The organism is Rugamonas apoptosis (assembly GCF_014042355.1).
Lineage (GTDB): Bacteria > Pseudomonadota > Gammaproteobacteria > Burkholderiales > Burkholderiaceae_D > Rugamonas > Rugamonas apoptosis.
Genome location: NZ_JACEZU010000015.1, coordinates 1 through 57,671 on the forward strand (window position 1 = coordinate 1; position 57,671 = coordinate 57,671).

The 57,671-nt window shown below is 65.4% G+C and carries 48 protein-coding genes and 1 rRNA gene; 36 read left to right on the forward strand and 13 right to left on the reverse strand.

Annotated elements, in window-relative coordinates:
- The 3 genes from rrf to H3H39_RS24270 all read left to right on the forward strand — a co-directional run bounded on the left by rrf (position 1) and on the right by H3H39_RS24270 (position 2,940).
- Positions 1-112 (forward strand): 5S ribosomal RNA (gene rrf, locus H3H39_RS24260).
- 177 nt (positions 113-289) lie between these two features.
- Positions 290-1,702 carry a L,D-transpeptidase Cds6 family protein gene (locus H3H39_RS24265; protein ID WP_182156973.1) on the forward strand — a complete coding sequence of 471 codons (1,413 nt, stop codon included), beginning with the start codon at positions 290-292 and terminating at the stop codon, positions 1,700-1,702.
- A 155-nt stretch (positions 1,703-1,857) separates the two neighbouring features.
- On the forward strand, positions 1,858-2,940 hold the full coding sequence (locus tag H3H39_RS24270; protein ID WP_229218253.1) for a L,D-transpeptidase family protein: 1,083 nt from the start codon (positions 1,858-1,860) through the stop codon (positions 2,938-2,940).
- A gap of 78 nt (positions 2,941-3,018) precedes the next feature.
- Here the strand turns inward: H3H39_RS24270 and H3H39_RS24275 are convergent, their stop codons facing one another.
- A complete protein-coding gene (locus H3H39_RS24275) occupies positions 3,019-3,444 on the reverse strand; it encodes an acyloxyacyl hydrolase (RefSeq protein WP_229218254.1) in 426 nt (141 codons plus the stop codon).
- A 262-nt stretch (positions 3,445-3,706) separates the two neighbouring features.
- Here H3H39_RS24275 and H3H39_RS24280 point away from each other — a divergent pair, with 262 nt between their 5' ends.
- Positions 3,707-4,597: an NAD(P)-dependent oxidoreductase gene (locus H3H39_RS24280; protein ID WP_182156976.1), complete on the forward strand. Its 891-nt coding sequence runs from the start codon at positions 3,707-3,709 to the stop codon at positions 4,595-4,597.
- Positions 4,598-4,627: 30 nt separating this feature from the next.
- On the opposite strand, the gene H3H39_RS24285 is transcribed toward H3H39_RS24280, so the two are convergent.
- Entirely contained in the window at positions 4,628-5,824 is a 1,197-nt protein-coding gene (locus H3H39_RS24285; protein WP_182156977.1) for a M20 aminoacylase family protein, read from the reverse strand.
- Between the two features lie 260 nt (positions 5,825-6,084).
- On the opposite strand from H3H39_RS24285, the gene H3H39_RS24290 reads away from it, so the two are divergent.
- From H3H39_RS24290 to H3H39_RS24305, 4 genes are all read left to right on the forward strand, one after another.
- On the forward strand, positions 6,085-8,163 hold the full coding sequence (locus H3H39_RS24290; RefSeq protein ID WP_182156978.1) for a molybdopterin-containing oxidoreductase family protein: 2,079 nt from the start codon (positions 6,085-6,087) through the stop codon (positions 8,161-8,163).
- A gap of 9 nt (positions 8,164-8,172) precedes the next feature.
- Complete coding sequence (locus H3H39_RS24295; RefSeq protein WP_375540457.1) at positions 8,173-9,300, forward strand: aminopeptidase; 1,128 nt, start codon at positions 8,173-8,175, stop codon at positions 9,298-9,300.
- A gap of 218 nt (positions 9,301-9,518) precedes the next feature.
- Positions 9,519-11,210: a long-chain-fatty-acid--CoA ligase gene (locus H3H39_RS24300; protein WP_182156979.1), complete on the forward strand. Its 1,692-nt coding sequence runs from the start codon at positions 9,519-9,521 to the stop codon at positions 11,208-11,210.
- Between the two features lie 117 nt (positions 11,211-11,327).
- Positions 11,328-12,998 carry a long-chain fatty acid--CoA ligase gene (locus tag H3H39_RS24305; RefSeq protein WP_182156980.1) on the forward strand — a complete coding sequence of 557 codons (1,671 nt, stop codon included), beginning with the start codon at positions 11,328-11,330 and terminating at the stop codon, positions 12,996-12,998.
- Positions 12,999-13,111: 113 nt separating this feature from the next.
- On the opposite strand, the gene H3H39_RS24310 is transcribed toward H3H39_RS24305, so the two are convergent.
- The 3 genes from H3H39_RS24310 to H3H39_RS24320 are packed head-to-tail and all read right to left on the reverse strand — an operon-like array spanning position 13,112 to position 15,491.
- A complete protein-coding gene (locus H3H39_RS24310) occupies positions 13,112-13,399 on the reverse strand; it encodes a hypothetical protein (protein WP_182156981.1) in 288 nt (95 codons plus the stop codon).
- Between the two features lie 45 nt (positions 13,400-13,444).
- Positions 13,445-15,040: an alkaline phosphatase D family protein gene (locus tag H3H39_RS24315; protein WP_182156982.1), complete on the reverse strand. Its 1,596-nt coding sequence runs from the start codon at positions 15,038-15,040 to the stop codon at positions 13,445-13,447.
- A 13-nt stretch (positions 15,041-15,053) separates the two neighbouring features.
- On the reverse strand, positions 15,054-15,491 hold the full coding sequence (locus H3H39_RS24320) for an acyl-CoA thioesterase (RefSeq protein ID WP_182156983.1): 438 nt from the start codon (positions 15,489-15,491) through the stop codon (positions 15,054-15,056).
- Between the two features lie 61 nt (positions 15,492-15,552).
- Between H3H39_RS24320 and H3H39_RS24325 the strand changes: the two genes are divergently transcribed.
- Positions 15,553-17,421, forward strand: coding sequence for an ABCB family ABC transporter ATP-binding protein/permease (locus H3H39_RS24325; RefSeq protein WP_182156984.1), 1,869 nt, complete (start codon positions 15,553-15,555; stop codon positions 17,419-17,421).
- Positions 17,422-17,565: 144 nt separating this feature from the next.
- Here H3H39_RS24325 and H3H39_RS24330 read toward each other — a convergent pair whose 3' ends face one another.
- Entirely contained in the window at positions 17,566-18,825 is a 1,260-nt protein-coding gene (locus tag H3H39_RS24330) for a dicarboxylate/amino acid:cation symporter (RefSeq protein ID WP_182156985.1), read from the reverse strand.
- A 263-nt stretch (positions 18,826-19,088) separates the two neighbouring features.
- Between H3H39_RS24330 and H3H39_RS24335 the strand changes: the two genes are divergently transcribed.
- The 8 genes from H3H39_RS24335 (at position 19,089) to H3H39_RS24370 (ending at position 26,515) form a co-directional block, all read left to right on the forward strand.
- Complete coding sequence (locus tag H3H39_RS24335) at positions 19,089-19,814, forward strand: amino acid ABC transporter ATP-binding protein (RefSeq protein ID WP_182156986.1); 726 nt, start codon at positions 19,089-19,091, stop codon at positions 19,812-19,814.
- 68 nt (positions 19,815-19,882) lie between these two features.
- Positions 19,883-20,851: an amino acid ABC transporter substrate-binding protein gene (locus tag H3H39_RS24340; RefSeq protein WP_182156987.1), complete on the forward strand. Its 969-nt coding sequence runs from the start codon at positions 19,883-19,885 to the stop codon at positions 20,849-20,851.
- A 1-nt stretch (position 20,852) separates the two neighbouring features.
- Positions 20,853-21,587 (forward strand): amino acid ABC transporter permease, encoded by a 735-nt coding sequence (locus H3H39_RS24345; protein WP_182156988.1) that lies wholly within the window; start codon positions 20,853-20,855, stop codon positions 21,585-21,587.
- An 11-nt stretch (positions 21,588-21,598) separates the two neighbouring features.
- Positions 21,599-22,291 (forward strand): amino acid ABC transporter permease, encoded by a 693-nt coding sequence (locus H3H39_RS24350; RefSeq protein ID WP_182157081.1) that lies wholly within the window; start codon positions 21,599-21,601, stop codon positions 22,289-22,291.
- Positions 22,292-22,380: 89 nt separating this feature from the next.
- On the forward strand, positions 22,381-23,433 hold the full coding sequence (gene pyrC / locus H3H39_RS24355; protein ID WP_182156989.1) for a dihydroorotase: 1,053 nt from the start codon (positions 22,381-22,383) through the stop codon (positions 23,431-23,433).
- Between the two features lie 3 nt (positions 23,434-23,436).
- The gene (locus H3H39_RS24360; protein WP_182156990.1) at positions 23,437-24,237 is read left to right on the forward strand and encodes a DUF3025 domain-containing protein; all 801 of its coding nucleotides are present in this window, start codon (positions 23,437-23,439) and stop codon (positions 24,235-24,237) included.
- A 34-nt stretch (positions 24,238-24,271) separates the two neighbouring features.
- Positions 24,272-25,267, forward strand: a complete 996-nt coding sequence (locus H3H39_RS24365) for a Gfo/Idh/MocA family protein (RefSeq protein WP_182156991.1) — start codon at positions 24,272-24,274, stop codon at positions 25,265-25,267.
- Positions 25,268-25,297: 30 nt separating this feature from the next.
- Entirely contained in the window at positions 25,298-26,515 is a 1,218-nt protein-coding gene (locus tag H3H39_RS24370; protein ID WP_182156992.1) for an MFS transporter, read from the forward strand.
- A 228-nt stretch (positions 26,516-26,743) separates the two neighbouring features.
- Here the strand turns inward: H3H39_RS24370 and recG are convergent, their stop codons facing one another.
- On the reverse strand, positions 26,744-28,804 hold the full coding sequence (gene recG / locus H3H39_RS24375; protein WP_182156993.1) for an ATP-dependent DNA helicase RecG: 2,061 nt from the start codon (positions 28,802-28,804) through the stop codon (positions 26,744-26,746).
- A gap of 182 nt (positions 28,805-28,986) precedes the next feature.
- Here recG and queA point away from each other — a divergent pair, with 182 nt between their 5' ends.
- The 5 genes from queA to secF all read left to right on the forward strand — a co-directional run bounded on the left by queA (position 28,987) and on the right by secF (position 34,673).
- A complete protein-coding gene (queA, locus tag H3H39_RS24380) occupies positions 28,987-30,021 on the forward strand; it encodes a tRNA preQ1(34) S-adenosylmethionine ribosyltransferase-isomerase QueA (RefSeq protein ID WP_182156994.1) in 1,035 nt (344 codons plus the stop codon).
- Between the two features lie 16 nt (positions 30,022-30,037).
- Positions 30,038-31,177 (forward strand): tRNA guanosine(34) transglycosylase Tgt, encoded by a 1,140-nt coding sequence (gene tgt, locus H3H39_RS24385; protein WP_182156995.1) that lies wholly within the window; start codon positions 30,038-30,040, stop codon positions 31,175-31,177.
- Positions 31,178-31,302: 125 nt separating this feature from the next.
- Entirely contained in the window at positions 31,303-31,632 is a 330-nt protein-coding gene (gene yajC / locus H3H39_RS24390; RefSeq protein ID WP_182156996.1) for a preprotein translocase subunit YajC, read from the forward strand.
- Positions 31,633-31,736: 104 nt separating this feature from the next.
- Positions 31,737-33,602: a protein translocase subunit SecD gene (gene secD, locus H3H39_RS24395; RefSeq protein WP_182156997.1), complete on the forward strand. Its 1,866-nt coding sequence runs from the start codon at positions 31,737-31,739 to the stop codon at positions 33,600-33,602.
- 48 nt (positions 33,603-33,650) lie between these two features.
- On the forward strand, positions 33,651-34,673 hold the full coding sequence (gene secF, locus H3H39_RS24400) for a protein translocase subunit SecF (protein WP_182156998.1): 1,023 nt from the start codon (positions 33,651-33,653) through the stop codon (positions 34,671-34,673).
- A gap of 102 nt (positions 34,674-34,775) precedes the next feature.
- Here secF and H3H39_RS24405 read toward each other — a convergent pair whose 3' ends face one another.
- Positions 34,776-35,756 carry a helix-turn-helix domain-containing protein gene (locus H3H39_RS24405; RefSeq protein ID WP_182156999.1) on the reverse strand — a complete coding sequence of 327 codons (981 nt, stop codon included), beginning with the start codon at positions 35,754-35,756 and terminating at the stop codon, positions 34,776-34,778.
- A 170-nt stretch (positions 35,757-35,926) separates the two neighbouring features.
- Between H3H39_RS24405 and eat the strand changes: the two genes are divergently transcribed.
- The 4 genes from eat (at position 35,927) to eutC (ending at position 40,497) form a co-directional block, all read left to right on the forward strand.
- The gene (gene eat, locus H3H39_RS24410; RefSeq protein ID WP_182157000.1) at positions 35,927-37,312 is read left to right on the forward strand and encodes an ethanolamine permease; all 1,386 of its coding nucleotides are present in this window, start codon (positions 35,927-35,929) and stop codon (positions 37,310-37,312) included.
- 35 nt (positions 37,313-37,347) lie between these two features.
- The gene (locus H3H39_RS24415) at positions 37,348-38,190 is read left to right on the forward strand and encodes a TorF family putative porin (RefSeq protein WP_182157001.1); all 843 of its coding nucleotides are present in this window, start codon (positions 37,348-37,350) and stop codon (positions 38,188-38,190) included.
- A gap of 88 nt (positions 38,191-38,278) precedes the next feature.
- Positions 38,279-39,670 carry an ethanolamine ammonia-lyase subunit EutB gene (locus H3H39_RS24420; RefSeq protein ID WP_182157002.1) on the forward strand — a complete coding sequence of 464 codons (1,392 nt, stop codon included), beginning with the start codon at positions 38,279-38,281 and terminating at the stop codon, positions 39,668-39,670.
- A 17-nt stretch (positions 39,671-39,687) separates the two neighbouring features.
- Positions 39,688-40,497 (forward strand): ethanolamine ammonia-lyase subunit EutC, encoded by an 810-nt coding sequence (eutC, locus tag H3H39_RS24425; protein ID WP_311196983.1) that lies wholly within the window; start codon positions 39,688-39,690, stop codon positions 40,495-40,497.
- Positions 40,498-40,617: 120 nt separating this feature from the next.
- Here eutC and H3H39_RS24430 read toward each other — a convergent pair whose 3' ends face one another.
- Positions 40,618-41,058 (reverse strand): lipocalin-like domain-containing protein, encoded by a 441-nt coding sequence (locus H3H39_RS24430; RefSeq protein ID WP_182157004.1) that lies wholly within the window; start codon positions 41,056-41,058, stop codon positions 40,618-40,620.
- 170 nt (positions 41,059-41,228) lie between these two features.
- Here H3H39_RS24430 and H3H39_RS24435 point away from each other — a divergent pair, with 170 nt between their 5' ends.
- Both H3H39_RS24435 and H3H39_RS24440 read left to right on the forward strand, forming a co-directional pair.
- On the forward strand, positions 41,229-41,924 hold the full coding sequence (locus H3H39_RS24435) for a helix-turn-helix transcriptional regulator (protein ID WP_182157005.1): 696 nt from the start codon (positions 41,229-41,231) through the stop codon (positions 41,922-41,924).
- 230 nt (positions 41,925-42,154) lie between these two features.
- A complete protein-coding gene (locus H3H39_RS24440) occupies positions 42,155-43,588 on the forward strand; it encodes a GAF domain-containing sensor histidine kinase (RefSeq protein WP_311196984.1) in 1,434 nt (477 codons plus the stop codon).
- A gap of 19 nt (positions 43,589-43,607) precedes the next feature.
- Here the strand turns inward: H3H39_RS24440 and H3H39_RS24445 are convergent, their stop codons facing one another.
- The 3 genes from H3H39_RS24445 to H3H39_RS24455 all read right to left on the reverse strand — a co-directional run bounded on the left by H3H39_RS24445 (position 43,608) and on the right by H3H39_RS24455 (position 45,287).
- Positions 43,608-44,444, reverse strand: a complete 837-nt coding sequence (locus H3H39_RS24445; protein WP_182157006.1) for an HDOD domain-containing protein — start codon at positions 44,442-44,444, stop codon at positions 43,608-43,610.
- Positions 44,445-44,544: 100 nt separating this feature from the next.
- On the reverse strand, positions 44,545-44,826 hold the full coding sequence (locus H3H39_RS24450) for a hypothetical protein (protein ID WP_182157007.1): 282 nt from the start codon (positions 44,824-44,826) through the stop codon (positions 44,545-44,547).
- Positions 44,823-45,287 carry a MarR family winged helix-turn-helix transcriptional regulator gene (locus H3H39_RS24455; RefSeq protein WP_182157008.1) on the reverse strand — a complete coding sequence of 155 codons (465 nt, stop codon included), beginning with the start codon at positions 45,285-45,287 and terminating at the stop codon, positions 44,823-44,825. The genes H3H39_RS24450 and H3H39_RS24455 overlap by 4 nt, the downstream gene beginning before the upstream one ends.
- Before the next feature lie 137 nt (positions 45,288-45,424).
- Between H3H39_RS24455 and H3H39_RS24460 the strand changes: the two genes are divergently transcribed.
- Positions 45,425-46,336 carry a DMT family transporter gene (locus tag H3H39_RS24460; RefSeq protein WP_229218256.1) on the forward strand — a complete coding sequence of 304 codons (912 nt, stop codon included), beginning with the start codon at positions 45,425-45,427 and terminating at the stop codon, positions 46,334-46,336.
- Positions 46,337-46,381: 45 nt separating this feature from the next.
- Positions 46,382-47,335 (forward strand): GlxA family transcriptional regulator, encoded by a 954-nt coding sequence (locus H3H39_RS24465; RefSeq protein WP_182157010.1) that lies wholly within the window; start codon positions 46,382-46,384, stop codon positions 47,333-47,335.
- A 20-nt stretch (positions 47,336-47,355) separates the two neighbouring features.
- Here the strand turns inward: H3H39_RS24465 and H3H39_RS24470 are convergent, their stop codons facing one another.
- Positions 47,356-49,959: a transporter substrate-binding domain-containing protein gene (locus H3H39_RS24470; RefSeq protein WP_182157011.1), complete on the reverse strand. Its 2,604-nt coding sequence runs from the start codon at positions 49,957-49,959 to the stop codon at positions 47,356-47,358.
- Positions 49,960-50,032: 73 nt separating this feature from the next.
- Here H3H39_RS24470 and H3H39_RS24475 point away from each other — a divergent pair, with 73 nt between their 5' ends.
- From H3H39_RS24475 to astB, 6 genes are all read left to right on the forward strand, one after another.
- The gene (locus H3H39_RS24475) at positions 50,033-51,127 is read left to right on the forward strand and encodes a porin (RefSeq protein ID WP_182157012.1); all 1,095 of its coding nucleotides are present in this window, start codon (positions 50,033-50,035) and stop codon (positions 51,125-51,127) included.
- Positions 51,128-51,303: 176 nt separating this feature from the next.
- A complete protein-coding gene (gene astC, locus H3H39_RS24480) occupies positions 51,304-52,524 on the forward strand; it encodes an acetylornithine/succinylornithine family transaminase (protein ID WP_311196986.1) in 1,221 nt (406 codons plus the stop codon).
- A 97-nt stretch (positions 52,525-52,621) separates the two neighbouring features.
- Entirely contained in the window at positions 52,622-53,659 is a 1,038-nt protein-coding gene (gene astA / locus H3H39_RS24485; protein WP_182157014.1) for an arginine N-succinyltransferase, read from the forward strand.
- A 26-nt stretch (positions 53,660-53,685) separates the two neighbouring features.
- Positions 53,686-54,744 carry an arginine N-succinyltransferase gene (gene astA / locus H3H39_RS24490; protein ID WP_182157015.1) on the forward strand — a complete coding sequence of 353 codons (1,059 nt, stop codon included), beginning with the start codon at positions 53,686-53,688 and terminating at the stop codon, positions 54,742-54,744.
- Positions 54,737-56,230, forward strand: coding sequence for a succinylglutamate-semialdehyde dehydrogenase (gene astD, locus H3H39_RS24495; RefSeq protein ID WP_182157016.1), 1,494 nt, complete (start codon positions 54,737-54,739; stop codon positions 56,228-56,230). Before astA (H3H39_RS24490) ends, astD begins: the two co-directional genes overlap by 8 nt.
- A gap of 8 nt (positions 56,231-56,238) precedes the next feature.
- On the forward strand, positions 56,239-57,582 hold the full coding sequence (gene astB, locus H3H39_RS24500; protein ID WP_182157017.1) for an N-succinylarginine dihydrolase: 1,344 nt from the start codon (positions 56,239-56,241) through the stop codon (positions 57,580-57,582).
- Positions 57,583-57,671: the final 89 nt, after the last annotated feature.

Genomic DNA, 57,671 nt, shown 5'->3' on the forward strand with positions numbered 1-57,671 from the left:
TTGATGACCATAGCAAGTTGGTCCCACCCCTTCCCATCCCGAACAGGACCGTGAAACAACTCTGCGCCGATGATAGTGCTGCAACCAGTGTGAAAGTAGGTTATCGTCAAGCTAGTTATCCGAAAAACCCCGCCGACTCTTGTGTTGGCGGGGTTTTTTTTCGTCTGTACGGTTGATCTGTTATCTTTGTTGGGCATCCGTTACTAAAATCATGGGTATCCATCCTTACTTTTGATATGCGGAAACAGAAGGTGTACCATGTCCCCTTTCGCGCTAGCTCTAGACCTCAATGAAAATTAAGACCGCTCCAACTAGTAGCAACAACAAGGTTTCCACCCCGAGCGTGCGTCGCACCATTGCCCGGTTGCTGGGGTATTCCGGTGTGATTGCACTGTTGTGGGCATCGCCGTCGCGGGCCGATGAGGTGGCTGACGTCAGCAAATTGCTGCGTGCCGGCAAAGTGACCGAAGCACTCGTCAAGACCAACGAATTCCTGGCCAAGCACCCTGCCGATCCGCAAATGCGCTTCATGAAAGGCGTATTGCTGACTGAGCAGAACAAATCGGAAGAGGCCATTGTCGTCTTTACCAAGCTGACGGAAGACTACCGCGATCTGCCCGAACCCTATAACAACCTGGCGGTCCTGTATGCAGCCAACGGCCAGTATGACAAGGCGCGCATCGCGCTGGAAAAGGCCATCCGCACCAATCCCAGCTACATGACGGCCTATGAGAACCTGGGCGACGTCTACGGCAAGATGGCCAGCCAGGCCTACGACAAGGCGCTGGCCCTCGGCGCGAACAATGCGCCGGCCAAGTCCAAGCTGACTTTGCTGCGCACGTTCTCCAGCAGCACCGGCGCCAAGGTGACCGTGCCGGAGACGCAAGTAGCCCAAGCCGGCGCAGCGCCAGCGCCTGCGTCTGTGCCGGCGCGTCCGGCAGCCAATGCGCCAGTTCAATTGATTACGCCGTTGTCGCCGAATACGGCCAAGGCCATGCCGCCACAGCGGATCCCCGCCCTGTCGGTGACGCCGCCGGCCGTGGCAGCCAAACCAGCGCCGGCGCCGGCGCCAACGCCAATGCCCGCACCAGTCCTGGCCAAGGTCGAACCGCCCAAGCCAGCGCCGATGCCGGTTCCGGCACCCGTGCCAGCCAAACCCGCGGCGCCCGTGGTGTTGGCTAAAGTTGAACCCGCCAAGCCGATGCCCGCTCCCGCTCCTGCACCCGCCAAGGTGGAACCAGTTAAGCCCGCACCCGCTCCTGTGAAGGTCGAGCCGGCCAAGCCAGCTCCCGCGCCCGTGTTGGCGAAGGTGGAAACGCCGAAGGCGGCCGCCAAGGCTGAACCGGCCAAACCGGACAACAGCGAGAACGATGCCGTGTTGAAGCAGGTGCATGGCTGGGCCAAGGCATGGTCGTCGCAGAACGTGGACGGCTACCTGGGTTACTATGCCAACGAGTTTGAGCCGCCCAAGGGCTTGTCGCGCAAGGCCTGGGCTGACGAGCGCCGTGCGCGCATCGCCGGCAAGGGCCGCATTCATGTCGAGATTGCTACGCCTGAAGTCGATGTCCATGGCAATACGGCGAAAGTGACGTTCCGGCAGACGTATGAATCCGACCGATTGACGGCTCGTAGCCGGAAAACGCTCGTGCTGATCAAAAATGGTGGAAAATGGCAGATCAAGCAGGAGTCCTCGGGTAGCTGATGTCACACTTTAGATTTATGCAAGATTGGCGGACAAGTCGTGTGCTGTGTGTCCTCCTCCTCAGTATGTTAGGGGGAGGGGGCAGCTTTGCCGCAAAAAAGCCGCCAAAGGCGCACCATGCGCCGGCAGCCCAGAAGGCTGACCCTGAAGAGCTGTTGTCTGACATTTACCGTGAGCTGGCGGAAAACAATCTGCGGGCTGCGCAACAAAAGGCGGACGCGCTGGTCGAGGCTTATCCGAATTTCCGGCTTGGCCACCTGCTGCGTGGCGATTTGCTGTTGATGCACACTCGTCCCGTGGCCATGCTGGGCGCGGCCGTGCCAGTCGGCGCCGAAGCCAGGCTGGCCGACCTGCGGCGCGAGGCCGCCGTGCGCTTCCAGGCCCTGCCTGGTCGCCCGTCCGCTGCCCTGGTACCGCGCGCGCTGCTGCAGATGCGCAAGGATCAGCGCCATGCCCTGATCGTGGACGCCAAGCATTCCCGTCTCTACCTGTACGAAAACCGCAATGACCAGCTGCGTCTGCTGTCGGACTTCTATGTCAGCCAGGGCAAGCTGGGCATCAACAAATCGCGCGAAGGCGACATGCGCACACCGATCGGTGTGTATTACATCGTGGGCCGCCTGCCCGGGGTGAAGCTGCCCGACATGTATGGCAAGGGCGCCTTGCCGCTCGATTATCCGAACGACTGGGACAAGGTCCACGGCCGCGGCGGTTCCGGCATCTGGGTGCACGGCACGCCGCCGGAAACGTTCAGCCGGCCGCCGCTGTCCACGGACGGCTGCGTGGTGGTCAGCAACGACGACCTGTTCAAGCTGACCCGTACGGTGGAAATCGGCAAGACGCCGGTGCTGATCGGCGACCAGGTGGAGTTCGTCAGCAAGGCCGTCATGGAAAATGATCTCAAGCTGGCCAGCGGCCTGGTGGAAAGCTGGCGCCGCGACGTGGAGCGGCGCGACGATGCGGGCCTGCGCTCACATTACTCGATCCACTTCAAGTCCGCCACCGACGACGATACCGACGCCTGGCTGGCCAAGCAGCAATTCCTGCCGGGCGCCAAGAAGGTCAGCGTCACCGTCAGCGACCCCAGCTTCTTCCGCCAGCCCAGCAAGGAAGAAATCATCGTCAGCAACTTCACGCAGGAAACGGTGGTGGGCCGCTACCGCCATGCCGTGCGCAAGAAACAGTACTGGGCCAAGGAAGGCCAGGCGTGGAAGATCGTGGCCGAGTCCAACGCATAAAAAAAAAACGCCATGTGTGCCGGCGACGCTCAATATCGTCGCACGGCCACATGGCGGTTTTTGTGTCAGGCGTAGCGCTTAGAAGTGGTACGCCGCCTTCAATTCCAGGAAGTTCACGCCCGTGTTGGGCTTGCGGTAACCGCCGTTGGAAAAGTGCTGGATCTTGGCGCCCACTTCCCAGTTGTTGTCGAACACATAGCCGATGCCGATGTGGTCGCCAAACTGGAACAGCGTGGACAAGCGGTAGGTATCATTGTTGTACAGCTCGGACAGCCGGTGCACACCGATGCCGCCCTCGTAGTAGATGCCTTTCTTGTTGTCGTGCTCCCAGCGGAACACCGGGGTGAAGCCGATGTCGGTCAGGCTTTCATGGGCGCCCGGCACGTTCTGGTACTGGGTTTCGCGCCAGAAACCGAAGCTGGCGTCCCAATAGCCGCTCAGGTGGCTGCCATTGGATTGGAACCAGCGCGCGCTCCAGTCCTTCTGTACTCCCAGGCGGAGCATATGAACCTTGGCGCTACTGCCATAGTCAACGGAAACGGAATCGATCACACTACCATCTGCTGCCTGTGCCGCCTGCACGGCTAACAACGCGGCGGCTGCCGCAATCAACTTTTTAGCGAACATAGTATCCTAACAATTAAAAAGCTGTATCTCTCAGTGGATACGGCTGACCTGATTGTACCGGGGTTCCAGCAAAATGTTTTAGTGTGAAAATTTTCTTAAATTGATAGCAATATCGACCTTTTCAGGAGTAAGTATTCCCATGCGCATCACCTTTCTTGGCATCGGCTTGATGGGAGACCCGATGGTACGCCGGCTGTTGAATTCTGGCTATACCGTCAAAGTCTGGAACCGCACCCACAGCAAGGCGCAAGCCCTGGCGGCGGCGGGCGCCATGGCCGTGGCACAGCTCGATGAGGCCGTGCGCGATGCCGACCTCGTCATCTCCATGCTGGAGGCGGGCCCCACCGTGGCCCTGGTACTGGAGACGGCGCTGCCTGCTTTGGCGCCCAACGCGCTGTGGATAGACATGAGTTCGACCCGCCAGTCGGAGGCGCAGCAATTCCATGCCTTGCTGACAGCCCAGGGCCGGCGCTTCATCGATGCGCCCGTGTCCGGCGGCGTGGGCGGTGCCCAGGCTGGCACGCTGGCCATCATGGCAGGCGGCAGCGCTCAGGATTTCGCCCAGGCCGAAGCGGTGCTGGCGGCCATGGGCCGGCCCACACTGGTGGGGCCGGCCGGCAGCGGCCAGGTGTCCAAGCTGTGCAATCAACTGATCGTGGGGGCCACGCTCAACATCGTGGCCGAAGCCATGCTGCTGGCCCAGGCGGCCGGCGCCGATCCGGCCGCCGTGCGTACGGCCATCCGTGGCGGTTTCGCGGAGAGCAAGATTTTGGAGGTGCATGGCCAGCGCATGCTGGAGCGTAATTTCGTCGCCGGTGGCCAGGTCAAGACGCAGATCAAGGACCAGCGCAACATCCTGGCGGCCGCAGCGGCGGCGGGCGTCACCTTGCCCGTCACGGCACTGGTGACGCAACGCTATGAGACGATCGAGGCGCTCTACCCGCAGGCCGACCATTCGGCCGCCCTGCTGGCACTGGAACGGCTGAATCCGGGCCAGCGCGTGGGCACGGCGCCGGACAAGCTGGCCTAGGTTTGACCAGCTTCGGTTTTGCCCGCTTCCTTACTTCGCCAGCGGCAAGCTCATTTCCGCCAGGCGGACCCAGTAGCTGGCGCCGATCGGCAGCAGGTCGTCGTTGAAGTCGTAGCTGGCGTTGTGCAGCACGCAGGGGCCCAGGCCGTGGCCGCCATCGCGGTGGCCGCCTTCGCCATTGCCGATGAAGATGTAGCAACCCGGCTTGGCCTGCAGGAAGAACGCGAAGTCCTCCGCACCCATGGTCGGTTCCACGTTGGGATTGACGTTGTCGGCCCCGGCCACGTCCTTCATCACTTGCAGCGCGAACTGGGTTTCGCGCGCGTGGTTGACCAGCGGCGGATAGTTGCGCTTGAACTCGAAATCCACCTCGGCGCCGAACGCGGCGGCCGTGTGGCGGGCGATCTCGCCCATACGCTTTTCCAGTAAGTCCAGCACCGGCGTGGTGAAGGTCCGCACCGTGCCCACCATCTTCGCTTCGTCCGGAATCACGTTGGTGGCGCTGCCGGCGTGGATCTGGGTGATCGACAGCACGGCCGTATCGAGCGGGCTCTTCTCGCGCGTGATGATGGTCTGCCAGCTTTGCGCGATCTGCACCGCCACCATCACGGGGTCGATGCCGTTGTGGGGCTGGGCCGCGTGTGCACCCTTGCCCTTGATGGTGACGTGGAATTCATTACTCGATGCCATCATCGGCCCTGCCGTCACGCTCAGCGTGCCGGTGGCCGCGCCGGGCCAGTTGTGCATGCCGTAGATGGCGTCCATCGGGCATTGCTCGAACAGGCCGTCGGCGATCATGCTGCGCGCGCCGGCGCCGCCTTCCTCGGCCGGCTGGAAGATCAGGTAGACGGTGCCGTCGAAGTCGCGGTGGCGGGCCAGGTGGTGGGCCGCGCCCAGCAGCATGGCCACGTGGCCGTCGTGGCCGCAGGCGTGCATCTTGCCGGGGTGGCGCGAGGCGTGGGCGAAGGTGTTGATCTCCTGCATGGGCAGCGCGTCCATGTCGGCCCGCAAGCCCACCGCGCGCGGGGAGGTACCGTGCTTGATGATGCCCACCACGCCGGTCTGGCCCATGCCGCGCAGGATGGGGATGCCCCATTCCGTCAGCTTGGCCGCCACCACGTCGGAGGTGCGCCGTTCTTCATAGCACAGCTCGGGATGGGCGTGCAGGTCGCGCCGGATCTGCTGCAATTCGGATTGAAACGCCATGATGGGTTCAACTAGTTTCATCTGTGTCTCCGTGTTGGGTTCCGCAGACTGCCGAGGCCGCCTACGAGATCAGGCATTGTAGCCCTTGTAAGAAGTTGTTTCAAAATGACCATGGCGAGGCGTGGCGACGCAGGCAGTGCGCGTGCACGGCAAGGCGCGGCAACGCTGCCATGGGCTGTTTGAAACGACTTCCAGGAAATCCAGCGCGAAGCCAGCGGCAGATGCCTGAGCCCGGAATCGTTTACGATAGCGGTTTCAGTGTACGCTTTTTGGAACCCGACATGACCACCACCTACGTCCGCGCCGCCTGCCCGCATGACTGCCCCGACACTTGTGCCCTGCTGGTCACGGTGGAAGACGGGGTGGCCACCGAGGTCAAGGGCGATCCCGACCATCCCCCCACGGCCGGCGTGCTGTGCACCAAGGTGTCGCGCTACCCGGAACGCACCTACCACCCCGAACGCCTGCTGCATCCGCTGCGCCGGGTGGGCAAGAAGGGCGAGGGCAAGTTCGAGCGCATCAGCTGGGACGAGGCACTGGACACCATCGCCGCCCGCCTCAAGGAGATCGCCGCGCGCGCGCCGCAAGCCATCCTGCCGTACAGCTATTGCGGCACCATGGGCCTGGTGCAGGGCGATTCCATGTCGGCCCGTTTCTTCCACCAGTTGGGCGCGTCGCTGCTGGACCGCACCATCTGCGCTTCGGCCGGCGCCACCGGTTACAAGTACACGATGGGCGCCACCATCGGCACCGACCTGGAACAATTCCAGAACGCCAAGCTGATCCTGATCTGGGGCGGCAACCCCATCGCGTCCAACCTGCACTTCTGGACCCGGGCCCAGGAAGCCAAGCGGCGCGGCGCCAAACTGATCGCCATCGACCCCTACCGCTCGCTGACGGCGGAAAAATGCCATCAGCACATCGCCCTGATGCCGGGCACGGATGCGGCGCTGGCCTTGGGCATGATGCATGTGCTGATCAAGGAAGACTTGCTCGATCACGATTACGTGGCCCGCTACACGCTGGGCTTTGAGGAACTGAAGCAGCGCGCGGCTGAATGGACGCCCGAACGCGTGGCCGCCACCTGCGGCATCACCGTGGACGAAGTGGTGGAACTGGCCCGCGTGTACGGCCAGATGGCCAAGGCCGGCGAGCCGGTGGCGATCCGCCTCAACTACGGCGTGCAGCGGGTACGCGGCGGCGGCATGTCGGTACGCAACATCGCCTGCCTGCCGGCGCTGGTGGGCGCGTGGCGACTAGCGGCCGGCGGCGTGCAGTTGTCCGCGTCCGGCGCCTTCCCCACCAACAAGCCGGCCTTACAGCGGCCCGACCTGCTGCCGAACGCGCCGCGCACCATCAACATGACCACCATCGGCGACGACTTGCTGCGGCCCACGTCGGAGCAGTTTGGCCCCCAGGTCGAGGCCGTGATCGTCTACAACGCCAACCCGGTGGCCATCGCGCCCGATTCGTCCAAGGTGGCGGCCGGCTTCGCGCGCGAGGACTTGTTCACCGTCGTATTGGAACATTTTCAGACCGACACGGTCGACTACGCCGACATCGTGCTGCCCGCCACCACCCAGCTGGAACACGTGGATGCCCACACGGCGTACGGCCACCTGTACATGATGGCCAACAACGCGGCCATCGCGCCCATGGGGGAAGCGAAGCCTAATACGGAGATCTTCCGGCTGCTGGCGGCCCGCATGGGCTTCGACGATCCCTGCTTCCAGGAAAGCGACGACCAACTGGCGGCCCAGGCGTTCCGGCGCGACGACGCGCGCGCCATCCACTTCGACTGGGAATCGCTCAAGCGCAAGGGCTGGCAAAAGCTGGCCATGCCGGACGCACCGTTCGCCGAGGGCAACTTCCCCACGCCGTCCGGCAAGTGCGAGCTGTATTCGGCCAAGATGGCCGAGGATGGCCTCGACCCGCTGCCGTCCTACAACGCGCCCTATGAATCGCCGGGCAGCAACCCGGAACTGGCGCAGCGTTATCCGCTGGCCATGATTTCGCCGCCGGCCCGCAACTTCCTCAATTCCACCTTCGTCAACATCAAGAGCCTGCGGGCGGCCGAAGGCGAGCCCCACCTGGACATCCACCCGGACGATTGCGCCGCGCGCGGCATCGCCGACGGCGACATGGTGCGCATTTACAACGACCGCGGTTCCTTCGTGGCCAAGGCGCGCATGACGGCCAAGGCGCGGCCGGGGCTGGTGGTGGGCCTGTCCGTGTGGTGGAAGAAGCTGGCCAGCGACGGCAAGAACGCCAACGAAGTGACGAGCCAGGCCTTGACCGACATGGGCCGTGCCCCCACGTTTTACGATACACTGGTACAAGTCGAAAGAGTTGCCGCATGAAGGTGAGCCATGGGCCAGTTTCGCAATGTCTTGTTCCGCGCCAGGTATTGGCTGGTGGGGAGCGGGCTTGCGCTCATGCTGGCCGGTTGCGCCCAGTTCAAGTACTACATGCAGGCCGCCCAAGGCCAGTATGCGCTGTGGTCGGACGCCCGGCCGATTGAAGACTGGCTGGGCGATCCCAGCACCGATCCCCAACTCAAGGCCAGGCTGGAGAAAGCGCTGCGCATACGGCGCTTCGCCGTGCACCACCTGGGCCTGCCCGACAACGCCAGCTACAAGAACTACGCCGCCCTGTCGCGCCCCTTCGTGCTGTGGAACGTGGTGGCCACGCCGGAACTGTCGCTGCGGCCCATCAAGTGGTGTTTTCCCATCGCCGGCTGCGTCAGCTACCGCGGTTATTACAGCAAGGAAGATGCGCTGGCCTACGCCGCCGAGCTGCGGGCCGAGGGCGATGACGTGCAGGTGGGCGGCGTGCCCGCCTATTCCACGCTGGGCTGGTTCAGCGATCCGCTGCTGTCGACCTTCATCAACTATTCCGATGCGGAACTGGCCCGCATGATCTTCCACGAGCTGGCCCACCAGGTGGTCTACGTGCAGGGCGACAGCCAGTTCAACGAAGGCTTCGCCACGACGGTGGAGGAGGCGGGCGTGCAACTGTGGCTGGACCTGTACGGCAACGACGCCATGCGTGAAGGCTATGCGCGCTACCATGCGCGGCGCGAGGAATTCCTGGCCTTGCTGGTGCGCCACCGCGCGGCGCTGGCCGCCAACTACGCGCGCCACGCCAGCACCCACCACAAGCGGGAGGAGAAGGCCCGCATCTTCGCCGCGCTCAAGGCCGATTACCTGAAACTCAAGGAAAGCTGGGGCGGTTACGCCGGTTATGACCGCTGGTTCGCGGAACCGCTCAACAACGCCCACCTGAGCGCCGTGGCCACCTACCAGGAGGATTTGCCGGGATTCCGTGCCCTGCTGGCGCAGGAAAAGAACTTCCCGCGTTTTTATGCTGCAGTGCAATCGCTGGCCAACATGGCGCTGGCGCAACGCCAGCAACGTTTGCAGTGGCTGGGACGCCCAGCCATGCTGAATGCGGGCAACGGCCCCACACCGGCGCCGGTGCCCGAGGCGGTGCACTGATGCTGCGTCGCAGCACCGACGTTGCCAAAATGATACGCTTGCGTGCGCTTAGAAGGCACGCTCCAATCGGCGTGAAAGCGCTTGCGCACGAGCGTTCGTTTATATAGCATCGGCTCAAGTACTTTCACGGCGTTCGCGCGCCGGGGGAGCGCCTGACCCTGCTTCCCGGCCCTGTGCGCCGGTTCCTATAACGATAATATCGAGACAAGAGGCACAGGATGGAGAAAATCTGGTTGAAGTCGTATCCCCCCGGTGTACCGACCGATATTGATCCTAGTCAATATCGTTCTTTGGTGCAACTGCTGGAAGAATCGTTTCGCAAGTATGCAGACCGCAACGCCTACGTCTGCATGGACAAATTCCTGACCTACGCCGAACTCGATGCCCTGTCCAAGCGCCTGGGTGCCTGGCTGCAAAGCCGGGGCATGAAGCCGGGCGCGCGCGTGGCCATCATGCTGCCCAACGTGCTGCAATACCCGATCGCCGTGGCCGCCATCCTGCGCGCCGGCTATACCGTGGTCAACGTCAATCCGCTGTACACGCCCCGTGAACTGGAACACCAGCTCAAGGATTCGGGCAGCGAAGCCATTATCGTGCTGGAAAACTTCGCCAATACGCTGGAGCAGGTGCTGGGCAAGACGCCCATCAAGCATATCCTCGTGGCCAGCATGGGTGAAATGCTGGGCGGCCTGAAAGGCATGCTGGTCAATTTTGTGGTGCGCAACGTCAAGAAGATGGTGCCGCCGTTCTCGCTGCCCAACGCGGTACGGTTCAAGGACGCGCTGTCGCAGGGCGGCCGCATGAAGCTGACGCCAGTGGAACTGCAACCGTCCGACGTGGCGTTCCTGCAATACACGGGCGGCACCACTGGTGTGTCCAAGGGCGCCACGCTGACGCACCGCAACCTGGTGGCCAATTTGCTGCAGGTGGAAGCGTGGTCGGCGCCGGCCATCGGCAACGCGCCGGAAGCGTTGACGGTGGTGTGCGCCTTGCCGCTGTACCACATCTTCGCGCTGACGGCTTGCGCGCTGTGGGGCGCGCGCGCTGGCGCGCTCAACCTGCTGATCCCCAATCCACGCGACATTCCCGGCTTCATCAAGGAATTGAGCAAATACAAGATCAACGTGCTGCCGGCCGTGAATACGCTGTACAACGCGCTGGTCAATCATCCACAATTCGCCTCGCTCGATTTTTCCGCGCTCAAGGTCGCCAATGGCGGCGGCATGGCGGTGCAGCAAGCCGTCAACGAGAAATGGCGCCAGGCCACCGGCAAGTCCATCGTGGAAGCTTACGGCTTGTCGGAAACGTCGCCGCTGGCCACCAGCAACCCGGCCAACAGCACCGAGTTTTCCGGCACCATCGGCTTGCCCGTGTCATCCACTGAAGTGCTCATCCTGGATGACGATGGCCAGCCGGTGCCGCTGGGCCAGCCAGGCGAGATCGCCATCCGCGGCCCGCAAGTGATGGCGGGCTATTGGAACCGTCCGGACGAGACGGCCAAGGTGATGACGCCCGACGGCTACTTCAAGACCGGCGACGTGGGTGTGATGGACGAGCGTGGCTACGTGAAGATCGTCGACCGCAAGAAGGACATGATTTTGGTGTCGGGCTTCAATGTGTACCCGAACGAACTGGAAGGCGTGATCGCGGCCCACCCGGGCGTGCTGGAATGCGCCTGCGTCGGCGTGCCGGACGACCATTCGGGCGAAGCCGTCAAAGTGTTCGTGGTGCGCAAGGACCCGAACCTGACCGTGGACCAGTTGATGGCCTATTGCAAGGAGCAGTTCACGGGCTACAAGAAGCCGAAATACATCGAATTCCGCACCGAACTGCCGAAGACCAACGTCGGCAAGATCTTGCGGCGCGCGCTGCGCGACGAGCCGCAGGCGGCCGTCAAGCAGGCCGCGTAGCAGTAACGCATACCCGGCCGGCGAGCGTGGTGGCTTGCCGGCCTTTGTTTTTAAAACCATGGCAAACGAACCTGGCGCCGAGCGATACGCGCCGTCAACCTGATAATGAGGCAATAGATGGAAAAGATTTGGCTGAAGTCCTACCCCGAAGGCGTGCCGGCGGAAATCGATATCACGCAATACCGCTCGGTGACCCACATCATGGAGGAGGCGTTCCGCAAGTTCTCCGATCGCAACGCCTACGTTTGCATGGACAAGTTCCTCACCTACGGCGAGCTGGACCGTCTGTCGGCCCGCATGGGCGCCTGGCTGCAGAGCAAAGGCTTGAAGCAGGGCGCGCGCGTGGCCATCATGCTGCCGAACGTGCTGCAATATCCAGTGGCCATGGCCGCCATCCTGCGCGCCGGCTACACGGTGGTCAACGTCAACCCGCTGTACACGCCGCGCGAACTGCAGCATCAGCTGAACGATTCGGGCGCGGAAGCCATCATCGTGCTGGAAAACTTCGCCACCACGGTGCAACAGGTGGTGGACAAGACCAAGGTCAAGCATGTGATCGTGGGCAGCATGGGTGACCTGCTGGGCGGCCTGAAAGGCATGCTGGTCAATTTCGTGGTGCGCAAGGTCAAGAAAATGGTGCCGGCGTATGCGCTGCCGAAAGCCATCTCGTTCAAGCAAGTGCTGGCCGAGGGCGCGCGCCTGACGCTCAAGCCCGTCAAGCAGGGCCACGACGACATCGCCTTCCTGCAATACACGGGCGGCACCACGGGCGTGTCCAAGGGCGCCGTGCTGCTGCACCGTAACGTGGTGGCCAACGTGCTGCAGAACGAAGCTTGGCTGCAACTGCCGCCCCAGAAGGAGCAGCTGGTGTTCGTGTGCGCGCTGCCGCTGTACCACATCTACTCGCTGACCATCAGCGGCTTCATGGGCATGCGTTTGGGCGGCATGAATTTGCTGATCCCCAATCCGCGCGACATTCCCGGCTTCGTCAAGGAACTGGCCAAGTACAAGGTCAGCGTCTTCCCGGCCGTGAACACGCTGTACAACGCGCTGCTCAACAACGCCGAGTTCGCCAAGCTGGACTTCGCGTCCTACAAGATCTGCAACGGCGGCGGCATGGCCGTGCAACAAGCCGTGGCCGACCGCTGGCTCAAGCTGACGGGCACCCCCATCATCGAAGGTTACGGCATGTCGGAAACCTCGCCCGTGGCCACGGCCAACCGGGTCGACATCAAGGAATTCACGGGTACCATCGGCCTGCCGATTCCATCGACGGAAATCCAGATCCTGGACGACGATGGCCATCCGCTGCCGTTCGGCCAGCCTGGCGAGATCGCCATCCGCGGCCCGCAGGTGATGGCCGGCTACTGGCAGCGTGACGATGAGACGGCCAAGTCGATGACGGCGGACGGCTTCTTCAAGACGGGCGACGTGGGCATCATGGACGAGCGCGGCTATACCCGCATCGTGGACCGCAAGAAGGACATGATCCTGGTGTCGGGCTTTAACGTGTACCCGAACGAGATCGAAGGCGTGGTGGCGGCTCACCCAGGCGTGCTGGAAGTGGCGTGCATCGGCGTGCCGGACAAGAACTCGGGCGAAGCCGTGAAACTGTTCGTCGTGCGCAAGGACCCGAACCTGACGGCCGACCAGCTGCAAGACTACTGCAAGCACGAACTGACAGCCTACAAGAAGCCGAAATACATCGAGTTCCGCGATGAGCTGCCGAAGACCAACGTGGGCAAGATCCTGCGCCGCCAACTGCGCGACGAGAAGCAGGCGGCCTGACGCGCGCCGGTTCGAAACAGGGGACGCGACATTGGGGAGGTAACACAGTTTCGCCAACTCGCGCCAGAGAAAATCGCCCGCTTAGCCGGGCGATTTTTTTTGCGCACGCCGGCTCAGGCGCCGCTGCTTTCCTTGATGCGGCTCAGGCAGCGGGCGCGCATGTCTTCGGCCAGACGCTGGCGCACTTCGTGCTCATGGTCGAGATAACCTTCCGTGTTGGCGCGGCGGGCGCAGGCGGCCCAGTGTTCGTCCTCCGCTTCCCGCAGCCGCTCGAATTCCGCCAGCGACAGCATGACCACCGCCTCGCCGCCGGCCGGTTCGATCACCAGCGGTTGCGTCAAGGCGCGCTGCAGCCAGGTGTCGAATTCCTGCGCGACTTCATCTTCGTTCACCTTCAACATGGCTGGCCTCCTGGGAGATTGCTTAACCCAGTATAGGCCGCCTCGCTAGCGATGCAAGCCCAGTCCCGGCTTGCCGTTTGCAACCCGGAAGCGGGCCAGCGTGGTCACGCCGGAGCTGGGATCGTGCACATCGTCCAGCGCCTGGAACAGCGCCACGCAATCATCCGGCGTGAGTGTGAGCAGCATATAGCCGCGCAGGTCGCTGCGGCCGAACTTCAGTTCCGGATTCATGGCCACGTACTGCGCCGTGCGCGCCTGCGGGCGCGAGGGCGAGGTGACGGAGCCGCCGCAGAATTCCGTCGCCAGCACCGGGTTGGCGGCCGACACGGGCCGCAGTGGATAGCGCCGCAGTTCGGCGGCGAAGAAGCTGTGCACGTCGCCCGACAGCACCAGCGGATTGGCCGCATGGCTGGCGCGCAGCGCGTCGTATAGGCGCTGGCGCGCCATCGGATAACCATCCCAGCCATCCGTCCAGAAGCGGCCGTCCTGCTCGGTGCGCAGCGGCACCTGGCTGTTCTGCGCCATCAGCGTTTGCTGCGCCAGGATGTTCCAGCGTGCGCGCGACGATTGCAAACCCTGCTCCAGCCAGGCCTGCTGCTGCGCGCCCAGCATGGTGCGGGAGGGATCGCGCAGCGCAGGACAGTCGCGCAGGTAGACGGAGCTGGAGCCGCCCCGGCCCGGCGGCAAACAGGCCGGATAGGCGCGGTACTGGCGGTCGTCGAGCACGTGGAAGCGGGCCAGCCGCCCCCAGTCGTAGCGCTGGTACATGCGCAGGTCGCCGAAGCCGCCGGGCGCCGTGGCCGCTGGCGCCGGTATCCGCAACGGCATGTGCTCATAGAAGGCCTGGTAGGCGGCTGCGCGCCGTTCGGCGAAACGGGGATCGAGGCGCTCGTCATGGTCGTTGGCGTAATCGTTGGCCACCTCATGGTCGTCCCAGGTGACGATCCACGGCGCGGCCACATGCGCCGCCTGCAGGTCGGGATCGGTCTTGTACTGGGCGTAGCGGGCGCGGTACTCGGCCAGCGTGAAGCTCTCGGCGGTGCGCATGGCCGTCAGCGGATGGTGCAGCTGGTACGGTCCCCACTCGTAGATGTAGTCGCCCAGGAAGGCCACCAGGTCCGGCGCTGCGGCGGCGATGTGACGGTGCGCCGCGTAGCTGCCGAATTCCCAGTGCTGGCAGGACGCCACGGCCAGCTTGAGCTGACCCGGCATGGTGTTGGGCGCGGGCGCCGTGCGGGTGCGGCCCACGGGGCTGACGGCGTCACCCAGCAGGAAACGGTACCAGTACCAGCGGTCCGGCGCCAGGCCCGTCACGTCCACATGCACGCTGTGCGCCAGCGCGGGCGGCGCGCTGGCCGTGCCGCCCGCGACGACGCGGCGGAAGCCTTCATCCTCCGCCATTTCCCAGCGCACGGCATAGGCCAGCGGCGGCATGGCGGCCGCGTTCAGGGGATCGAACAGGATGCGGGTCCAGATCACCACCGCGTCCGGCAACGGCGAGCCGGAAGCCACGCCCAGCGTGAACGGATAGGCTGCGCCGGGCCGGCCGTTGGCGGCGCGGCCGGGCGACATGGCGCCGGCGGCGGCCAGCGCCGTCAGGCGCGCGGTGTGGGCGAGGAAGTCGCGGCGCGTTGTTTCCATGCGCCGGCGGGCCTTATGCCAGCAGGGTTTCGAGCGGCGGCACCTTGCGCGGCTTGCGGTCCGAATCGGTGGCCACATAGGTCAGCGTGGCTTCCGTCACCTTGACGGTGCACGCCTGCAGCCGATTGCGCTCGGCGTACACTTCCACGTTGACGGTGATCGAGGTGTTGCCGACCTTGACGATGTCGGCGTAAAACGACAGCAGGTCGCCCACGAACACGGGGTTCTTGAACACGAAGGAGTTGACGGAGATGGTGGCGACGCGGCCGTTGGCGCGGCGCGTGGCCGGCAGCGAGCCGGCGATGTCCACCTGGGACATGATCCAGCCGCCGAACACGTCGCCGTAGACGTTGGCATCGGACGGCGCCGGCATCATGCGCAGTTCCGGCATGCGGCCGGCGGGCAGGCCGCGGTATTCGGTGGCCGGGATCGGGTTTTCTGGGGTGGTCATCGCAAAATCTCGTGAAGGGCTACAATGGATTAGATTGAACCATAAAAAGCAGACCTTTGCCATGCGCCGCCATCCTCCCTCTTCTTCCGGCCCCGCGCCGGACGCCCGTGCCGCCAGCCGCAGCGACCTGGCCACCCTGAAAACCCTGATCCCTTACCTGTGGGTCTACAAATGGCGCGTGCTGCTGGCGCTGCTGTGCCTGGTAGGGGCCAAGCTGGCCAACGTCGGCGTGCCGCTGGTGATGAAGCGGCTGATCGATGCACTCAGCGTCAACCCCAGCCATCCGCAGGCGCTACTGGTGCTGCCGCTGGGCGCGCTGCTGGCCTACGGCGCGCTGCGGGTGTCGACCACGCTGTTTACGGAGCTGCGCGAATTCCTGTTCGCGCGCGTCACGCAGCGGGCCGTGCGCACCATCGCGCTGCAGGTGTTCCGCCACCTGCATTCGCTGTCGCTGCGCTTCCACCTGAACCGCCAGACGGGCGGCATGACGCGCGATATCGAACGGGGTACACGCGGGGTCGGTTCACTGATTTCGTACACACTGTTCAACATCCTGCCCACGCTGGTCGAAATCACGCTGGTGCTGGGCTACCTGGTCACGCATTACGACATCTGGTTCTCTGTCATCACCTTCTGCGCGCTGGTGTTCTACATCGCCTTCACCGTGTTCGTGACGGATTGGCGCACCCACTTCCGGCGCACCATGAACGACCTCGATTCCAAGGCCAACACCAAGGCCATCGATTCGCTGATCAATTACGAGACGGTCAAATACTTCGGCAACGAGGACTATGAGGCGCGCCGTTACGATGAAGGCTTGCAGCGCTTCGAGTCGGCCGCCGTCAAGTCGCAGACCTCGCTGTCCCTGCTCAACACGGGGCAGTCGCTGATCATCGCCAGCGCCGTCACGCTGATCCTGTGGCGCGCCACGGCCGGCGTGATCGCCGGCACCATGACGCTGGGCGACCTGGTGCTGGTCAATTCCTTCATGATCCAGCTTTACATCCCGCTCAACTTCCTGGGCGTGATCTACCGCGAGATCAAGCAAAGCCTGGCCGACATGGAGCGCCTGTTCTCGCTGCTGGACGAGCACCGCGAAGTGGCCGATGCGCCGGACGCCCAGCCGCTGCGCACGCACGGCGCCGAAGTGCGCTTCCAGCGCGTCGATTTCAGCTACGAAGCCAAGCGCAAGATCCTGTTCGACGTCGACTTCACCATCGCGCCCGGCACCACCACGGCCGTGGTGGGGCACAGCGGTTCGGGCAAGTCCACCTTGTCGCGCCTGTTGTTCCGCTTTTATGAAGTGAACGGCGGCGGCATCACCATCGATGGCCAGGATGTGCGCGCCGTGACGCAGGACTCGCTGCGCCACGCGATCGGCATCGTGCCGCAGGATACGGTGCTGTTCAACGACACCATCGAATACAACATCGCCTACGGTAAGCCGGGCGCCACGAAAGAGCAGATCGTGGCGGCGGCCAAGGCGGCCTCCATCCACGACTTCATCGAGAGCCTGCCGGATGGTTATGGTTCCATGGTGGGCGAGCGGGGGCTGAAGCTGTCGGGTGGTGAGAAGCAGCGCGTGGCCATCGCACGCACGCTGCTGAAAAATCCAGCCATCCTGATCTTCGATGAAGCCACGTCGGCGCTGGATTCCAAGGCCGAGCAGGCGATCCAGGCCCAGCTGAAGGAAATCGCCCGCAGCCGCACCACGCTGGTGATCGCGCACCGCCTGTCCACCGTGGCCGACGCCGAGCAGATCCTGGTGCTGGACCATGGCCGCATCGTGGAGCGCGGCACCCACCACACGCTGCTGGCGGCCGACGGCTTGTACGCGCAGATGTGGTTGCGGCAGCAGGCCCGCGCCGACGAGGACCTGGCGTCGCCGGCCAGCCCGGATCAGGGGCGGATGGTGGCCGAGCAGTCCTGAATCTGTCAGTGTGGACCAGCGCGTGGCGCCAGGGCGGAGAATCTGACACTTTGACTCCCTGACCTTCTGACACATCACGCGACCATGAAAAAAGGCTTCCCGAGGGAAGCCTTTTTGTTGGGCGCTGCCGCAGTTATCGGCGGCTTATGGCAGCGGCGCGTCGGCCAGGTCGCGGTGGATAGGATCAACCAGTTCGCCTTCCCATTTGGCCACGACGGCGGTGGCGATGCTGTTGCCGATCACGTTGGTGGCGGAACGGGCCATGTCCAGGAAATGGTCGATACCGAGCAGCAGCACCAGGCCCGCTTCCGGAATGTTGAACTGGCCCAGGGTGGCGGCGATCACCACCAGCGAGGCGCGCGGCACGCCGGCCATGCCTTTGGAGGTCAGCATCAGCACCATCATCATGGTCATCTGCTGGCCCAGCGTCATTTCGATGCCGTAGGCCTGGGCGATGAACACGGTGGCGAAGGTGCAGTACATCATCGAGCCGTCCAGGTTGAACGAGTAGCCGATCGGCAGCACAAAGGCGGCGATGCGGTTACGTACACCAAAGCGCTCCAGGCCTTCCAGCGTTTTCGGGTAGGCCGCTTCGCTGGACGCGGTGGAGAAGGCCAGCAGGGCAGGGCCGCGCATTTCGGCCATCAGGCCGCCGATGCGCTTACCGAGGAAGGCGAAGCCGATACCGATCAGCAGGGCCCACAGCACGGCGATACCGAAATAGAACTCGGACATGAACACGCCGTAGGTCTTGAGCACGCCCAGGCCGCTCTTGCCGATCACGCCGGCGACAGCCGCGAACACGGCGAACGGCGCGAACTTCATCACGTAGCCCGTCACTTTCAGCATCACGTGGGCCACGCCGTCCATCGCGTCGACCATCGGCGCCGACTTCTCGCCCACGGCGGCGGCGGCCGAACCGAAGAACAGCGAGAAGATCACGATCTGCAGGATCTCGTTCTTGCTCATGCCTTCGATGATGGAGGCCGGCACCAGGTGGGTGACGAACTCCTTCAGCGACAGGCCGGAGGTGACGATGCCGCTGGCGGCCGTGGTGGCCGGCAGGTGGCCCAGCAGGGCGTCGCCGGGGCGGAACATGTTGACCAGTATCAGGCCCAGGGTCAGCGAAATCAGCGAGGCGATGAAGAACCAGCCCAGCGTCTTGATACCGATGCGGCCCACTTCGCTGGCGTCGCCCATGCGGGCGATACCCACCACCAGGGTGGAGAAGACCAGTGGCGCGATGATCATTTTAATCAGGCGCAGGAACAGGGTCGTCACCAGCGACATCATGTCGGCGAATCCGGCCGGATCGGCCAGATTGAGGTTGGCCAGGTAGCCGGCGAAGATGCCCAGTACCAGCCCGACGAGAATGTAGGTGGTCAATCGGCTTTGCTTATTCATATTGTTGAGTTCCTGTGGTAGTGTCTCTCTAACGGGGCCGGCATTGCAACAGGGTCGCTGTCGCAGGGTCGCTGTCGCCACGTAATCTCGTGCAAAATAGCTTCAAACGGCCGCAGCGACGGGACGAACGTCGAGCGATCCAGCCTTGTAAACTGATGAAACTATGAGCAAGTTCCGCAGTATCCTTGTGGGCAAGGGTGCTGTCAAGCGCGCGCGGGCGCCCGTTCGGGGCCGCGCCAGGGTCACTTTGGCGACGGAAAAGCATGATAGCGATCGAAAATCTCAGCAAGTGGTACGGCCAGTTCCAGGTGCTGACCGACTGCAGCACCAGCGTGGCCAAGGGCGATGTGATGGTGATCTGCGGACCGTCCGGTTCCGGAAAATCGACCCTGATCAAAACCGTCAATGGGCTGGAGCCGTTCCAGCAGGGGACCGTGACGGTCGACGGCATCTCCGTCGGCGCACCCGCTACCGACTTGCCGGCGCTGCGGGCGCGGATCGGCATGGTGTTCCAGAATTTCGAGCTGTTCCCCCACCTTTCCGTGCGCGACAACCTGACCCTGGGCCAGACCAAGGTGCTGGGCCGCGGCCTGGATGAAGCCACGGCGCGCGGCCTGAAGTACCTGGAGCGGGTGGGTTTGCTGGCGCAGCAGGATAAGTATCCCAACCAGCTGTCGGGCGGGCAGCAGCAACGGGTGGCCATCGCCCGCGCGCTGTCCATGGACCCGATCGCGATGCTGTTTGACGAACCCACGTCGGCGCTGGACCCGGAAATGATCAACGAAGTGCTGGACGTGATGGTGGGCCTGGCGCAGGATGGCATGACCATGATGGTGGTGACCCACGAGATGGGCTTCGCCAAGCGGGTGGCGAACCGGGTGGTGTTCATGGACCACGGCCGCATCCTGGAAGACTGCAGCAAGGATGAATTCTTTGGCGCGCCCCGTTCCGATCGGGCGCGCGACTTCCTGGCGCGTATTATCCACTAAGCTCCACTAGGGGAGTAACGCGCAGTACTGTTCGCAATGGTTGGGTTTTTTCTGCTGAAGGAGGAATCATGGCTGGTTCGAGTAACGTACGTCTGTCCCTGTTCGTCCCCCTGGCTTGCGCCGCGGGCCTGTTGTTGGCGGCGCCGGCAGGCGCCGAGGAGGCCGGCGGCACGCTGGCCAAGATCAAGCGCACCGGCACCATCACGCTGGGTGTGCGCGATGGTTCCATTCCATTCTCCTATCTGGACGACAAGCAGCAGTACCAGGGCTATTCCGTCGACCTGTGCATGAAGGTGGTGGTGGCGGTGCAGAAGCAGCTGGGCATGACGGGGCTGAAGGTGCAGATGAATCCCGTCACCTCGGCCAACCGCATCCCGCTGATGGCCAACGGCACCATCGACCTTGAATGCGGCTCCACCACCAACAACGCCGAGCGCCAGAAGCAGGTGGCGTTCGCGCCCACCATGTTCGTGATCGCCAACCGGCTGCTGGCCAAGAAGTCGTCGCACATCCGCAGCCTGGCCGACATGAAGGGCAAGACCCTGGTCGCCACGGCCGGCACCACCACGCTCAAGCAGATGACGATCCTGAACAACGAGCAGCAGCTGGGCATGACCATCGTGGTGGGCAAGGACCATCCCGAATCGTTCCTGATGCTGGAGACGGGACGGGCGGCGGCCGAGGCCAACGACGATATCCTGCTGGCCAGCCAGGTGGCCACCTCGCGCACGCCGGGCGATTACGAAATCACCAAGGAAGCGCTGTCGGTGGAGCCGTACGGCATCATGCTGCGGCGTGACGATCCTGCCTTCAAGCAGGTGGTGGACGCGGCGCTCACGCGCTTCTATCAGACCGACGACTTCGGCAAGCTGTACACCAAGTGGTTCCAGAGTCCGATCCCACCCAAGAACATCAACCTGAACTTCCCCATGCCGCCCCAGCTCAAGGCGGTGATCGCCAAGCCGACCGACTCGCCCGATCCAGCGGCCTACGCCGAGGTGCCACCGGCGCAAAAGGCGGCCAGCCGCAGGAAGTGACATGCACTACCACTGGAACTGGAGCATTTTCGGCGAGCTCTCGCCCGACGGCGTCCATACGTATTGGGACACGCTGCTGTCGGGCCTGGGCTGGACCCTGGCCACCTCGCTGAGCGGCTGGCTGATTGCGCTGGCGCTGGGGCTGGCCGTGGGCACCTTGCGCACGCTGCCCTCGCCGTGGCTGCGGCGCCTGGGCACGGCCTACGTGGAGCTGTTTCGCAACGTGCCGCTGCTGGTGCAGATGTTCCTGTGGTTCTTCGTGATGCCGGAGATGCTGCCCCAGGCGGCGGGCGACTGGCTCAAGGCGCTGCCTAACGCGCCGTTTCTCACGGCCGTCATCTGCCTGGGCTTTTTCACGTCGGCGCGGGTGGCGGTGCAGGTCACGGCCGGCATCGAGGCGCTGGCCGGCGGGCAGCGGCGGGCCGCGCTGGCGCTGGGACTCAGCCTGCCGCAGGCCTACCGCTACGTGCTGCTGCCGCTGGCGCTGCGCATCGTGCTGCCGCCGCTGACGAGCGAATTCCTCAACATCATCAAGAACAGTTCGGTGGCGCTCACCATCGGCTTGATGGAGTTGACGGCCAGCGCGCGCGCGATCCAGGAATTCTCGTTCCAGGTGTTTGAAGCGTTTTCCGCCGCCACCGCCATCTATGTGCTGGCCAACCTGGTGGTGATAGTCGCCATGCACTGGCTGGAGCGGCGGCTGGCGCTGCCCGGCACGTTGGGCAGGCAAGGATAAGGTAAATGAGCATGTTCGCCCAATTCGACTTCGACGTCATCGCTCGCTCCTGGGTCTACCTGTTCCAGGTGGGGATGGCGTTCACGCTGGAGCTGACGCTGCTGGCCATGCTGGGCGGCGTGGCGCTGGGCACCTTGCTGGCGCTGGGGCGCATGTCGCGGCACCGGCCGCTGGCGCTGGCGGCGGCCGGCTACGTCAACCTGGTGCGGGCCGTGCCGCTGGTGCTGGTGATCTTCTGGTTCTACTTCCTGGTGCCGTATGTGGCCGCGTGGGTGATCGGCGCGGAGGAACCGGTCAAGGTGGGCACGTTCTGGTCGGCGCTGATCACGTTCACGCTGTTCCAGGCCGCCTACTACTGCGAGATCATGCGCGGCGGCATACAGGCGATCCCGCGCGGGCAGGTGCTGGCGGCGCAGGCGCTGGGGCTGGGCTACGGGCGCACCATGTGGCATATCGTGCTGCCGCAGGCGTTCCGCAACATGCTGCCGGTGCTGCTGACGCAGACCATCGTGCTGTTCCAGGACGTATCGCTGGTGTATGTGCTGTCGGTGCCCGATTTCGTCGGCGCGGCCAGCAAGGTGGCCCAGCGCGACGGACGGCTGGTGGAAATGTACACGTTCGTGGCGGTGGTGTATTTCGCGCTGTGCTGTTTGCTGTCGTGGGCCGCGCGCCAGTTGCAGCGGCGGGTGGCGATCATAAGGTAGCGGCGTGTCATTGCAATAATGCCATCAACGCGCCGCCGCCGCCGCGACCAGTTAAAATGGCGGAATCCGCAATTTGAGAGTCCGCCGCCATGTCCGATTTCGAACACATCCCCCAGAGCCTGACCATCACCCGTCCAGATGACTGGCATTTGCACCTGCGCGACGGCGCCACCCTGGCCAGCGTGCTGCCGCACAGCGCGCGCCAGTTCGGCCGCGCCATCGTCATGCCCAACCTGAAGCCGCCCGTCACCACCACCGCCATGGCGCTGGCCTACCGCGAGCGCATCCTGGCCGCGCTGCCGCAGGGGATGAACTTCGAGCCGCTGATGACGCTCTACCTGACCAACAACACCCCGCCCGACGAGATCGTGCGGGCCCAGGAAAGCGGCTTTATCCAGGCCGTCAAGCTGTACCCTGCCGGCGCCACCACCAATTCCGACGCCGGCGTGACCGACCTGCGCAACTGCTACAAGACGCTGGAAATGATGCAGGAAGTGGGCATGCCCTTCCTGGTCCACGGCGAAGTGACGGACCCCGATATCGACCTGTTCGACCGCGAAGCCGTCTTCATCGAGCGCGTGATGCGCCCGCTGCGCCGCGACTTCCCGGCCCTGAACGTGGTGTTCGAGCACATCACCACCAAGGACGCGGCGCAGTACGTGGCCGAAGCGGACGGCCCGATCGCGGCCACCATCACGGCCCACCACCTGCTGTACAACCGCAACGAGATCTTCAAGGGCGGTATCCGTCCCCACTACTACTGCCTGCCCGTGCTCAAGCGCGAGGAACACCGCCTGGCGCTGATGACGGCCGCCACCAGCGGCGACGAGCGCTTCTTCCTGGGCACCGACTCGGCGCCGCACGCGCAGGGCGCCAAGGAAGCGGCCTGCGGTTGCGCCGGTTGCTACACGGCGCTGCACGCGATGGAACTGTATGCGGAAGCGTTCGAACGGGCCGGCGCGCTCGACAAGCTGGAAGCCTTCGCCAGCTTCAACGGCCCGGCCTTCTACGGCCTGCCGCGCAATACGGACACCATCACCCTCAAGCGCGAAGCATGGGAACTGCCGGCCACGCTGCCGCTGGCCGACCAGCAGGTGGTGCCGCTCAACGCCGGCGAAACCATCAACTGGAAGATGGTCTAAGGCGTGTTCGGCACCATCGACTGGCCGCGCCCCTGGTACCAGACCGTCGGGGCGGCGGCGGCCTTGCTGGCGCCCGGCGCCGGCAGCGAGATCGAAAAATTCAACGCGCGAGCAGCCGCGCTCGATTTATGTAATCATCAAGGATTGCCCCTGCGGTTCGTGCCGCAAAGCGCGCTGCCCGACGGTACCGCCTATGAGGAATTCATCGGCGCCACCGGCTGCGTGCCCACGCGCGACAACCTGCACGATTTCTTCAACGCCCTGGTGTGGCTCAGCTTCCCGCGCATCAAGCGGCAACTGAACGCGCTGCAGGCGGCGCAGATCGCGCGCGATGGGGTAGGCAAATCGCGCGGTCCGGCGCGCGACGCGGCCACACTGTTCGACGAGAACGCTGCCATGCTGGTGGTGCGCGACAGTGCCGCCGGCCACGCGCTGGCCGACGCGCTGCGCAACCATCAGTGGCGCGCCGCGTTCGTCGAGCAGCGCGCCAGTTTCGGTCCGGATGCAGAGGTCTGGCTGTTCGGCCATGCGCTGATGGAGAAGCTGGCGGCGCCGTACAAGGCGATCACTGCGCATACCCGCGTGGCCGTGGCCGGCGACGATTACTTCGCGCTGGATCATGAAGGCCGGCGCGCCTGGCTGGACCAGCATGTGGCGCAGGAGCTGGCGCAGCAGGGGCTGACGACGGCCTGCTTCACGCCGCTGCCGGTGCTCGGTGTGCCGGGCTGGTGGCCGGGGCAGGACGAGAGTTTTTATGCAGACGCCACGGTGTTCCGGCCGAAACGGGGGACGGTGGTCAACTAAGCCGCGCGGCGGCGGAAAGCGAAGCGACACGATCATGAGTCAGGTAATCCGCTGGGGCATCCTGGGCACGGGCAAAATCTCGACGGCGTTCGCCACCGCCTTGCAGGACACCCCCGGCGCCAAGCTGGTGGCCGTCGCGTCGCGCAGCGCCGACAGCGCCGCCAGCTTCGGCGCCCGGTTCGGCGTGCAGCGCTGCCACGCGTCCTACCAGGGGCTGATCGACGACGACCAGGTGGACGTGGTCTACGTCGGCACCCCGCACCCCATGCACCACGAGAACGCCATGATGTGCCTGCATGGCGGCAAGGCCGTGCTGGTCGAAAAATCGTTCACCATGAACCGCAAGCAGGCCGAGGACATCATCGCGCTGGCCCGCCGCAAGCACCTGTTCGTGATGGAAGCCATGTGGACCCGCTTCCTGCCGGCCGTGGCCGAAGCCAGGCGCATCGTCGACAGTGGCGAGATCGGCACGCCGACCCACGTGAGCGCCGATTTCGGCTTCACCGCCACGGTTGGCCCGCAGCACCGCCTGTTCAATCCGGAGCTGGGCGGCGGCGCGCTGCTGGACCTGGGCATCTATCCGCTGTCGATGGCCTCGTTCTTCCTGGGCGAAGTGATAGCCGTGCAGGCGCAGGCCCAGATGACCGCCACCGGCGTCGACCAGCAGACCATGTTCACACTGCGCCATGATGGCGGCGGGATGTCCTCGTGCAGTTGCAGCCTGCGGGCGTGCACTCCGACCGAGCTGACCATCTCCGGCGACAAGGGCTTCGTGCGCCTGCACGAGCGCTTCTACAACACGGAGAAGATCTCTGTCACGCTGCTGGACGGCGCCACCCGCAGCGAGCGCACGCTCACCATCCCGCGCAGCGGCAACGGCTACACGCATGAGGCGCAGGAAGTGGCACGCTGCATGCGACTGGGCCTGATCGAAAGCCCAGTCATGCCGCACGAGGAAACCCTGGCCATCATGGGCGCACTGGACGCGATCCGTGAGCAGATCGGCCTGCGCTACGGCGCCGACCAATAACATACAAACCACAGCAAGAAGACCACCGACATGATCACAACTTCCCGCACGCCATCGCTCAAAACCGTGCTGCTGGCCAGCGGCGTCATCCTCACCCTCGCGATGGGCGTGCGCCACGGCTTCGGCCTCTGGATGCAGCCCATTTCGCAAGCCCACGGCTGGTCCCGTGAAACCTATTCGCTGGCGATGGCGTTGCAGAATCTGATGTGGGGCGCGTTCGGTCCCTTCGCCGGCATGGCCGCCGATCGTTTCGGCACCATGCGCGTGGTGTTGATAGGCGCCGTCAGCTACATGCTGGGACTGGTGTGGATGGCGCTGGTGAACGACGCCACCCTGTTCGTTCTTGGTTCGGGCATATTCATCGGACTGGCCCTGTCGTGCACCGCGTTCGGCGCCGTCAGCGGCATCATCGGCCGCGTGGCGCCGGTCGAAAAGCGCTCCTGGGCGTTCGGTATTTCCGGCGCGTGCAGCTCGTTCGGGCAATTCTTCATGCTGCCGGTGGCGCAGCAGCTCATCTCGTCGGCCGGCTGGCGGAGCGCTTTCTACTTGCTGGCGGCGCTGGTGATCGTGGCCATGATTCCCAGCTCTTTGTTCCTGCGCGAGCCGGAGGTGAGCCACAGCCACGGTCCGCAGCAAAGCATCGGTGAGGCGCTGCGTGAGGCGCTGGGCAACCGTTCCTTCCTGTTCCTGGTGGCCGGCTATTTCGTCTGCGGTTTCCAGGTGGTGTTCATCGGCGCGCACCTGGCCGTGTACCTGTCGGACAAGGGTATCGCCAATCCCAAGGTGGCCATGACGGCGCTGGCGCTGATTGGCCTGTTCAACATCTTCGGCTCCTACTTCGCGGGCAAGCTTGGTGGACGCCTGCCCAAGCGCATGCTGCTGGCGGCCATCTACTTCTCGCGCTCGGCGTTCATCAGCCTGTTCCTGCTGGCGCCGTTGTCGCAGTGGTCGGTGTATGTGTTCGCGGCGGCCATGGGACTGATCTGGCTGTCCACGGTGCCGCTCACCAACGGCATCATCGCCGGCATCTTCGGCGTCAAGCACATGTCCATGCTGGCCGGGGTGGTGTTCTTCTCGCACCAGGTGGGCAGCTTCCTGGGCGTATGGCTGGGCGGCTACCTGTTCGCGCGCCAGGGCAGCTACGATGTGGTGTGGGGCATCGCCATCGCGCTGGGTGTGATGGCGGCACTGGTCAACCTGCCCATCAACGAGCGTCCGGTAGTGCGGGCGCAATTGCAGCCGGCATGAAAACGTGGCTGATCCGGGTCGCGCTGGCCGTGGTGCTGGCGCTGGTGTTCGCGGCCTATCTCAAGCCGGACTTCATGCTGGATATGGCCACCCGGCTGTACATGTGTTTTTGAGAAGTCGTCTCAAAAAGCCCATGGCGTCGTTGTGGCGCCTTGCCGTGCAGGCGCACTGTCTTCGGCTCCACGCCTAGCCACGGTCATTTTGAAACGACTTCCAAGTCCGGCCTGATCAGACCTTGAGGAATTCCTCGCGCCCGCCCAGCCAGCGGGCCAGGTGGGCTTCCACCGTGGCCGCCTTTTCCGGCGTGTGCAGGAGGTCGTGCGCCACGTCGCGCGCCTGATCCACCAGCCAGCCGTCCGTTTCCAGGTCGGCGAAGCGCAGCATGGCCTGGCCGGACTGGCGCGCGCCCAGGAATTCACCGGGCCCGCGTATCTCCAGGTCGCGCCGGGCGATCTCAAAACCGTCCGTCGTCTCGCGCATCGTCATCAGGCGCTGGCGCGCCACGCCGCCCAGCGGGCTTTGATACAGCAGCAGGCACACGCTGGCCGCCGATCCCCGTCCCACCCGCCCGCGCAACTGGTGCAGCTGCGACAGGCCGAAACGTTCGGCATGTTCGATCACCATCAGCGATGCATTCGGCACGTCCACCCCCACTTCGATCACGGTGGTGGCCACCAGCACATGCATCTGGCCGGCGCTGAAGGCGTCCATCACTTCCTGCTTCTCGGCCGGTTTCAAGCGGCCATGGACGAGGCCCACGTTCAGGTCGGGCAGGGCTTCGGCCAGCAGGGCGTGGGTGTCGGTGGCCGTCTGCAGTTGCAGTGCTTCCGATTCCTCGATCAGCGGGCAGACCCAGTACACCTGGCGTCCCTCCTGCGCGGCCGCGTGCACCCGGGCGATCACCTCGTCGCGCCGGTTCTGGTCCACGGCCCGCGTGACGATGGGGCTGCGGCCGGGCGGCAGTTCGTCGATCACCGACACTTCCAGGTCGGCGTAGTAAGTCATGGCCAGCGTGCGCGGGATGGGCGTGGCCGACATCATCAGCTGGTGCGGGATGGCGCCCTCGTTGCCCTTGTTGCGCAAGGTCAGGCGCTGGCCCACGCCGAAGCGGTGCTGCTCGTCCACGATCACCAGGCCCAGGTTGGCGAAGTTCACGCCGTCCTGGATCAGGGCGTGGGTGCCGATCACCAGTTGCGCTTCGCCTGATTCGATCAGGGCGGTGGCGGCCAGCTTGTCCTTCTTTTTCAGGCTGCCCGTCAGCCACGCCACCTTCACGCCCAGCGGTTCCAGCCAGGCCGCGATCTTGCGGAAGTGCTGGTCGGCCAGGATTTCCGTGGGCGCCATCAGGGCCGCCTGGAAGCCGCTGTCGATGGCCTGGGTGGCGGCCAGCGCCGACACCACCGTCTTGCCGCTGCCCACGTCACCCTGCAGCAGGCGCTGCATGGGGTAGGGATGGCGCAGGTCGGCGCGGATCTCGTTGAGCACCCGCTGCTGGGCGCCCGTCAGCTTGAACGGCAGCGCGGCCTCGAAGCGGGCCGACAGATCGCCCACCACCTTGAGCGCGGCGGCGCCCTTGGCGCGCCGCGCGCGCTGGGCACGTTTCAGCGACAGTTGCTGGGCCAGCAGTTCATCGAACTTCATGCGCACCCAGGCGGGATGCGAACGGTCGGCCAGCGCGTGCTCGTCCACCTGCTGGGGCGGATAGTGCAGCAGCTTGACGGCCGGTTCGAAATTGGTGAGCCGCATGCTGTCGATCAGTTCCGCCGGCAGGGTGTCGCTCCAGTCCACGCGCTTCATGGCGTCGCCGATGGCGCGCCGCAGCACGGGCTGGGACAGGCCCTCGCCAGCCGGATAGACGGGCGTGAGGGAGGTGGGCAGGGGCGCGCCCTCGTTGACCACCTTGTACGTGGGGTGCACCATTTCGGCGCCGAAGAAGCCGTGTTTCAGTTCGCCGCGCGCGCGCACCCGCGTGCCCTCGGCCAGTTGCTTGACCTGGCTGCCGTAGAAGTTCATGAAGCGCAGTTGCAGGTCGCCCGTCTCGTCGGCGATATGGACCAGCAGCTGGCGCCGCGGCTTGTAGGCGATTTCATTCTTGACCACCAGGCCCTCGACCTGGGACGATTCGCCGCCATGCAGGCAGGCTTCGCGTATCGTCACCACCTGGGTTTCGTCCTCGTAGCGCATGGGCAGGTGCAGGATCAGGTCCATGTCCGTGTGCAGGCCCAACCTGGCCAGTCTGGCTTCGGCGCTGACAGTCTTTTTGGCGGTTTTTGGCTTCGAAACAGGCATATTCAGGTGCTTCTGGGAGCACTAGCGTAAAATAGAGGGTTGGCCGTCGCGCAGCAACGCCGGTATTGTAAGGCTTGCGCGGAAAACGGGCATCCTGTCGGGCGCGCCGCCTGCGCCGAAAGTGCCCGTGCCTCATGCTCCGCGCCGCCGGCATCCCCTAACATAGTCTTAAAAGTTTGCTCATGTATTCGCTTTCCGATTTCGATTTTAACTTGCCGCCCGAGCGCATCGCCCAGTTTCCACTGCCCGACCGCAGCGCTTCCCGCCTGCTGCACGTGGACGGCGCGCAGTTGGTGGACCGTCAGTTCGCCGACATCGTCAACTTGCTGCAAGCGGGCGACCTGCTGGTGATGAACGATACCCGCGTGCTCAAGGCACGCTTCTTCGGCGTCAAGGACAGTGGCGGCAAGGTCGAGGCGCTGGTCGAGCGCGTGCTCGACAACCGCACCGTGCTGGCCCAGCTGCGCGCCTCCAAGTCGCCTGGCCCCGGCGTGAAGATCCGCCTGGCCGACGCCTTCGACGTGACTGTGGGCGAGCGCGCCGGCGAGTTCTTCACCCTGCATTTCGAGGCCGACGTGTTCGACCTGATCGAGGCCCACGGCCGCCTGCCGCTGCCGCCCTACATCGAGCACACGGCCGACGCCTTCGACGAGACGCGCTACCAGACCGTGTTCAACAAGGTGCCCGGCGCCGTGGCCGCGCCCACGGCCGGCCTGCACTTCGATGAAGCGCTGCTGGCCCAGCTGAAGGCCAAGGGCGTCAACTTCGCCTACGTCACGCTGCACGTGGGCGCCGGCACCTTCCAGCCGGTGCGTACGGAAGTGCTGTCCGAGCACAAGATGCATACCGAGTGGTACACCATGCCCCAGGCCACGGTGGACGCCGTGCGCGCCACCCGCGCCGCCGGGCGCGACGTGGTGGCCGTGGGCACCACCAGCCTGCGCGCGCTGGAATCGGCGTCGCAAAGCGGCGCGCTGGAGGCGGGCAGCGCCGATACGGCCCTGTTCATCACGCCCGGTTACCAGTTCAAGACCGTCACCCGTTTGATCACCAATTTCCACCTGCCCAAGTCGACCCTGCTGATGCTGGTGTCGGCCTTCGCCGGTTACGATGAGATCCGTGCGGCCTACGCCCACGCGATCGCCCAAGAGTACCGCTTCTTCAGCTATGGCGACGCCATGCTGCTGACGACGCAGGCGCGCGCGCCCCGGATTTAACTGAAAGAACCCACCCATGCTGGAATTTAAACTCCTCAAAACCGACAGCAGCGGCCTGACCAAGGCCCGCCGCGGCACCGTGAAACTGAACCACGGCGAAGTGCAGACCCCGATCTTCATGCCGGTCGGTACCTACGGCTCCGTCAAGGCCATGTCGCCGCTGGAGCTGAAGGAAATCGGCGCCCAGATCATCCTGGGCAACACCTTCCACCTGTGGCTGCGCCCCGGTAACGATGTGATGGCCAAGTTCGGCGGCCTGCACGACTTCATGGGCTGGGACAAGCCCATCCTGACCGACTCGGGCGGCTTCCAGGTGTTCTCGCTGGGCGAGATGCGCAAGATCACGGAAGAGGGCGTGCATTTCAATTCGCCCATCAACGGCGACAAGCTGTTCCTGTCGCCGGAAGTGTCGATGCAGATCCAGCGCGTGCTCAATTCCGACATCGTGATGCAGTTCGACGAATGCACGCCGTATGAAATCGCCGGCCGGCCCGCCACGCTGGACGAGGCGGCCAAGTCGATGCGCATGTCGCTGCGCTGGGCCCAGCGCTCGCATGACGAGTTCCACCGCGGCGGCAATCCGAACGCGCTGTTCGGCATCGTCCAGGGCGGCATGTTCGAGACCCTGCGCGACGAGTCGCTGGCCAAGCTGGAGGAGATCGATTTCCCCGGCCTGGCCATCGGCGGCCTGTCCGTGGGCGAGCCCAAGGAAGACATGATGCGGGTGCTGGCCCACGTGGGCCCGCGCCTGCCGGCCAACAAGCCGCACTACCTGATGGGCGTGGGCACGCCGGAAGACCTGGTGGCCGGCGTCTCGAACGGGATCGACATGTTCGATTGCGTGATGCCGACCCGTAACGCCCGCAATGGCTGGCTCTTCACCCGTTTCGGCGACATCAAGATCAAGAACGCCCGTTACAAGGATGACAAGGCGCCGCTGGACGACACTTGCGGCTGCTACGCCTGCCGCAACTTCTCGCGCGCCTACCTGCACCATCTGCACCGCAGCCAGGAAATCCTGGGCGCGCGCCTCAACACCATCCACAACCTGCATTACTACCTGGAAATCATGCAGCAGATGCGCGATGCGCTGGATGAGGACCGTTTCCACGCGTGGACCCTGCAATTCCACGCCGACCGCGCACGCGGGGTGTAAATGGGCCGTGGATTGTTGCAATCTTGTAAAAAGATGCATGCCACCCACATGGGGGAGGGGTAGACCCTTCCCCGCCAGTGCTAGAATACAGCGCTATTTTTTCAAACTTATAAACGGAGTACGCAGTGTTCATTTCCAACGCTTACGCACAATCGGCCGGCGACGCGCTCGGCCTGGGTGGCAACCTCACCAGCTTCCTGCCCCTGATCCTGATGTTCGTGGCCATGTATTTCCTGATGATCCGTCCCCAGCAAAAACGGGCCAAGGAACAGAAGGCCATGATGGACGCGCTGGCCAAGGGCGACGAAGTGGTCACGGCCGGCGGCATGCTGGGCAAAGTGGCCAAGGTCACCGACGCCTACGTGACGCTGGAAGTATCGAGCGGCAACGAGATCGTGGTGCAGAAGCAATCCATCACCGTGCTGCTGCCGAAGGGCACGCTGAAGGCGCTGTAACACTGGCCCCGGCCCGGACGGCGGCGCGCCAGAAGCGCGCCGCCGTCCCGCATTTGGCTCGACCTCGGCTCGCATTCGACGCCTAACATTGAACGCTGAACAATATGAATCGCTATCCTGTCTGGAAATACATCGTCATCGGCATCGCCATCCTGTTGGGCGCGCTGTACACGGCGCCTAACTACTTTGGCGAATCGCCGGCCGTGCAAGTCACCAGCGGCAAGTCCACCGTCAAGATGACGGGCGAGATGGCCGCCCAGGTGGAAGCCGTGCTGCGCAAGGAAAACCTGGCGGTGGAGGGCGTGGGCTTCGATGGCACCGGTACCTATGCGTCCGTGCGTGCCCGCTTCGCCGACACCGACACCCAGTTCAAGGCCAAGGCCGTGCTGGAGAAGGACCTGAACGCCGATCCGGCCGATCCGACCTACCTGGTGGCGCTGAACCTGCAACCGAACACCCCGAAATGGATGCAAAGCCTGCGCGCCCTGCCCATGTACCTGGGCCTGGACTTGCGCGGCGGCGTGCACTTCCTGATGCAGGTGGACGTGAAGGCGGCCCTGACCAAGCGCGTGCAAGGCATCCAGGCGTCGGCCCGCAGCCTGCTGCGCGACAAGAACGTGCGCCACGCCGGCATCGACCGCGTGGGCGACACCATCGAAATCAAATTCCGCGACGACGCGACCCGCGCCAAGGCGCGCGACGAGCTGTCGTCGTCCATGGGCGACCTGTCGCTGGTGGACGTCGGCGTGGGCAGCGACCTGAAACTGATCGTCAGCCTCAAGCCGGCCGCCCTCAAGCAAACCATCGAGGAAGGCGTCAAGCAGAACATCTCCACCCTGTCCAAGCGCGTCAATGAGCTGGGCGTGGCCGAGCCCATCATCCAGCAGCAGGGGCCGGACCGCATCGTGGTGCAACTGCCCGGCGTGCAGGACGTGGCCCGCGCCAAGGCCGTGATCGGCCGCACGGCCACGCTGGAAGTACGCATGGTGGACGACACCATCACCCCCGGCACCGAACTGTCGGCCGCCATTCCGTTCAACTCCGAGCTGTTCACCGTCGGTAAAGGCGTGCCGGTCGTGTTGAGCAAGGACGTGGTGCTGACCGGTGATTACATCTCCAGCGCTACCGCCAGCTTCGACCAGAACCAGCAACCGGCCGTGGGCATCGACCTGAACGGCGACGGCGGCCGCAAGATGCGCGACGCCACCCGCGAACGCGTGGGCAAGCGCATGGCCATCGTGCTGTTCGAGAAGGGCAAACCGGAAGTGCTGTCGGTGGCCACCATCCAGAGTGAACTGGGTAGCCGCTTCCAGATCACCGGCATGGGCAATGCGGAAAACTCGGCCGAACTGGCGCTGCTGCTGCGCTCGGGTGCCCTGTACGCACCCATGGACGTGATCGAGGAACGCACCATCGGCCCGCAACTGGGCGCGGAAAACATCAGCAAGGGTCTGCATTCGACCATGTACGGTTTCGCCGCCATCGCCGTGTTCATGATGGCCTACTACATGATGTTCGGCTTCTTCAGCGTGCTGGCGCTGGGCTGCAACCTGCTGCTCTTGATCGCGCTGCTGTCGCTGATGCAGGCCACGCTGACCCTGCCCGGTATCGCCGCGATCGCGCTGGCGCTCGGTATGGCGATCGACGCCAACGTGCTGATCAACGAACGCATCCGTGAGGAACTGCGCGGCGGCGCCTCGCCGCAGCAAGCCATCTCGGTCGGCTTCGACCGCGCCTGGGCCACCATCCTGGACTCCAACGTGACCACGCTGATCGTCGGCCTGGCGCTGTGGGTGTTCGGTTCCGGCGCCATCCGCGGCTTCGCCGTGGTGCACTGCCTGGGCATTCTGACGTCCATGTTCTCGGCCGTGTTCATGTCGCGCGGCGTGGTCAACCTGTGGTATGGCCGCAAGAAGAAACTGCAATCGATCGCCATCGGCACCGTGTGGGTGCCCGGCCTGTCGAAATAAGTTCACCGTCCCGCCGCGGCGGGACGGGCTCCAACCTCAGAGGATTTCATGGAATTTTTCCGCATTAAAAAAGACATACCGTTCATGCGCCACGCGCTGGTGTTCAACGCCATCTCGGCGCTGACCTTCGTGGCCGCCGTGTTCTTCCTGTTCCACAAGGGCTTGCACTTCTCCGTTGAATTCACGGGTGGTACCGTGATGGAACTGAAGTACGCCAAGCCGGCCAACCTGGAAGGCATCCGCCACACGCTGGAAAAAGTCGGCTATGAGCAGCCGGAAGTGACCAGCTTCGGCACCGCGCACGACGTCATGCTGCGCCTGCCCGTGATCAAGACCGTGACCGGCAACGCCGCCTCGCAACTGGTGTTCGAAGGCCTGTGCAAGGCCGAGCAGGGTACGCTCAAGCGGATCGACAGCGTCAGCGCCAAGGGCGAGCAAGTGACCAGGACCGCCTGCGTGGACGGCGCCGGCGCGGAAACCGTGTCGCTGCAGAAGGTCGAATTCGTCGGCCCGCAGGTGGGCGACGAGCTGGCCCAGAACGGCATGAACGCGCTGGCGATGGTGATCATCGGCGTGATGATCTACCTGGCCGTGCGCTTCGAGTGGAAGTTCGCGGTGGCGGCCATCGTGGCGAACTTGCACGACGTGGTCATCATCCTGGGCTTCTTCGCCTTCTTCCAGTGGGAATTCTCGCTGACGGTGCTGGCCGCTGTGCTGGCCGTGCTCGGTTACTCGGTCAACGAATCGGTGGTGATCTTCGACCGTATCCGCGAGAACTTCCGCAAGCAGCGCAAGATGTCGGTGCATGAGGTGATCGACAACGCCATCACCAGCACCATCTCGCGTACCATCATCACCCACGGCTGCACCCAGATGATGGTGCTGTCGATGCTGTTCCTGGGCGGTCCCACGCTGCACTACTTCGCGGTGGCGCTGACCATCGGTATCTGCTTCGGTATTTACTCGTCCGTGTTCGTGGCGGCGGCCGTGGCCATGTGGCTGGGCGTGAAGCGCGAAGACTTGATCAAGCCGATCAAGGAAAAAGATGAGACGGACGGCGCCGTGGTGTAAGCCGGCCCGGTCTTAACACATCCCCCCTCGCGGCAACGCCAGGGGGGATGTTTCATTCTGGGAGGTCGCGTCCGGCCAGGGACGGCGGCGGATTGGCCAGTCTTACCTACCCGCTTTCAGCACGGCGGACGGGCGCACGCCGAACAGCTTGCGGTAGTCGCTGGAAAACTGGCTGAAGTTGCACATGCCCCAGGCACCGGCCACGTCGCCGATGGCGCTGCCGCGGGCGCAAGCGTCGTGCAACTGGCGGCGCACGCCGTTCAGCCGCATCATGCGCAGGTAGAGCATGGGACTCATGCCCAGCACGTCTTCAAAACAGTATTGCAGCGTGCGCCGGCTCACGTGCACCTGCTCGCATAGCTCCGGCACGGTGATCGCTTCGGCCCGGTGCGCCAGGATGTATTCGCGCGCCCTGGCCACCACCCGCTGGCGCCGCTGCAGGCTGGCGGCGATGGCCGGTTCCACGCAGCTGTGGTCCAACATGTCCAGCAGGGCGGACAGGATGGCGTCCTGCCACCGCGCCTCGCCTTGCCATGGTGCCGCCAGCTGCTCGGGCAGCAGCTGGGCCAGCAGGTGCACGCATTGCGCGCGGGCACGGGCATCCACTCTCAGCACTTCGGCCGCCTGCACCCGGCGCCAGTCGACCTGGCAACCGCTGCGCGCCGCCGCCCCCGTCAGCAGCGCGCGGCTGACCACGATGCCGTAAATGCGGTAGGCGCTGGGCGTGACCAGTTCAAATTCCACATTGCCTGGCTGTACCATGATCCAATCCTGCTCCACCAGCCGGCCATTGATGCGCGTGGCCGCCGCATGGTCGGGCAGGCCGAACCAGATCGCGTCCGGCCACACCCGGCAGGACTGCCGCACGGACTGGCTTAAACTTTCCCGGAAGATTTGAATCTGTGGCTGGCGCAACTCCGTCAGGGTGCCCAGGAAGAGGCCGGCGCTGAACTGGTCGTAGCTTTGCTGCCAGTCGGTGAGCTTGCTGGCCAGTTCGTCGGCATCGCGTGCCAACACCGTGCGCAAGGCGGCGCCGCCCCGATCCGGCGCAAGGCGCAGGGCATCTGTCACATTCTGGTGCATCGTTTCCTCCGTTGGCGAGTCGCTCCCCCGCGGCGTTTCGCCCGTGGTTACTGGGCTGCCGCAAGTTTGCCGATTTTCGATAACGCTGGCCATGGCGGCCACCTATACTCGATTTCAGCAACTTCCATACCTGCCCTGCAGGACAGACTAACTTCACGGGAGAGTACACAATGAACGCACATCAGGGCGCCGCGCCGGCGCTGAAGCAAACGCTGGGCACTTTTCAGCTATGGGGCATCGCGGTCGGCCTGGTCATTTCGGGCGAGTACTTCGGCTGGAGTTATGGCTGGGCTTCGGCGGGCACGCTGGGCTTTACCATCACCGCGCTGTTTATCGCGGCGATGTACGCCACCTTCATCTTCAGCTTCACCGAACTGACCACCTCCATTCCGCACGCCGGCGGTCCCTTCGCCTACAGCAAACGCGCCTTTGGCCCGTTGGGCGGCTATCTGGCGGGGGCGGCCACGCTGATCGAGTTCGTGTTCGCGCCGCCGGCCATCGCGCTGGCCATCGGCGCCTACCTGAACGTGCAGTTTCCCGCCGTCGATCCGAAGACGGCGGCGGTGGGCGCCTACCTGGTGTTCATGACGCTCAACATCGTCGGCGTGCACGTGGCGGCCAGCTTCGAGCTGCTGATGACCTTGCTGGCCATCTTTGAACTGCTGGTGTTCATGGGCGTGGTGTCGCCCGGCTTTTCGCTCAGCCACTTCGTCAAGGGCGGCTGGTCCGGACAGGACAGCTTCAGCGTCGCCTCGATCCCGGGCATGTTCGCCGCGATCCCGTTCGCCATCTGGTTCTTCCTCGCCATCGAAGGCGTGGCCATGGCGGCGGAGGAAGCCAAAGACCCGCGCCGCTCCATCCCCATCGCCTATATCTGCGGCATCATCACCCTGGTGCTGCTGGCCATCGGCGTGATGGTGTTTGCCGGCGGCGCGGGCGACTGGACCAAGCTGGCCAACATCAACGACCCGCTGCCGCAGGCGATGAAGATCATCGTCGGCGAGCACAGCAACTGGCTGCACATGCTGGTGTGGCTGGGCCTGTTCGGGCTGATCGCCTCCTTCCACGGCATCATCCTCGGTTATTCGCGGCAGATTTATGCGCTGGCCCGCGAAGCTTATTTGCCGCGCTACTTCGCCAAGATCCACCCGCGCTTCCATACGCCGCACCGTGCCATCATCGCCGGCGGTGTGGTGGGCATCGCCGCCATCTACAGCGACGAGCTGATCAAGTTCGGCGGGCAGACGCTGACGGCCAATATCGTCACCATGTCGGTGTTCGGCGCCATCACCATGTACATCCTCAGCATGCTGAGCCTGTTCAAGCTGCGCCGCACGGCGCCGGACATGCAGCGTCCTTTCCGCGCCCCGTTCTACCCCGTGTTCCCCGCGTTCGCGCTGGTCGGCGCCGTGGTCTGCATGGCCACCATGATCTATTACAACCTGCTGGTGTTCGGCATCTTCGCCGCCTTCATGGCGGGCGGTTACGTCTTCTTCCTCTACACCAAGAGCGACCGGCAGCAGCATGCCGCCCTCACGTCCGCCGACGCCGCCTGATGCACATACTTCACTATCACTTGCAAAGGAATACCATGACCCCATCGGCTTCGCTGTTTTCTCCACGCCGCCGCGCCTGCCTGGGCGCCGCCGCCATCGTGCTGGGCGCCGTTACCACGGTGCATGCGGCCGAAGCGCCCGCCGCCGCGCCGACGCCGGACTGGACCAACACCGGCAATGTCACGCTGGTGTCCGATTACCTGTTCCGCGGCGTCTCGCAAACGCAGGGCCATCCCACCGTGCAGGCCAATCTGGACTTCACTCACGCCAGCGGCCTATACCTGGGCCTGTTCGGATCCGGCGTATCGCACGCGGCCTACAACAACGGCAGCGGTTCCGAGATCGACCTGTACGGCGGCTACCGCTACCCGCTCAACGCGGACAGCAACATCGATGCCGGCCTGGTCACCTACTGGTATCCGGCCGCCCACTACCAGACGGCCGGCGGCGACATCCGCTACCACACCCAGGACGCCAAGCTGGGCCTGAACGTGGGCAGCTTTAACGTCTACGGCTGGCTGACGCTGAGCAAGCACTGGTTCGGCTTCGCCGTCGATCCATACAGCGGCAAGAACGTGGATACGCGCGGCACGCTGTACGGTGAAGTGAACTGGAATCCGGAGCTGGCGCCGGGGCTGGCATTCAACCTGCATGTGGGTAAGCAGCACGTGCGCAACATGAGCGCTTTCGATTTTGTCGATGTCAAGGCAGGCGTCACCAAGACGGTGGACAATTGGGCGTTCTCGGCGGCGGCCGTCTATAACAACGGCGACGCCAGCCGCAACGGCACGCCGCTGTGGACCTTCTTCGATGCCGACGGCAGCGGCAAGAACGTGGTGCGCAAGCGCCTGCTGCTGACGGCGGCGCGCAATTTTTAGGGGATGACTGGCAGGCGCGGGCCCGGCAAGCCGTTGCGGGGCCCGCGCCAGCCGGACGCCAGACAGCATCAGCAGCGCAGGAGACAGCATGAGCAGCTATACACACGTGGTGGGCCATCGGACCTACCAATTCCGCGACTTGAAGGACTTGATGGCCAAGGCCACGCCGGCCCGCTCGGGCGACTATCTGGCCGGCCTGGCCGCCGCCAGCGCCGAGGAAAGGGTGGCGGCGCAGATGGCGCTGGCGGCCCTGCCGCTGGCCACCTTCCTCAACCAGGCGCTGGTGCCGTACGAGCAGGACGAGGTGACGCGGCTGATCATCGACAGCCACGCCGCCGCCGCCTTCGCCCCCATCGCCCACCTGACCGTGGGCGACTTTCGCAACTGGCTGCTCAGCGACGCGGCCGACACGGCGCTGCTGGCCCGCACGGCGCCCGGCATCACGCCGGAAATGGCGGCGGCCGTGTGCAAGCTGATGCGCATCCAGGACTTGATCCTGGTGGCGAAAAAATGCAGCGTGGTCACGCGCTTTCGCAATACCATCGGCCTGCCAGGATGCATGTCGACGCGGCTGCAGCCCAACCACCCGACCGACGACGCCAGCGGTATCGCCGCCAGCCTGCTCGATGGCCTGCTGTACGGCAGCGGCGATGCCGTCATCGGCATCAATCCGGCCACCGACAACGTGCCGCAGGTGATCAAGATCGTCACCATGCTGGACGAGATCATCGCCCGCTACGGCATTCCCACCCAGTCCTGCGTGCTGACCCACGTCACCAACACCATCGCCGCCATCGAACGGGGCGCGCCGGTGGACCTGGTGTTCCAGTCCATCGCCGGCACCGAGCAGGCCAACGCCGGCTTCGGCATCAACCTTGCCTTGCTGGCGGAGGCGCAGCAAGCGGCGCTGTCGTTAGGGCGCGGCACTGTGGGCAACAATGTGATGTATTTCGAAACCGGGCAGGGCAGCGCGCTGTCGGCCAACGCCCACCACGGCGTCGACCAGCAGACGTGCGAGGCGCGCGCCTACGCCGTGGCGCGGCGCTTCCAGCCGCTGCTGGTCAATTCGGTGGTCGGCTTCATCGGCCCGGAATACCTGTACGACGGCCGGCAGATCATCCGCGCCGGCCTGGAAGACCATTTCTGCGCCAAGCTGCTGGGCCTGCCCATGGGCTGCGACGTCTGCTACACCAACCACGCCGAGGCCGACCAGGACGACATGGACGTGCTGCTGACCCTGCTGGGCACGGCCGGCTGCACCTTCGTCATGGGCATCCCCGGCTCGGACGACATCATGCTCAATTACCAGACCACCTCCTTCCACGATGCGCTCTATGCGCGCCGCGTACTGGGCCTGCAGCCGGCGCCGGAGTTCGCGTCCTGGCTCAAAGAGATGGAGATCTTCACCCGTGACGATTACGTCACCCTGGGCAGCACGCTGCCGCCGGCGTTCCAGCCGGCGCTGCTGCGCCTGCAATGAGCGCGCGGAGCGACGGTATGAGCATCCCGGACGACGACATCGTCACCCCCAATCCGTGGCAGGCGCTGCGCCGCTACACGGACGCGCGCGTGGCGCTGGGCCGCAGCGGCGTGAGCCAGCCGACGGCGCCGCAGCTGGCCTTCCAGCTGGCCCATGCGCAGGCGCGCGACGCCGTGCACCGCGCGCTCGACCATACGGCGCTGGCGCAGTCGCTGCACACGGCGCTGGGCTGGTCCTGTCTGCAGCTGCACAGCGCGGCCGACAACCGGCAAGTCTATCTGCAGCGGCCGGATCTGGGCCGCGGCCTGTCCGAGCCGTCGCGGCTGCTGTTGCAGGAGCGCGCCCAGGCGGGCAGCGACCTGGCCATCGTCATTGCCGACGGCCTGTCGGCCCTGGCCATCGAACAGCATGCCTTGCCCTTCCTGCAAATCCTGGCGGCGCGCCTGGCGCCGGATGACTGGACGCTGGCGTCGCCTGCCATCGTGCGGCAGGGGCGGGTGGCAGTGGGCGACGAGGTTGCCCAGCTGCTGGGCGCACGCATGGTGGTGGTGCTGATCGGCGAGCGGCCCGGCCTCAGTTCGCCCGACAGCATGGGCCTTTACCTGAGCTGGGCGCCGCGGGTGGGGATGAGCGATGCCGGGCGCAACTGCATCTCCAATGTCCGGCCGGCCGGACAAAGCTACGATGAAGCGGCCTACCGGCTGCACTATCTGCTGACCCAGGCGCGCCAGCGCCAGTTGTCCGGCGTGGCGCTGAAGGATGAAACGGCCGGCGCCGGGCTGCCGGCCGAGGCGGCGCAGCACAACTTCCTGCTCGACCGCGATTAAGCGACCGTTGCAGCGTAGCTGGCATTTTTCCGCACCAAAGCAGACCTGCCGCTGCACCGGCCAAAGGCCGGCCGCGCGCAGCGCCAGGCCGGTGCCTGCCAGCGCCACCCTTGGCCCGTCTCAGTGGCTGGCCGTATGCGTGCCCTTGAGCGCCGTGGGGCAGGCGGTGGAGCGGATGCGGAAATAGCTGCGGCCGTCGTCGAGCGAGCGCAGCACGATTTTTTCCGGCGTCAGGCTGATGATCTTGTCCTTGAGGATGGCGCCGTCCGACAGGATGGAGGTGAGGATGCCGTCGCGGATGGTCCAGCGCACCGTGATGCGCTCGGCCAGCCTGCGGCACGCCATGTCCTTGTATTCGAAGTAGGTGTAGGTGCCGTCGGCCAGGAACGTTTCGCGCGAGGGGATGCGCTCGTAGTCGGGGCTGTCGGGCGGGTTGATCCAGGTGCCCACCAGTTGCGCGCCCAGGGCGGCGTCGTCCGTGGCGGGGGCGGCCGCGGAACAGGCCGGCGCCAGCATCAGCGAGGCAGCCAACATCAGCGCCGCGGCAGTTTTGTCTAACATACAATATCCTTGCGCCTGCCGGGCGGGGTTGGGGGCCGGGCGGCGCAGAGCGTTGGTTGATGGAAATATCGATGGCCATCAGCATAATCGAGGTTGCACGATGATAGCCACAAATTTGTCATAATGCCGCACCGGCCTGACGGTCAAACTGTTGCGTGGATGGGAAAACGATGAGCCGTACCGGCCGATTATTCTTGCTGATGGATGCCATGCGCGGCTACCGCCGGCCCGTCACGGCGGCCCGGCTGGCCGAACAACTGGGCGTGTCCGAACGCACCATTTATCGCGACATCCAGACGCTGTGCGGGCTGGGCGCGCCGCTGGAAGGCGAAGCGGGCGTGGGTTACATGCTGAAAGCCGGTTTCTTCCTGCCGCCGCTGATGTTCGGCACCGACGAGCTGGAGGCGCTGGTGCTGGGCGCGCGCTGGGTGCGGCGCCAGGGCGACGAGGCGCTGGCCAGGGCCGCCACCAGCGCGCTGGCCAAGATCGCCGCCGCCACCCCCAAGGATTTGCGCGACGACATGGCCGAAACCAGCTTGTGGGTGCCGCTGGGCGTGTGCCAGCCCGACGCCAGCGACGCCTTCGTGCGTCCCGTGCGCGAGGCGATCCGCTACCAGCACCGGCTGCGCATCCAATACCAGGATGAGCATGGCGCCCAGTCCGAACGCCATGTGTGGCCGTTCGCGCTGGCTTTCCTCGAAGGCAAGCGCTTGCTGGCGGCCTGGTGCGAGCTGCGCCAGGCGTTCCGCCACTTCCGCATCGACCGCATCGCGGCGGCCGAATCGACGGGAGAACGCTATCCGGCCCGGCGCCACGACCTGCTCAAGACGTGGCGCGCCGAACAGGGTTTGCGCGAGGACAGCTGACCGTCAAATGGGGGCGCTATGTGCGCTGCCGCACGGAAAGCGGGCAGGCGGGAGCGTAAGCTGCGTTCATCTCTTTCGGGAGATCCCTAGTTTTGGACTTTGCCCGCCTTCCCGGCGGGCTTTTTTTTGTCGCCGCATTGATTTGATGGGAAAAATAGCGCGCCATGGTCGTCGCGCAGGCATAGAATGGTCGCACATCGTCAGGCTGTGTGATCAGGAGGAACTATTTCGTGAACCATCATGCGCATGTGATACCAGATAACTTCCTGCGCAAGTGGCAGGATACGACTAATGCCATGGCCAACATCTTCGAGGTACCGGCCGGCCTCATCATGCGGGTGCTGCCGGAGCAGATCGAAGTGCTGGTCTCCAGCCACACGCCGGGCAATCCCTACGAGGCGGACGAGAAAGCCCAGCTGTGCACGGGCTTGTATTGCGAAACCGTGATGGCCAGCCGCGACGTGCTCAGCGTACCCAACGCGCTGGACGATGCGCGGTGGAAGCACAATCCCGACGTGGCCTTGAACATGATTTCCTACCTGGGCGTGCCGCTGTTGTGGACGGAGGATGAAGTGTTCGGCACCATCTGCGTGCTCGACAGCAAAACCCGCCACTATCGCACCCGCTATGTGGACATGCTGTGGGAACTCAAGAAAAGCATCGAAGCCGATTTCAAGGTGATCCAGCAGCAGGCGCGCCTGATCGCCAGCAACATCGAATTGTGCGACGCCATCGAGCGGCAGCGCACGGACGCCCAGGCGCTGCAACGCAGCAACGGTGAACTGCAATCGGCCCTGCAAACGCTGCAAGCCATGCAGGCCGACTTGCTGCGCTCGGAAAAAATGGCGGCGCTCGGTTCGCTGGTGGTGGGCGTGGCCCACGAACTCAATACGCCGCTCGGCAATTGCCTGATGGCGGCCAGTACCCTGCAGGGCCAGGGCGCGCAATTCGCGCAGGAGCTGGAGCGGGGCCTGACCCGCAGCCGCGCCGCCTCGTTCGTCCAGACCGTCAGCCAGGGGGCCGACATCCTGATGCGCAGCCTGGGCCATGCGGCCGAACTGGTGGGACGTTTCAAGCAATTGGCCGTGGACCAGTCCGGCCTGGAGCGGTGCCGGTTCCGGCTGGCCGATGCCATGCTGGATTTGCGCACGTCGTTGCGCGCGGCGCTGGGGCAGGCGAACCTGGTGTCCGCCATCGCGCCGGACTTGATGCTTGACAGCTACCCCAATCAGTTGCTGCAAGTGCTGGCCAGCCTGGTCAACAATGCCGTGCTGCACGGTTTCGCCGGCCGGCCACCGGGGACGGTGACGGTGGCCGCTGAAGTCTTGCCTGAGGGGCACTTGCGGCTGACGGTGCGCGATGACGGCGTCGGCATCGCCCCCGAGCACCTGGGACGGGTGTTCGATCCCTTCTTCACGACCCGGCTCGGCCATGGCGGCAGCGGCCTGGGCTTGCACATCGCGTACAACCTGGTCACGACGGTATTGGGCGGGACGATAGCGGCCAGCAGCGAACCGGGCCAGGGCGCCTGCTTCACGCTGCTGCTGCCACTGGTGGCGCCGCAGGCGGCGGCGCCAGCGGTTTCTCCAGCCGGTGCGCCAGCCGGCGCGCCAGCCGTGGCGCCAGCCGCGCCGCTGGGCGGCGCCGGCGGCGTGCTGCATTGATGACGGCCGCCGGGGGGATTTACAGCATCAGTACGGAGAACAGCGCCTGCACTTCATGGGCCGATTCGGCCAGGATGTCGTGCAGCGTGCCTTCTCCCACGAGGAAGTCGATGGTGCGGGCACCGAGCAGGGTGGTGGCGCCGGGGCGCTCCTGCAGCGGCGAGGGCACGGGCGCCAGGTCATTGGCCAGCAGCAGGGTGTCGCCCAGGGTTTCCGGTGGCAGCGCCCGCATGCCGATCCACATCGCTTCCACGGCTTGCGCCACGGGATCCGGGATCACCAGCTTCTTGAGCACGCCCCGGCCGATCTCGGCCTCGCCAAATTCGATCCAGTCGCCCGGATCGCCATCGAGGATGCCGGGCCAGGCGGCCGCCTGCGACAGCAAATAGAAACCGCCCACTTCATGCACGATGCCGGCGAACATGGCCGTGTCGGGATCCACATGGGTCACGCGGCGCGCGATCACTTGCGCCAGCGCGGCCACATGGGCCGTGTGTTCCCACAACTGGGCCGCCATGGCCTTGACGGCCGGGTCGGTGGATTGGCCGCCCAGCTGGCGCACGATCAGGGCCGCCACCTGCGATTGCAAAGTGCGCACGCCCAGCCGCTGCACGGCGACGCGCACACTGGAAATTTCGTTACCGGAACGGTTGTAGGCGACGGCGTTGGCGATCGCCACGGTGCGGGCCGCCAGCAAGGGGTCGGCCTGGATCAGCTTGGCCGCTGAGTCGATATGGCAGTCGGGGTCGCCCAGCGCCTGCTGCAGGCGCAACGAGGCGTTCACATTGGTAGGGAATGTCAGTTCCCCCCGGCTCGCTTGAGCTGCGATGTGCTTGAAGGCGTCCAGTCTGTCCATCGAAAAAATTATACTCGGAATATTGCCGTGTGGAATTTTTTCTTAAAATACTTTTCTATCCCTTGCGGCCCGCCGATAGCATGCCGCAAGGGGTGGCGGATCAAGCCTCGCTGAAGATGGCGTCGCAGCCATCCTGGGTGGCGTCCGTGTCCTGCAATTCGTCGACCAGGCCCAGGTCGAACAATTCCTCGATCGCGTTCATGAAGCTGTTGTGCTTGGTGGCACCGATCAGGCGATAGATTTCGCCCGCCTCGTTGCGGATGCCGATCAACAGCTTTTCCTGGCGTACCTCGTCCGGAGTGCTGACGTTGAGCAACAGGTTGCCGATGATGTGTTTATCGAATTTGGCAGGTTTCTTGCCTTCGAGCAGAGTCGTTTTCAAATGTTTTCCTTGGTTGAGTCGTGGGTGGCTGACGCGCCGCCGATAATGACAGTTTTGAGCTTGGACAGGGTTTTTTCAAGGGCCGCGTAATCATCTTGCGTAAAACCGTTGAATACTTGGGCGCCCCTGGCCACGACGCGGGGAAACACGTCATGGAAGGTGGCCTCGCCGGCCGCCGTCAGGCGCACGAAGAACGAGCGCTTGTCGTCGGCGTTGCGCTGGCGTTGGACCAGGCCCTTTTGTTCGAGCCGTTCGATCACCCCGGTCAGCGTGCCCTTGGTGATCAGGGTTTTTTCCCCCAGTTCCTTGTAGGACATGCCGGCCGTGTTGCCCAGCGTGGCGATGATGTCGAACTGGGCATGCGTCAGGCCGCACTGGCGTACCTGTGCGTCCGACAGGCGCTCGAAGCCCTGCATGCATTCGGCCAGCAGCCGGATACTTTTCAAATAGCGTTCACCCATAGACCGTGATTATAGCTGGCCGCGGCGCGCCGCTCCGGCCCCGCATCGCCAAGTTGGCCGTGGCCGGGTACACTATGCCTCCCCGGCCGCCGCCACCGTGCGCGCCCGCAACCCGCCAGCCACTCGTCGAGACCTGTTTGAAGCCATCCGCACCCCAGCACCTGCCCGGCATCGCCGCCCTGTTGACCGTGACCCTGGTGTGGGGCACCACCTTCCCTGTCATGAAGGATATGACGGCCGCCCTGTCGGCCAGCATGATCGTGCTGGTGCGCTTCACCTTGGCCGGGCTGCTGCTGGCGCCGTTCCTGTGGCGGGCGCGGGCGGGCGACCTGTGGCAAGGCGGGCTGGCCGGTGTGGTGTTGTTTTTCTGCTACGTATTCCAGATCGAGGGACTGGCCCTGACCAGCGCCAACCGCAACGCCTTCCTGACCGGCTTGAACGTGCTGGTGGTGCCCTTGCTGGGCATGGCGGCCGGCAAGCCGCCGGAGCGGCGCATCGTGGTGGCGCTGCTGCTGGCGCTGGCCGGCCTGTTCGCCCTGTGCTGGGATGGCGGCATCAGCTGGGGCCGCGGCGACACGCTGGCCCTGCTGGCGGCCCTGTGCTTCGGCCTGTACGTGAAGATGATGGAAACGGCCACCCGCAAGGTGGATAGCCTGATGGCGCTGACGGCGGCCCAGATCGTCACCGTGGCCGTGTGCGCGGCCGGCTGGCTGCTGTGGCGCGACATGCCTTCCGGCGCCCAGGCCGGGCCGTGGCAGGCGGCCGCCTGGCAAGCCGTGCTGTCCTACAAGAGCAACCTGATCTACCTGGGCGTGGTGGCCACGGCCGCCATCATCTCGCTGCAAACGTGGGGCCAGAGCCACAGCAGCGCCAACGAGGCGGCCGTGATCTACGCGTTCGAACCGGGCTGCGCCGCCATCTTCGCTTACTTCTGGCTGGGCGAGACGCTGGCCTGGAACGGCTTGCTGGGCGCCGCGTTGTTGATCTCCGGTATGATAGTGAGCCAGTGGAGCAGCAGCCGGCCCGCCGCCGTGCTGGCGCCGGAATGAGCGCCGCCCCGACCACTGCCAGCTTCGTTATCGCTTAAACGCCGCATGCCATTTTCACCCCTATCCCGTCTGGCCCAGGAACAGCCGCTGCGCGTGCTGCTGGTCAACGCGGGCGAGCCGGACGCCCTCACCTGGGCCGGCCTGGTCCAGCCGCTGCGGCTGGCGGCCCGTTTGCTGGGGCCGGAACAGTTGCGGCTCGACATATTGAGTCCCCAGCAAGTGGCGCTGGCCCAGCCCCAGCCGGGCTGGCATCTGGCGCTGCTGGTGGCCGACGAACAGCAAGCCCCGCCGTCGCCGGCCCTGCTGCGTACGGTGATCGAGCGCTGCCGCTCGGCCCGCTATTGGGGTGGGGTGGGGGCCGGTGTGCTGTGGCTGGCCGACGCCGGGGTGATGGCGGGCGTGCGCATCGCCCTGCCGTGGGCCCTGTATGCGGAAACGGACGCCGTCACCCAGCGCGCCATCCTGACGCCCCATCTGTTCGAACTGGATGGCCGCATGCTCAGTTGCTGCGGCGGCGCCGCCAGCATCGACTTCGCGCTGACGCTGGTGGCGGCCCTGTACGGCGCCACCGTCCAGGCCACCATCAAGGAAAGCCTGTGTATCGAGCGCGTGCGTCCGCACGATGAGCGCCAGCGGGTGGCGCTGCAAGCCCGCTTCGGCGCGCTGCAGCCCAAGCTGTCGGAGGCGGTGACGTTGATGGAGGCCAATATCGAGGAACCGCTGTCGACCGACGACATCGCCGGCCTGGTGGGCTTGTCGCGGCGCCAGCTGGAGCGCTTGTTCAAGCAATACCTGGACAGCCTGCCGTCGCGCTACTACCTGGAGCTGCGCTTGCAGCGGGCCCGCCAGTTGCTGCTGGAAACCAACCACTCGATCGTGCAGGTGGGGCTGATGTGCGGCTTCTCGTCCGGCTCGCACTTTTCCACCGCCTTCGGCGCCCTGTTCGGCAACACGCCGCGTGAGGAACGCCAGCGCAAGCTGATGCCGCCGGCGGCCTGAACGGGCCTGGCGATGGGCGCTTACACCGGCGTCTGCTCGGTGGCCGTGCCGTTGGCGTCGGGCAGCGCCACCATGCCGTGCGCGCCGCTGGCGTTGCGCTCGGTGAGCTGGGGCGCCTTCAGCGGCAGGCTGATCTGGAATAGCGTCCCCGCGCCCGCTTCGCCCTGCAAGGTGATGGTGCCGCCCAGCACCCCCGTCACCAGCGTCTGCACAATGTACAGGCCCAGGCCGGAGCCGCCCTGGCCCAGCCGGGTGGTGAAGAAGGGATCGTAGATCTTGCTGCGGTATTCGGGCGGGATGCCCTTGCCGTCGTCCTCGTAGGTCAGCAGCACGCGTTCGTCCTGGCGCCGGGCGCTGATGTGGACCCGGCCTCCTTTGCGTCCTTCGAAACCGTGCACCAGCGAATTTTCCAGCAGGTTGGACAGTACCTGGGCCAGCGGGCCGGGGAAGCTGTCGAGTTCGATGTCGGGCGCCACGTCCAGCGCGATGTGGTGGCCGCGATGCTTCCATGAATTGTGGTGGCTGGCGATCACTTCCTCCACCGTGCGCCGCAGCGGGAACACGCGGCGCCGCACGCTGGCCTGGTCCACCGCCAGTTCCTTGAAGTTGTCGATCAGCCCGGCCGCGCGGAAGGTGTTGCGTTCGATGATTTCCGTCGCCTGCTGGCAGTGGGACACGAAGGTGTCGGCCGCCGAGCGCTTGAGCTGGCCGGCCGCCAGCGCGCTGCCGAAGCTGTCCACGTGGGCCTTGAGCGTGGTGGAGGCCGTCAGCGCGCTGCCCAGCGGGGTGCTCAGCTCGTGCGCGATGCCGGCCACCAGCCGCCCCAGCGAGGCCACTTTTTCCGTTTGCACCAACTGCTCGGCGGCCAGCCGCAAATCGTCGTTGGCTTGCCGCAGCTCGGCCGTGCGGGCCAGCACGCGTTGTTCCAGCACGGCGTTCAATTCCTGGATCTCCGCCTCGCGCGAGCGGCGCGCCGCCACTTCCTGTTGCAGTTCGGCCGTGCGGCGCTTGACCATCACCCGCAGCTGCACGATGAAGGTGATCGCCACCAGGACCGCCAGCGCCAGCGCGCCCAGGGGCCGGTAATCGATGTCGTGCGCGTAGTGGACCGTGCTCCAGTTCTGGCGGAACGCTTCCCGTTCGTTCCTGGGGATGGCCGCCAGCGCCGCGTTCAGGATGGGCACCAGTTCCGCCCAGTCGGAACGCACGCCAATGCCGATGTGGTAGCGGTAATCCGTCTCGCCGGCCACCCGCACGTCCGTCGCGCCCAGCTCGACCAGCTGGTGGGTGCCCGTCAGCAGCGGGCCGATGATGGCGTGCACCTTGCCGTTGCGCAGCAGTTCGGTGCCGGCCCGGAAGTTGCTGACCGGGACCATGGCGATGGCGGGCCAGTCGTGCGGCAGCACGTCGGCCACGCCGGTGCGGGCCGCCACGGCCACCCGCTGGCCGGCCAGGCCGCCCAGGCCGCCCATGGGCGCGGTGGCCGTGCCGGCGAAGATCACCACGGGCGTGCTCAGATAGGGTTCCGTCACCAGCATGAAGCCGGCCCGGCCCGGCGTGTGCGAAATGGCCGACACCAGGTCCACCTGGCGCTGTTCGATGCGGCTGACCTCGTCGGCCACGTCGCGTACCGGCAGCAGTTCGAAGCGCACCCCCAGCTGCTCCTCGACGCGGCGCAGGAAGTCCAGCGAAATGCCGCGCAACTGGCCATCCTCGCCGCGCCACTCGATGGGCGCGCGGCTGCTGTCGACGGCCACCCGCAGCACCGGGTGGGCCGCCAGCCACGCGTGCTGGGCGGGCGTGAGGGTCAGCTCGCGCTGCACCGGCGTGCCGTCGGCCGCGGCCAGCCAGCGCGAGCGGATCCGCGCATGTTCGTCGGCCGTGATGGCGGCCACGCCCTTGTCGATGATGGACAACAGTAAGGGCGCGTCGTTGCGCAGCGCCAGCCGGATGGTGGCCGCTTCCGAATAGTAGTACAGCAGCGCGATCTTGAGCGATGCGCCGCCCTCGCCGATGGCGCGCTGCACCACGGGCAGGTCGTCGAAACAGGCGTCCGCCTCGCCGCGCTGCACGCGCGCCATGCCTTCCTGCGAACTGTCCACCTCCACCAGCACGCAATCGGGGCAGCGCGCCTTGAGCACGGGAACCCGTACCGAATTGCGCGTCACGGCCACGCGCTGGTGGGCGTAGTCGCCCAGCACGCGGGTGGCGGCGTGGTCGGGCCGGGTCACCATGGCGATCGGCAGTTCCAGGTAGGGCTGGGAGAAATTGAGGCGGCTCCTGCGCTCGGGCCGGTCGCGCGCGCACAGCACGCCGTCGACCGCGTGCGCCATGCCCTTGGTCAGGGCCTGGTCCCAGGTCGAGCCTTCATAGCGGAACTTGAGGCCGGTCTTGCGGGCCACCAGTTCCGCATAGTCGAAGCAGGCGCCCGCGTAGGAACCTTCGCTGTCGGCGCGGCGGAACGCGATGGGCGGGTTGAACTGGTCGAGCGCCATGGTCAGCACCGGATGCGCGCGCACCCAGGCTTGCTCCTGCGGCGTGAGCACAACCTGAGCCGCCACCATGGCGGGCCATGCAATCAGCATGAAAAATAAAGTGGCCAGCGTGGCTCGTGCTGTGTGCATTTTGAGAGTAGCCTTTGGCGATGCGGCCCCGATGCCTCATAGCATAGCCCACTCTGACTGCGGAATACATAACATGATGAACAAACTTCATGGCAAAGACACAATTCGCAGGATAAATCTGAAACTGCTTGCTGTCTTGCTGTGGGGAGCTTGCCACAGTGCCTGGGCCGACAGTGGCGTGACGGCTTACGGCGTGATCGACACCTTCGCCACCCGCATCGCGGCCGACGGCCTGGCGCCCGTGACGCGGATCGACGCCAGCGGCCTGCTGGCCAGCCGGCTGGGCTTGCGGGGCCGCGAGGCGCTGGGCGGCGGTTTGCGCAGCGGCTTCGTGCTGGAGGCGGGCATGAACGGTGACGACGGCAGTGGGGCGGACGGCAACCGCCTGTTCAACCGCCAGGCCTGGGTCAGCCTGGGCGGCCCCCTGGGCGAGCTGCGGCTGGGGCGCCAGAATACGCCGCAGTTTTACATGAATGGCAAGTTTGACGCTTTCACCAGCGCCACCCAGGCTTCCGGCTGGAACAATATGTACGGCGCGCCGCCCCGCATCGACAACGCCGTCGGCTACTTCTCGCCCGACCTGGGCGGGCTGACCTTGCAGGCATTGGTGGCGCGCGGCGCCACCGGCGGCGCCGCGCCGCTGGACGAGACGGCCGCCAACCGCAACCTGCAACTGGCGGCCGAGTACGAACATCCCGGCCTGTACCTGGGCGCCAACTACCAGCAGGTCGACAACGCGGCCCTGCCATACCGGGCGCGGCGCGCCAGCGTGGGCGCGTCCTGGACGTTTACGCCGCGCTGGACCGTGTTCGGCGCGGCCGGCGGTGAGCGCCGCAGCGACGGCACGCAACGCACCATGTTGTATTCGCTATCGCTGCGCTGGCGCGCGGACGGCCCGCTGGCCCTGGCGTTCGGTTGGGCCGGGCTGCGCGACCGGCTGACGGGCGCCGGCCATGGCGGCGCGGCCGAACTGGGCGCGCAAGCCCAGTACCGGCTGTCCGTGCGCACCTCGCTGTACGGGGCGCTGGCCCGGCTGCGCCAGTATGACCGCCGCAACAACTTCGCGCTGGTGGGGGCCGCCGTGGTGGCGCCGGCGGCCCAGATCCGCTCGCCCCTGCCGGGCGGCGCCATCGACGGCGTGCAGCTGGGCGTGCTGCACACGTTTTGAGGCCGCAATGACCGCTTTGCCCGGTCCCGCCCTGGCCGGGTAAAAATGAAAATCCTTGTCGCCATTTCAAAAGAGTTTTAGCATCCCGCTTTTTATAATGGGTGCTCCAGTGCGGCCCCGCCGCCACCGACCCCACCTTGATAGGGATAGCCATGAACGCCAAGCTTGATACGACCGTGACCACACGTCCTGTAAATCGCCAGACCTTCGACGAAGTGCTGGTGCCGACCTACGCACCATCGGCCATGGTGCCGGTGCGCGGCGCCGGCCTGGACCTGTGGGACCAGAACGGCAAGCAATACCTGGACTTCACGTCCGGTATCGCGGTCAACTCGCTGGGCCACTGCCATCCGGTGCTGGTGGAGGCGCTGACCAAGCAGGCCAACACCCTGTGGCACCTCGGTAACGGCTACACCAACGAACCCGTGCTGCGCCTGGCGCTGGCGCTGACGGAAGCCACCTTCGCCGACCGCGCCTTCTTCTGCAACTCCGGCGCCGAGTCCAACGAAGCGGCCCTGAAGCTGGCCCGCAAGCACGCCCACACCAAGTTCGGCGCCCACAAGTCGCGCATCGTGTCGTGCTTCCACTCGTTCCACGGCCGTACCCTGTTCACCGTGTCCGTCGGCGGCCAGGCCAAGTACACGGAAGGCTTCGAACCGCTGCCGCCGTCGATCGACCACATCCCGTACAACGACATCGAGGCGGCGCAAATGGCCATCACCGATGACGTGTGCGCCGTGGTGGTGGAGCCGGTGCAGGGCGAGGGCGGCGTGGTGCCGGCCGATGCCGACTTCCTGAAAGAGCTGCGCGCGCTGTGCGACAAGACCGGCGCCGTGCTGATCTTCGACGAAGTCCAGTGCGGCATGGGCCGTACCGGCGATCTGTTCGCCTACATGGGCTACGGCGTGACGCCGGACATCCTGACCTCGGCCAAGGCGCTGGGCAACGGCTATCCGATCGGCGCCATGCTGACCACCAACGAGCTGGCCAAGAGCCTGGCCGTGGGCAGCCACGGCACCACCTACGGCGGCAACCCGCTGGCCGCCACCGTGGCCCTGAACGTGCTGGAAACCATCAACCAGCCAGCCTTCCTGGCGCGCGTCAAGGAAGCGAGCAAGAACCTGGTGGCCACGCTCAACAAGCTGATCGCCGACTACCCGCAAGTGTTCACCACCGTGCGCGGTTCCGGCCTGCTGCTGGGCATGGTCGTGGCGGACGCCTTCAAGGGCCGTTCCAAGGATATCCAGAAGGCCGCCGAAGCCCATGGCCTGATGCTGCTGATCGCCGGTACCGAAGTGGTGCGCCTGGCGCCGGCCCTGATCGTGTCCGACGCCCAGATCGCCCAGGCCGACCGCCTGCTGCGCGCCGCGCTGGATGACCTGATCAAGGCCGCCTAAGCGTTCACCGCAACCCGCCGCTCCCGCCTTCGCGCGGGAGCGTTGCGTTTCACCACACCGGCAACCGCAAGCCTGGTTAGAAATTGAAGGAGCTCCCATGTATGTTGTCCGTCCGGTAGAAATCGCGGATATCGCCGCCCTGGAAGCATTGGCGGCAGTGACCATGCCGGGTGTCCATACGCTGCCCAAGACGCGCGCGCAGATCACCGCGCTGGTCGAGCGCTCGATCGCCTCGTTCGCCGCCCATGTCGACATGCCCAGCGAAGAGTCCTACCTGTTCGTGCTCGAATCGCTGGCCGACCACGCCATACTCGGCACCGCGTCGATCTACGCGGCGGCCGGTTCCAACGGCACCTATTTCTCGTTCCGCAACGACGTGATCCAGCAGGTGTCGCGCGACCTGAACATCAGCCACAGCGTGCATGCGCTGACGCTGTGCTCGGAGTTGACCGGCTATTCCCAGCTGTCGACCTTCTACGTCGATCCGACCCTGCAGGACGCGCCGGAAGCGGCGCTGCTGTCGCGCGCGCGGCTGCTGTTCGCCGTGCTGGCGCCGCAGCGCTTCGCCGAGCGCTTCTTCGTGCCGCTGGCCGGCATCACGGACGCGCAAGGCGGTTCGCCGTTCTGGGATGCGCTGGGCCGCAAGTTCTTCCAGATGGACTTCCTGGACGCCGAGCGCATCATCGGCGGCGCCCGCAACCGCACCCTGATCGTGGAGCTGATGCCCCACTATCCCGTGTACGTGCCACTGCTGCCGGGCGACGCCCAGGCGGCCATGGGCCAGATCCACCCGTCGGGCGAACTGGCGTTCAACCTGCTGACGGCCGAAGGCTTCGAAGCGGACGACTACATCGACATCTTCGACGGTGGCCCGATCCTGCAAGCCCACAAGCACGCGCTGCGCACCTTCACGGGCGCGCTGCAGCGGCGCGTGGCCACCTGCCCGGCCGAGCCGGACCGCAACCGCGAAACGCCCGTCACCTACGCCATCGGCACTGGCGCCGACCAGCATTTCCGCGCCGTCGTCATGGCTTGCGCGCCGCTTGAATCGCTGGCCGTGGTGGCGCTGCCGGCCGCCGTGCAGGCCGCGCTGCAGGTGACGGATGGCGACACCGTCGTTTGCGTCCGTCTGTGAGCACTCAGTCAAACATTGGAAATCCTATGCTAGTTGTACGCGCAATCAAGGCCAGCGATCTCGACGCCCTGTACGTCATGGCCACCCAGGTCGGCAGCGGCATGACCACCCTCAAGCCGGACATGAAGATGCTGGGCGACCGGGTCGAGGTGGCCGTCGCTTCGTTCGCCGAAACCATTCCGCCGGAAGAGCGTGACTACATGTTCGTGATGGAGGATACCGATACGGGCCGCATCGCCGGCGTGTGCGCCATCAAGAGCGCCGTCGGTTTGACGGAGCCGTTCTATAACTACCGCATCGGCACGCTGGTGCACTCCAGCCGCGAGCTGGGCGTGTTCACGCGCATGGAAACGCTGTACCTGTCGAACGACCTGACGGGCAGTACGGAACTGTGCTCGCTGTTCCTGCATCCGGATTACCGCAGCGGCAACAACGGCAAGCTGCTGTCCAAGTGCCGCTTCCTGTTCATCGCCCAGTTCCCGCACCTGTTTACGGAAAAGCTGATCGCGGAAATGCGCGGCTACCAGGCCGAGGCGGGCCGCTCGCCATTCTACGAGGGCCTGGGCCGCCACTTCTTCAAGATGGACTTCAACCACGTGGACGAGCTGACGGCGCTGGGCAAGAAATCGTTCATCGCCGAGCTGATGCCGCGCCAGCCGCTGTACGTGGCCTACCTGCCGCAGGAAGCGCGCGACGTGATCGGCATGGTGCACCCATCGACCGCGCCGGCGCGCCGTCTGCTGGAGCAGGAAGGCATGCACTTCGAAGGCTATGTCGACATCTTCGACGCCGGCCCTGTGCTGCAGGCCCGCGTGTCCGAGCTGCGCGCCATGCGCGACAGCACGCTGGCCCAGATCGGCCTGGCCGGCGACTGGGACGCGGCCTGCGCGCCCGAGACGGCGCCGGCCGAACCGGTGCTGGTATCGAACACCAATATGCGCGACTTCCGCATGCTGCTGTCGCATGCGGCCCCCGTCAATGGCGCCATCGCGCTGCCCGAAGCTGAACAAAAGCTGCTGCACTGCCATACCGGCGACACCGTGCGCACCCTGTCTCTCAACGTGAGGAAGAACCCAAATGTCTGAAGCGAACACCCCATCGAGCAACGCATTGAGCAACTTCGTTAACGGACAATGGCTGCCCGGCACGGGCGCGGAACTGGTCACCGTCAACCCGGCCACCGGCCGCCAGACCTGGGCCAGCCGCGAGGCGACGGCGCAGGACGTGGCGCGCGCCAGCGCTGCCGCGCGCGCCGCCTTCGACGGCTGGGCACTGACCCCGCTGGCCGAACGCATCGCCGTCTGCACCCGCTTCCGCGACCTGCTCAAGGCCAACGCCGAGGAACTGGCGCAGCTGATCTCCGAGGAAGTGGGCAAGCCGCTGTGGGAAGCGCGCACCGAAGTGACCACCATGGCCAACAAGGTCGACATCTCGATCCAGGCTTACGACGCCCGCACCGGCGAAAGCCACAACAAGGTGGCCGACGGCGAGGCCGTGCTGCGCCACCGTCCGCACGGCGTGTTCGGCGTGTTCGGCCCGTACAACTTCCCTGGCCACCTGCCCAACGGCCATATCGTGCCGGCCCTGATCGCCGGTAACACCATCGTCTTCAAGCCCAGCGAATTCGCACCGCGCACCGCCGTGCGCACCGTGCAGCTGTGGCAGCAGGCCGGCTTGCCGGACGGCGTGATCAACCTGGTCAACGGCGGCCGCGACACCGGCATCGCGCTGGGCCAAAATGCGGAGCTGGACGGCGTGCTGTTCACGGGCAGCTGCCAGACCGGCACCGCGCTGCACAAGCAGTTCGGCGGCCAGCCGGGCAAGATGCTGGCGCTGGAAATGGGCGGCAACAACCCGCTGGTGGTCTGGGACGTGCGCGACATCGACGCGGCCGTGTTCATGGCCATTTCCTCGGCCTTCATCTCGGCCGGCCAGCGCTGCACCTGCGCGCGCCGCCTGATCGTGCCGGACAACGCGCAAGGCCAGGCCATCATAGCCCGCCTGGTGGACGTGGCCAGCCGCCTGACCGTGGGCGCGCCGGACGCGGAACCGGCGCCCTTCATGGGCCCCGTGGTGTCGGCCGCCGTGGCGCGCCGGCTGGTACAGGCCCAGGCCGACATGGTGGCCCGTGGCGGCAAGTCGCTGCTGCAGATGCGCCAGCTCGACGAGAACACCGGTTTCGTCACGGCCGGCATCGTGGACGTCACCGACGCCAAGGGCATCCCGGACGAGGAGTGGTTCGGCCCCCTGCTGCAGGTGATCCGCGTGGCCGATTTCGACACCGCCATCAAGACCGCCAACGCCACCTCGTTCGGCCTGGCCTCGGCCCTGATTTCGAATGACGAAGCACTGTGGAAGACTTACCAGGTGCGCGCACGCGCCGGCATCGTCAACTGGAACCGTCCCACCACGGGCGCGGCCAGCAGCGCGCCGTTCGGCGGCGTGGGCCAGTCCGGCAACCATCGTCCAAGCGCCTACTACGCGGCCGACTATTGCGCCTACCCGGTCGCCTCGATCGAGAACAGCGCGCTTGAAATGCCGGCCAAGCTGTCGCCGGGCATGCACTTCTAAGGACCATCATGGGCAACTCCGCACGCGAATTCAACTTCGACGGCCTGGTCGGGCCGTCGCACAATTACGCCGGCCTTTCGTTCGGCAATGTGGCCTCGTTCAGCAACGTCAAGAGCGCTTCCAATCCCAAGCAGGCCGCCTTGCAGGGCCTGGCCAAGATGCGGGCGCTGGCCGCGCGCGGCTTCGCCCAGGCGCTGCTGCCGCCGCAGGACCGGCCCAATTTCCGCCTGCTGCGCAGCATCGGCTTCACGGGTACGGACGCGCAAGTGCTGGCCAAGGCCTACCAGGAGTCGCCCGTGATCCTGGCCTGCGCCTGGTCGGCTTCGCCCATGTGGACCGCCAACGCCGCCACCGTCAGCCCGTCGGCCGACAGCGCGGATGGCCGCACCCACTTCACGGCCGCCAACCTGAACAACAAGCTGCACCGCGCGTTCGAACACGCGCAATCAGCCCGCAGCCTGCGCGCCATCTTCAAGGATGACAAGCACTTCGCCGTGCACGACGCGCTGCCTGCCACCCCGGCCTTCGGCGACGAGGGCGCGGCCAACCACACCCGCTTGTGCGCCAGCCACGGCCAGCAAGGGGTGGAACTGTTCGTGTACGGCCGGGTGGAGTTCGACGCCGCCGCCGCCGCGCCCAAGCGCTACCCGGCGCGCCAGACGCTGGAGGCATCGCAGGCCGTGGCCCGCCTGCACGGCTTGAACAGTGCGCGCACCGTCTACCTGCAGCAGAATCCGGACGTGATCGACCAGGGCGTGTTCCACAACGACGTGATCGCGGTCGGCAACGGCAACGTGCTGTTCTATCACGAGCAAGCGTTCGCCGACGAGGCGGGCGGCCTGGTGCAACTGCGCCGCGCCATGGAGTGCGTGGGCGCGGAGCTGAACGCCATCCGTGTTGATACCAAAAAGGTATCAGTGGCGGATGCCGTGGCCAGCTACCTGTTCAACAGCCAGCTGCTGTCCAAGGACGACGGTAAGATGGCGCTGGTGATCCCGCAGGAATGCCAGGAGAATGGCGCCGTGGCCAGCTACCTGCAGGAGCTGGTGGCCAGCGGCGGCCCGGTCGACGAACTGATTCACTTCGACCTGCGCCAGAGCATGCGCAACGGCGGCGGGCCCGCCTGCCTGCGCCTGCGCGTGGCGCTGACGGACGCCGAGGCGCAAGCCATGCACCAGGGCGTGGTGATGACGGAGGCGCTGTACCACACGCTGGTGGCCTGGGTCGAGAAGCATTACCGCGACCGGCTGGAACCGGCCGACCTGGCCGATCCGGCGCTGGCGATCGAGGTGCACACGGCGCTCGAAGAGTTGAGCCGCATCCTGTGCCTGCCCGGACTGTACGATTTGTAGAGCGGTGGACGGGACCGCGCGAAAGCGGTTAAATACACTGCGTAGGTTAGAAAGAATTGGAACGGGCCAACCCCGTTCTTTTAGCAGTA

Coding starts and splice junctions, on each gene's coding strand:
- H3H39_RS24265 (WP_182156973.1), top strand. CDS start 290: ATGAAAATTAAGACCGCTCCAACTAGTAGCAACAACAAGGTTTCCACC.
- H3H39_RS24275 (WP_229218254.1), bottom strand. CDS start 3,444: ATGCTCCGCCTGGGAGTACAGAAGGACTGGAGCGCGCGCTGGTTCCAA.
- H3H39_RS24280 (WP_182156976.1), top strand. CDS start 3,707: ATGCGCATCACCTTTCTTGGCATCGGCTTGATGGGAGACCCGATGGTA.
- H3H39_RS24285 (WP_182156977.1), bottom strand. CDS start 5,824: ATGAAACTAGTTGAACCCATCATGGCGTTTCAATCCGAATTGCAGCAG.
- H3H39_RS24290 (WP_182156978.1), top strand. CDS start 6,085: ATGACCACCACCTACGTCCGCGCCGCCTGCCCGCATGACTGCCCCGAC.
- H3H39_RS24295 (WP_375540457.1), top strand. CDS start 8,173: ATGGGCCAGTTTCGCAATGTCTTGTTCCGCGCCAGGTATTGGCTGGTG.
- H3H39_RS24300 (WP_182156979.1), top strand. CDS start 9,519: ATGGAGAAAATCTGGTTGAAGTCGTATCCCCCCGGTGTACCGACCGAT.
- H3H39_RS24305 (WP_182156980.1), top strand. CDS start 11,328: ATGGAAAAGATTTGGCTGAAGTCCTACCCCGAAGGCGTGCCGGCGGAA.
- H3H39_RS24310 (WP_182156981.1), bottom strand. CDS start 13,399: ATGTTGAAGGTGAACGAAGATGAAGTCGCGCAGGAATTCGACACCTGG.
- H3H39_RS24315 (WP_182156982.1), bottom strand. CDS start 15,040: ATGGAAACAACGCGCCGCGACTTCCTCGCCCACACCGCGCGCCTGACG.
- H3H39_RS24320 (WP_182156983.1), bottom strand. CDS start 15,491: ATGACCACCCCAGAAAACCCGATCCCGGCCACCGAATACCGCGGCCTG.
- H3H39_RS24325 (WP_182156984.1), top strand. CDS start 15,553: ATGCGCCGCCATCCTCCCTCTTCTTCCGGCCCCGCGCCGGACGCCCGT.
- H3H39_RS24330 (WP_182156985.1), bottom strand. CDS start 18,825: ATGAATAAGCAAAGCCGATTGACCACCTACATTCTCGTCGGGCTGGTA.
- H3H39_RS24335 (WP_182156986.1), top strand. CDS start 19,089: ATGATAGCGATCGAAAATCTCAGCAAGTGGTACGGCCAGTTCCAGGTG.
- H3H39_RS24340 (WP_182156987.1), top strand. CDS start 19,883: ATGGCTGGTTCGAGTAACGTACGTCTGTCCCTGTTCGTCCCCCTGGCT.
- H3H39_RS24345 (WP_182156988.1), top strand. CDS start 20,853: ATGCACTACCACTGGAACTGGAGCATTTTCGGCGAGCTCTCGCCCGAC.
- H3H39_RS24350 (WP_182157081.1), top strand. CDS start 21,599: ATGTTCGCCCAATTCGACTTCGACGTCATCGCTCGCTCCTGGGTCTAC.
- pyrC (WP_182156989.1), top strand. CDS start 22,381: ATGTCCGATTTCGAACACATCCCCCAGAGCCTGACCATCACCCGTCCA.
- H3H39_RS24365 (WP_182156991.1), top strand. CDS start 24,272: ATGAGTCAGGTAATCCGCTGGGGCATCCTGGGCACGGGCAAAATCTCG.
- H3H39_RS24370 (WP_182156992.1), top strand. CDS start 25,298: ATGATCACAACTTCCCGCACGCCATCGCTCAAAACCGTGCTGCTGGCC.
- recG (WP_182156993.1), bottom strand. CDS start 28,804: ATGCCTGTTTCGAAGCCAAAAACCGCCAAAAAGACTGTCAGCGCCGAA.
- queA (WP_182156994.1), top strand. CDS start 28,987: ATGTATTCGCTTTCCGATTTCGATTTTAACTTGCCGCCCGAGCGCATC.
- tgt (WP_182156995.1), top strand. CDS start 30,038: ATGCTGGAATTTAAACTCCTCAAAACCGACAGCAGCGGCCTGACCAAG.
- secD (WP_182156997.1), top strand. CDS start 31,737: ATGAATCGCTATCCTGTCTGGAAATACATCGTCATCGGCATCGCCATC.
- secF (WP_182156998.1), top strand. CDS start 33,651: ATGGAATTTTTCCGCATTAAAAAAGACATACCGTTCATGCGCCACGCG.
- H3H39_RS24405 (WP_182156999.1), bottom strand. CDS start 35,756: ATGCACCAGAATGTGACAGATGCCCTGCGCCTTGCGCCGGATCGGGGC.
- eat (WP_182157000.1), top strand. CDS start 35,927: ATGAACGCACATCAGGGCGCCGCGCCGGCGCTGAAGCAAACGCTGGGC.
- H3H39_RS24415 (WP_182157001.1), top strand. CDS start 37,348: ATGACCCCATCGGCTTCGCTGTTTTCTCCACGCCGCCGCGCCTGCCTG.
- H3H39_RS24420 (WP_182157002.1), top strand. CDS start 38,279: ATGAGCAGCTATACACACGTGGTGGGCCATCGGACCTACCAATTCCGC.
- eutC (WP_311196983.1), top strand. CDS start 39,688: ATGAGCATCCCGGACGACGACATCGTCACCCCCAATCCGTGGCAGGCG.
- H3H39_RS24430 (WP_182157004.1), bottom strand. CDS start 41,058: ATGTTAGACAAAACTGCCGCGGCGCTGATGTTGGCTGCCTCGCTGATG.
- H3H39_RS24435 (WP_182157005.1), top strand. CDS start 41,229: ATGAGCCGTACCGGCCGATTATTCTTGCTGATGGATGCCATGCGCGGC.
- H3H39_RS24445 (WP_182157006.1), bottom strand. CDS start 44,444: ATGGACAGACTGGACGCCTTCAAGCACATCGCAGCTCAAGCGAGCCGG.
- H3H39_RS24455 (WP_182157008.1), bottom strand. CDS start 45,287: ATGGGTGAACGCTATTTGAAAAGTATCCGGCTGCTGGCCGAATGCATG.
- H3H39_RS24465 (WP_182157010.1), top strand. CDS start 46,382: ATGCCATTTTCACCCCTATCCCGTCTGGCCCAGGAACAGCCGCTGCGC.
- H3H39_RS24470 (WP_182157011.1), bottom strand. CDS start 49,959: ATGCACACAGCACGAGCCACGCTGGCCACTTTATTTTTCATGCTGATT.
- H3H39_RS24475 (WP_182157012.1), top strand. CDS start 50,033: ATGATGAACAAACTTCATGGCAAAGACACAATTCGCAGGATAAATCTG.
- astA (WP_182157014.1), top strand. CDS start 52,622: ATGTATGTTGTCCGTCCGGTAGAAATCGCGGATATCGCCGCCCTGGAA.
- astA (WP_182157015.1), top strand. CDS start 53,686: ATGCTAGTTGTACGCGCAATCAAGGCCAGCGATCTCGACGCCCTGTAC.
- astD (WP_182157016.1), top strand. CDS start 54,737: ATGTCTGAAGCGAACACCCCATCGAGCAACGCATTGAGCAACTTCGTT.
- astB (WP_182157017.1), top strand. CDS start 56,239: ATGGGCAACTCCGCACGCGAATTCAACTTCGACGGCCTGGTCGGGCCG.